This is a genomic window from Nonomuraea sp. NPDC001831, assembly GCF_042892035.1.
In the GTDB taxonomy this organism is placed as follows: domain Bacteria; phylum Actinomycetota; class Actinomycetes; order Streptosporangiales; family Streptosporangiaceae; genus Nonomuraea.
In genome coordinates, this window is the sequence record NZ_JBIATU010000029.1 from 1 (window position 1) to 54187 (window position 54187).

General features: G+C 71.4%; 57 protein-coding genes and 1 riboswitch (1 of these 58 cut by a window edge). Of the genes, 24 read left to right on the forward strand and 33 right to left on the reverse strand.

Translation table 11 applies throughout. The annotated features are described in order from the left end of the window. Positions 1 to 135 precede the first annotated feature (135 nt). Both ACFYYW_RS47220 and ACFYYW_RS47225 read right to left on the reverse strand, forming a co-directional pair. Positions 136 to 603: a hypothetical protein gene (locus tag ACFYYW_RS47220; RefSeq protein WP_387660673.1), complete on the reverse strand. Its 468-nt coding sequence runs from the start codon at positions 601 to 603 to the stop codon at positions 136 to 138. A gap of 78 nt (positions 604 to 681) precedes the next feature. Beyond that, entirely contained in the window at positions 682 to 1476 is a 795-nt protein-coding gene (locus ACFYYW_RS47225) for a hypothetical protein (protein WP_387660675.1), read from the reverse strand. A 151-nt stretch (positions 1477 to 1627) separates the two neighbouring features. On the opposite strand from ACFYYW_RS47225, the gene ACFYYW_RS47230 reads away from it, so the two are divergent. Further along, positions 1628 to 2446 (forward strand): nucleotidyltransferase family protein, encoded by an 819-nt coding sequence (locus tag ACFYYW_RS47230; RefSeq protein WP_387660677.1) that lies wholly within the window; start codon positions 1628 to 1630, stop codon positions 2444 to 2446. Here ACFYYW_RS47230 and ACFYYW_RS47235 read toward each other — a convergent pair whose 3' ends face one another. After that, a complete protein-coding gene (locus ACFYYW_RS47235; protein WP_352320436.1) occupies positions 2447 to 2935 on the reverse strand; it encodes a hypothetical protein in 489 nt (162 codons plus the stop codon). A 117-nt stretch (positions 2936 to 3052) separates the two neighbouring features. Here ACFYYW_RS47235 and ACFYYW_RS47240 point away from each other — a divergent pair, with 117 nt between their 5' ends. Beyond that, a complete protein-coding gene (locus ACFYYW_RS47240) occupies positions 3053 to 3529 on the forward strand; it encodes a DUF1772 domain-containing protein (protein WP_387660680.1) in 477 nt (158 codons plus the stop codon). Positions 3530 to 3585: 56 nt separating this feature from the next. Here the strand turns inward: ACFYYW_RS47240 and lpdA are convergent, their stop codons facing one another. Together lpdA and ACFYYW_RS47250 are read right to left on the reverse strand one after the other, a co-directional pair. After that, positions 3586 to 4965, reverse strand: a complete 1380-nt coding sequence (gene lpdA, locus ACFYYW_RS47245; protein ID WP_387660683.1) for a dihydrolipoyl dehydrogenase — start codon at positions 4963 to 4965, stop codon at positions 3586 to 3588. Positions 4966 to 5004: 39 nt separating this feature from the next. Further along, positions 5005 to 5379 carry a tautomerase family protein gene (locus ACFYYW_RS47250; RefSeq protein WP_387660686.1) on the reverse strand — a complete coding sequence of 125 codons (375 nt, stop codon included), beginning with the start codon at positions 5377 to 5379 and terminating at the stop codon, positions 5005 to 5007. A gap of 18 nt (positions 5380 to 5397) precedes the next feature. On the opposite strand from ACFYYW_RS47250, the gene ACFYYW_RS47255 reads away from it, so the two are divergent. Genes ACFYYW_RS47255 through ACFYYW_RS47265 form a run of 3 tightly spaced genes read left to right on the forward strand, consistent with a single transcriptional unit; the run spans position 5398 to position 7686 of the window. After that, entirely contained in the window at positions 5398 to 6048 is a 651-nt protein-coding gene (locus tag ACFYYW_RS47255; RefSeq protein WP_387660689.1) for a response regulator, read from the forward strand. Between the two features lie 6 nt (positions 6049 to 6054). Further along, a complete protein-coding gene (locus tag ACFYYW_RS47260; protein ID WP_358301940.1) occupies positions 6055 to 7107 on the forward strand; it encodes a quinone-dependent dihydroorotate dehydrogenase in 1053 nt (350 codons plus the stop codon). A gap of 18 nt (positions 7108 to 7125) precedes the next feature. Continuing rightward, a complete protein-coding gene (locus ACFYYW_RS47265; protein ID WP_387660693.1) occupies positions 7126 to 7686 on the forward strand; it encodes a GNAT family N-acetyltransferase in 561 nt (186 codons plus the stop codon). A gap of 7 nt (positions 7687 to 7693) precedes the next feature. Here the strand turns inward: ACFYYW_RS47265 and ACFYYW_RS47270 are convergent, their stop codons facing one another. The 4 genes from ACFYYW_RS47270 to ACFYYW_RS47285 all read right to left on the reverse strand — a co-directional run bounded on the left by ACFYYW_RS47270 (position 7694) and on the right by ACFYYW_RS47285 (position 11713). Continuing rightward, positions 7694 to 9286 carry a beta-N-acetylhexosaminidase gene (locus tag ACFYYW_RS47270; RefSeq protein WP_387660696.1) on the reverse strand — a complete coding sequence of 531 codons (1593 nt, stop codon included), beginning with the start codon at positions 9284 to 9286 and terminating at the stop codon, positions 7694 to 7696. Then, positions 9283 to 10131, reverse strand: coding sequence for an N-acetylmuramoyl-L-alanine amidase (locus ACFYYW_RS47275; RefSeq protein WP_387660699.1), 849 nt, complete (start codon positions 10129 to 10131; stop codon positions 9283 to 9285). The genes ACFYYW_RS47270 and ACFYYW_RS47275 overlap by 4 nt, the downstream gene beginning before the upstream one ends. Before the next feature lie 131 nt (positions 10132 to 10262). Continuing rightward, positions 10263 to 10511 (reverse strand): hypothetical protein, encoded by a 249-nt coding sequence (locus ACFYYW_RS47280; RefSeq protein WP_125645653.1) that lies wholly within the window; start codon positions 10509 to 10511, stop codon positions 10263 to 10265. A gap of 209 nt (positions 10512 to 10720) precedes the next feature. After that, positions 10721 to 11713, reverse strand: coding sequence for a LacI family DNA-binding transcriptional regulator (locus tag ACFYYW_RS47285; protein WP_352320452.1), 993 nt, complete (start codon positions 11711 to 11713; stop codon positions 10721 to 10723). Between the two features lie 257 nt (positions 11714 to 11970). Here ACFYYW_RS47285 and ACFYYW_RS47290 point away from each other — a divergent pair, with 257 nt between their 5' ends. After that, complete coding sequence (locus ACFYYW_RS47290) at positions 11971 to 12582, forward strand: TetR/AcrR family transcriptional regulator (RefSeq protein WP_352320454.1); 612 nt, start codon at positions 11971 to 11973, stop codon at positions 12580 to 12582. 123 nt (positions 12583 to 12705) lie between these two features. On the opposite strand, the gene bldC is transcribed toward ACFYYW_RS47290, so the two are convergent. Next, positions 12706 to 12909 carry a developmental transcriptional regulator BldC gene (bldC, locus tag ACFYYW_RS47295; protein ID WP_013133571.1) on the reverse strand — a complete coding sequence of 68 codons (204 nt, stop codon included), beginning with the start codon at positions 12907 to 12909 and terminating at the stop codon, positions 12706 to 12708. A 322-nt stretch (positions 12910 to 13231) separates the two neighbouring features. Further along, on the reverse strand, positions 13232 to 14095 hold the full coding sequence (locus ACFYYW_RS47300; protein WP_352320456.1) for a hypothetical protein: 864 nt from the start codon (positions 14093 to 14095) through the stop codon (positions 13232 to 13234). A gap of 105 nt (positions 14096 to 14200) precedes the next feature. Between ACFYYW_RS47300 and ACFYYW_RS47305 the strand changes: the two genes are divergently transcribed. Continuing rightward, on the forward strand, positions 14201 to 15280 hold the full coding sequence (locus ACFYYW_RS47305; protein ID WP_387660704.1) for a Leu/Phe/Val dehydrogenase: 1080 nt from the start codon (positions 14201 to 14203) through the stop codon (positions 15278 to 15280). Between the two features lie 151 nt (positions 15281 to 15431). Next, positions 15432 to 15659, forward strand: coding sequence for a DUF3073 domain-containing protein (locus ACFYYW_RS47310; RefSeq protein WP_352320460.1), 228 nt, complete (start codon positions 15432 to 15434; stop codon positions 15657 to 15659). Positions 15660 to 15750: 91 nt separating this feature from the next. Here ACFYYW_RS47310 and ACFYYW_RS47315 read toward each other — a convergent pair whose 3' ends face one another. Next, on the reverse strand, positions 15751 to 16593 hold the full coding sequence (locus ACFYYW_RS47315; RefSeq protein WP_387660707.1) for an alpha/beta fold hydrolase: 843 nt from the start codon (positions 16591 to 16593) through the stop codon (positions 15751 to 15753). Positions 16594 to 16679: 86 nt separating this feature from the next. Here ACFYYW_RS47315 and ACFYYW_RS47320 point away from each other — a divergent pair, with 86 nt between their 5' ends. Further along, the gene (locus ACFYYW_RS47320; RefSeq protein WP_387660710.1) at positions 16680 to 17225 is read left to right on the forward strand and encodes a CGNR zinc finger domain-containing protein; all 546 of its coding nucleotides are present in this window, start codon (positions 16680 to 16682) and stop codon (positions 17223 to 17225) included. 35 nt (positions 17226 to 17260) lie between these two features. Here the strand turns inward: ACFYYW_RS47320 and purM are convergent, their stop codons facing one another. From purM to ACFYYW_RS47340, 4 genes are all read right to left on the reverse strand, one after another. Then, positions 17261 to 18286, reverse strand: a complete 1026-nt coding sequence (gene purM / locus ACFYYW_RS47325; RefSeq protein ID WP_387660712.1) for a phosphoribosylformylglycinamidine cyclo-ligase — start codon at positions 18284 to 18286, stop codon at positions 17261 to 17263. Next, positions 18283 to 19719 (reverse strand): amidophosphoribosyltransferase, encoded by a 1437-nt coding sequence (purF, locus tag ACFYYW_RS47330; RefSeq protein ID WP_352320467.1) that lies wholly within the window; start codon positions 19717 to 19719, stop codon positions 18283 to 18285. The genes purM and purF overlap by 4 nt, the downstream gene beginning before the upstream one ends. Positions 19720 to 19770: 51 nt before the next feature. Next, the gene (locus tag ACFYYW_RS47335; protein WP_387660716.1) at positions 19771 to 20517 is read right to left on the reverse strand and encodes an SDR family NAD(P)-dependent oxidoreductase; all 747 of its coding nucleotides are present in this window, start codon (positions 20515 to 20517) and stop codon (positions 19771 to 19773) included. 94 nt (positions 20518 to 20611) lie between these two features. Continuing rightward, on the reverse strand, positions 20612 to 21019 hold the full coding sequence (locus ACFYYW_RS47340; RefSeq protein WP_387660719.1) for a MarR family winged helix-turn-helix transcriptional regulator: 408 nt from the start codon (positions 21017 to 21019) through the stop codon (positions 20612 to 20614). Between the two features lie 142 nt (positions 21020 to 21161). Between ACFYYW_RS47340 and ACFYYW_RS47345 the strand changes: the two genes are divergently transcribed. Further along, positions 21162 to 23042, forward strand: a complete 1881-nt coding sequence (locus tag ACFYYW_RS47345) for a DUF4190 domain-containing protein (protein WP_387660722.1) — start codon at positions 21162 to 21164, stop codon at positions 23040 to 23042. Here ACFYYW_RS47345 and ACFYYW_RS47350 read toward each other — a convergent pair. Next, the gene (locus tag ACFYYW_RS47350) at positions 23039 to 23476 is read right to left on the reverse strand and encodes a sterol carrier family protein (RefSeq protein WP_387660725.1); all 438 of its coding nucleotides are present in this window, start codon (positions 23474 to 23476) and stop codon (positions 23039 to 23041) included. The genes ACFYYW_RS47345 and ACFYYW_RS47350 overlap by 4 nt on opposite strands. A 114-nt stretch (positions 23477 to 23590) precedes the next feature. Between ACFYYW_RS47350 and ACFYYW_RS47355 the strand changes: the two genes are divergently transcribed. Next, the gene (locus tag ACFYYW_RS47355; protein WP_387660728.1) at positions 23591 to 25675 is read left to right on the forward strand and encodes a PhoX family protein; all 2085 of its coding nucleotides are present in this window, start codon (positions 23591 to 23593) and stop codon (positions 25673 to 25675) included. Positions 25676 to 25738: 63 nt separating this feature from the next. Further along, complete coding sequence (locus ACFYYW_RS47360) at positions 25739 to 27619, forward strand: ABC transporter ATP-binding protein (RefSeq protein WP_352320477.1); 1881 nt, start codon at positions 25739 to 25741, stop codon at positions 27617 to 27619. On the opposite strand, the gene ACFYYW_RS47365 is transcribed toward ACFYYW_RS47360, so the two are convergent. Further along, positions 27580 to 29001 (reverse strand): MFS transporter, encoded by a 1422-nt coding sequence (locus ACFYYW_RS47365; protein ID WP_387660731.1) that lies wholly within the window; start codon positions 28999 to 29001, stop codon positions 27580 to 27582. The genes ACFYYW_RS47360 and ACFYYW_RS47365 overlap by 40 nt on opposite strands. A 73-nt stretch (positions 29002 to 29074) precedes the next feature. On the opposite strand from ACFYYW_RS47365, the gene ACFYYW_RS47370 reads away from it, so the two are divergent. After that, complete coding sequence (locus ACFYYW_RS47370) at positions 29075 to 29728, forward strand: TetR family transcriptional regulator (protein WP_352320539.1); 654 nt, start codon at positions 29075 to 29077, stop codon at positions 29726 to 29728. 10 nt (positions 29729 to 29738) lie between these two features. Then, the gene (locus ACFYYW_RS47375) at positions 29739 to 30485 is read left to right on the forward strand and encodes a methylenetetrahydrofolate reductase (protein ID WP_387660734.1); all 747 of its coding nucleotides are present in this window, start codon (positions 29739 to 29741) and stop codon (positions 30483 to 30485) included. Here ACFYYW_RS47375 and ACFYYW_RS47380 read toward each other — a convergent pair. From ACFYYW_RS47380 to ACFYYW_RS47390, 3 genes are read right to left on the reverse strand one after another with little or no spacing between them, the layout of a single operon-like run. After that, entirely contained in the window at positions 30446 to 31915 is a 1470-nt protein-coding gene (locus tag ACFYYW_RS47380; protein ID WP_387660736.1) for an MFS transporter, read from the reverse strand. The genes ACFYYW_RS47375 and ACFYYW_RS47380 overlap by 40 nt on opposite strands. 45 nt (positions 31916 to 31960) lie before the next feature. Continuing rightward, positions 31961 to 32623 carry a Crp/Fnr family transcriptional regulator gene (locus ACFYYW_RS47385; protein ID WP_352320484.1) on the reverse strand — a complete coding sequence of 221 codons (663 nt, stop codon included), beginning with the start codon at positions 32621 to 32623 and terminating at the stop codon, positions 31961 to 31963. Positions 32624 to 32655: 32 nt separating this feature from the next. Further along, positions 32656 to 34668, reverse strand: a complete 2013-nt coding sequence (locus tag ACFYYW_RS47390; protein WP_387660739.1) for an adenylate/guanylate cyclase domain-containing protein — start codon at positions 34666 to 34668, stop codon at positions 32656 to 32658. A 196-nt stretch (positions 34669 to 34864) separates the two neighbouring features. On the opposite strand from ACFYYW_RS47390, the gene ACFYYW_RS47395 reads away from it, so the two are divergent. Then, complete coding sequence (locus tag ACFYYW_RS47395) at positions 34865 to 35707, forward strand: hypothetical protein (protein WP_387660742.1); 843 nt, start codon at positions 34865 to 34867, stop codon at positions 35705 to 35707. 55 nt (positions 35708 to 35762) lie between these two features. Here the strand turns inward: ACFYYW_RS47395 and purL are convergent, their stop codons facing one another. The 4 genes from purL to purS form a co-directional block, all read right to left on the reverse strand. Then, positions 35763 to 38015, reverse strand: a complete 2253-nt coding sequence (purL, locus tag ACFYYW_RS47400) for a phosphoribosylformylglycinamidine synthase subunit PurL (RefSeq protein ID WP_387660745.1) — start codon at positions 38013 to 38015, stop codon at positions 35763 to 35765. Further along, positions 38012 to 38695 carry a phosphoribosylformylglycinamidine synthase subunit PurQ gene (purQ, locus tag ACFYYW_RS47405; protein ID WP_352320492.1) on the reverse strand — a complete coding sequence of 228 codons (684 nt, stop codon included), beginning with the start codon at positions 38693 to 38695 and terminating at the stop codon, positions 38012 to 38014. Before purQ ends, purL begins: the two co-directional genes overlap by 4 nt. 151 nt (positions 38696 to 38846) lie before the next feature. Next, positions 38847 to 39236, reverse strand: coding sequence for an ATP-binding protein (locus tag ACFYYW_RS47410; RefSeq protein ID WP_352320494.1), 390 nt, complete (start codon positions 39234 to 39236; stop codon positions 38847 to 38849). 221 nt (positions 39237 to 39457) lie between these two features. Further along, entirely contained in the window at positions 39458 to 39703 is a 246-nt protein-coding gene (purS, locus tag ACFYYW_RS47415; protein ID WP_352320496.1) for a phosphoribosylformylglycinamidine synthase subunit PurS, read from the reverse strand. Positions 39704 to 39931: 228 nt separating this feature from the next. Between purS and pdhA the strand changes: the two genes are divergently transcribed. From pdhA to ACFYYW_RS47430, 3 genes are read left to right on the forward strand one after another with little or no spacing between them, the layout of a single operon-like run. Continuing rightward, positions 39932 to 41023, forward strand: a complete 1092-nt coding sequence (gene pdhA / locus ACFYYW_RS47420; RefSeq protein WP_352320498.1) for a pyruvate dehydrogenase (acetyl-transferring) E1 component subunit alpha — start codon at positions 39932 to 39934, stop codon at positions 41021 to 41023. Then, complete coding sequence (locus tag ACFYYW_RS47425) at positions 41020 to 42000, forward strand: alpha-ketoacid dehydrogenase subunit beta (RefSeq protein ID WP_352320500.1); 981 nt, start codon at positions 41020 to 41022, stop codon at positions 41998 to 42000. Before pdhA ends, ACFYYW_RS47425 begins: the two co-directional genes overlap by 4 nt. Before the next feature lie 17 nt (positions 42001 to 42017). Then, positions 42018 to 43538 (forward strand): dihydrolipoamide acetyltransferase family protein, encoded by a 1521-nt coding sequence (locus tag ACFYYW_RS47430; protein ID WP_387660750.1) that lies wholly within the window; start codon positions 42018 to 42020, stop codon positions 43536 to 43538. 117 nt (positions 43539 to 43655) lie between these two features. On the opposite strand, the gene ACFYYW_RS47435 is transcribed toward ACFYYW_RS47430, so the two are convergent. From ACFYYW_RS47435 to ACFYYW_RS47450, 4 genes are read right to left on the reverse strand one after another with little or no spacing between them, the layout of a single operon-like run. Then, positions 43656 to 44840, reverse strand: a complete 1185-nt coding sequence (locus ACFYYW_RS47435) for an adenylosuccinate synthetase (protein ID WP_387660752.1) — start codon at positions 44838 to 44840, stop codon at positions 43656 to 43658. Then, on the reverse strand, positions 44837 to 45853 hold the full coding sequence (locus tag ACFYYW_RS47440) for a hypothetical protein (protein WP_387660755.1): 1017 nt from the start codon (positions 45851 to 45853) through the stop codon (positions 44837 to 44839). The genes ACFYYW_RS47435 and ACFYYW_RS47440 overlap by 4 nt, the downstream gene beginning before the upstream one ends. 11 nt (positions 45854 to 45864) lie before the next feature. Beyond that, a complete protein-coding gene (locus ACFYYW_RS47445) occupies positions 45865 to 46719 on the reverse strand; it encodes a molecular chaperone DnaJ (RefSeq protein WP_387660758.1) in 855 nt (284 codons plus the stop codon). Then, positions 46716 to 47447: an NUDIX hydrolase gene (locus tag ACFYYW_RS47450; RefSeq protein WP_352320509.1), complete on the reverse strand. Its 732-nt coding sequence runs from the start codon at positions 47445 to 47447 to the stop codon at positions 46716 to 46718. The genes ACFYYW_RS47445 and ACFYYW_RS47450 overlap by 4 nt, the downstream gene beginning before the upstream one ends. A gap of 79 nt (positions 47448 to 47526) precedes the next feature. Between ACFYYW_RS47450 and ACFYYW_RS47455 the strand changes: the two genes are divergently transcribed. Next, on the forward strand, positions 47527 to 47820 hold the full coding sequence (locus ACFYYW_RS47455) for a Dabb family protein (RefSeq protein WP_352320511.1): 294 nt from the start codon (positions 47527 to 47529) through the stop codon (positions 47818 to 47820). A gap of 6 nt (positions 47821 to 47826) precedes the next feature. Here the strand turns inward: ACFYYW_RS47455 and ACFYYW_RS47460 are convergent, their stop codons facing one another. From ACFYYW_RS47460 to ACFYYW_RS47470, 3 genes are all read right to left on the reverse strand, one after another. Further along, entirely contained in the window at positions 47827 to 48051 is a 225-nt protein-coding gene (locus ACFYYW_RS47460) for a hypothetical protein (protein WP_352320513.1), read from the reverse strand. A gap of 71 nt (positions 48052 to 48122) precedes the next feature. Beyond that, the gene (locus ACFYYW_RS47465; RefSeq protein ID WP_387660761.1) at positions 48123 to 49061 is read right to left on the reverse strand and encodes an MBL fold metallo-hydrolase; all 939 of its coding nucleotides are present in this window, start codon (positions 49059 to 49061) and stop codon (positions 48123 to 48125) included. Between the two features lie 67 nt (positions 49062 to 49128). Then, positions 49129 to 50934 carry an acyl-CoA dehydrogenase gene (locus ACFYYW_RS47470; RefSeq protein ID WP_352320516.1) on the reverse strand — a complete coding sequence of 602 codons (1806 nt, stop codon included), beginning with the start codon at positions 50932 to 50934 and terminating at the stop codon, positions 49129 to 49131. Between the two features lie 103 nt (positions 50935 to 51037). Here ACFYYW_RS47470 and ACFYYW_RS47475 point away from each other — a divergent pair, with 103 nt between their 5' ends. The 4 genes from ACFYYW_RS47475 to ACFYYW_RS47490 all read left to right on the forward strand — a co-directional run bounded on the left by ACFYYW_RS47475 (position 51038) and on the right by ACFYYW_RS47490 (position 53086). Beyond that, positions 51038 to 51835, forward strand: a complete 798-nt coding sequence (locus ACFYYW_RS47475) for a methyltransferase domain-containing protein (protein WP_352320517.1) — start codon at positions 51038 to 51040, stop codon at positions 51833 to 51835. A gap of 10 nt (positions 51836 to 51845) precedes the next feature. After that, a riboswitch (guanidine-III (ykkC-III) riboswitch) is annotated at positions 51846 to 51919 on the forward strand. A 32-nt stretch (positions 51920 to 51951) separates the two neighbouring features. Beyond that, positions 51952 to 52272 carry a multidrug efflux SMR transporter gene (locus ACFYYW_RS47480; protein ID WP_352320519.1) on the forward strand — a complete coding sequence of 107 codons (321 nt, stop codon included), beginning with the start codon at positions 51952 to 51954 and terminating at the stop codon, positions 52270 to 52272. Positions 52273 to 52276: 4 nt separating this feature from the next. After that, entirely contained in the window at positions 52277 to 52660 is a 384-nt protein-coding gene (locus ACFYYW_RS47485; RefSeq protein WP_387660766.1) for a VOC family protein, read from the forward strand. 66 nt (positions 52661 to 52726) lie between these two features. Next, positions 52727 to 53086 (forward strand): zinc-binding dehydrogenase, encoded by a 360-nt coding sequence (locus ACFYYW_RS47490; RefSeq protein ID WP_387660785.1) that lies wholly within the window; start codon positions 52727 to 52729, stop codon positions 53084 to 53086. On the opposite strand, the gene ACFYYW_RS47495 is transcribed toward ACFYYW_RS47490, so the two are convergent. Beyond that, complete coding sequence (locus tag ACFYYW_RS47495; RefSeq protein ID WP_387660769.1) at positions 53052 to 53501, reverse strand: hypothetical protein; 450 nt, start codon at positions 53499 to 53501, stop codon at positions 53052 to 53054. The genes ACFYYW_RS47490 and ACFYYW_RS47495 overlap by 35 nt on opposite strands. 75 nt (positions 53502 to 53576) lie before the next feature. On the opposite strand from ACFYYW_RS47495, the gene ACFYYW_RS47500 reads away from it, so the two are divergent. Further along, positions 53577 to 54187, forward strand: the 5' portion of a protein-coding gene (locus ACFYYW_RS47500; protein ID WP_364418523.1) for a GNAT family N-acetyltransferase. It continues 316 nt past the right edge of the window; the window shows 611 of its 927 coding nt (coding positions 1-611); the start codon lies at positions 53577 to 53579; its stop codon lies beyond the right edge, outside the window.

Sequence of the window (54187 nt, forward strand, 5' to 3'; positions counted from 1 at the left end):
GGGCGGGCGCGGGGGGGGGGCGGCGCCGCGTCCCTCTGCGCGCCCGGGGGGGGGGGGGGGCCCGGCCCGGGGGGGGGGGGGCCCCCCCCCCCCCCCCCGGGGGGGGGGGGGGGGCCCCCCCCCCGCCGGGGGGCCTCACTTCGACAGGTAGAGGGTCTTCCAGGTGCCGGCGTACAGGCAGTTCAGGGACGGCTTGGCGCCCTTGCCCTCGGCGCAGACCTTCAGCTCGACCTGGTAGACGTCGTGGGACTCGAAGGAGAACCGCTTGACGGAGGTGGAGGAGCAGTTGCGGATGCTGCGCTCCTTGTTGGGCAGGTTGCTCCCGTCGCGGTAGGTGATGCGGAAGACCGCCCAGCCGCAGGCGGAGTCCTTGCGGGTGCGGTCGGTGAGCTTGCCGGAGATCCGCACCACGTCGGCGGTCGGCAGGTCGGCGTGGTCCTCGCCGGTCGCGCTCAGCGAGCCGGTGGCCTTGGCGGCCTGCCCAGGGGCGTAGTAGGGACCCCACGAAGCGGCCGAGGCGGCCTGGGCGGGGGAGGAGACGAGCGCGACCAGGGCTGCGGCGGCGACACCGGTCAGGACGGCGGCGGTACGGGAGGCGGTCATCGAGGGGTTCCTTCCTCTCTGGGATGACCACACAGTGCATTGGCCCGATTTCAACCGGCTTGCGGGGGCGCTTGCAAACTAGTTGTATTTGTACTGCCGCGTCGCGACCCGGTGGGAGCCGTTGTAGACCGACGCGCGGAACATGCTGATCGACTGGTCGCCGTGCTCGGCCTTGCCGCAGGTGTTGAGGCCGGCGAGCTGGTGGATCTCGTACCGGGCGGTCGGGTCGCCGGCCACGAAGTACTCGGCGCGCGCCTGGTACTCGTCGGCCCTGGTGTCGCAGGCGAAGACGTACGTGTCGCGCTCGTGGAAGCACACGCTCGCCCCGCCCTTGGTGTACGAGCACAGCTCCGAACGGCCCCGCGCGGCGGCCGGGGTGACGCCGGTGTCGCGCTTGACCGGGTATTTGGTGAGGTTGCGGACGGTCTTCCAACGGCCCACGCGGACGCGGTGGTTGCCCTCGTACACGGCGGCCCGGAACGTCACCGTCCTGCCGATCTCGCGGTTGCCGCGGATCTCGCCCTTGCCGCCCAGGTTGTGGATGACGTACTTGGTGCCCAGGTACTCGTTCAGGTGGTACTCGACGGCGGCGTGCAGCTTGTCGTTGCGGGTGTCCTCGACCCAGATGCCGGGCCGGTCGCTGCCGTCCGGGCCCACGCAGACCTCGGCGCCCTTGACCCGCATGCAGGCGGGCTCCGCCGTGGCGGCGGGGGTGGTCCGAGCGGGGGTGGTCAGAGCGGGGGTGGTCCGAGCGGGGGTGGTCAGAGCGGTGGTGGTCACCGGGGCCGGCTCCTGGGCGGCGGCGGCCGGGCGGGCCTCGCCGCGGGCCACGGCCCCTCCCGTGGTGAGCGCGGCGGCCGTCATCACGGCCATGGCAACGAGTTTGCGACCTGACGCCACTTCGGTCTCTCCAGTCTCGTGGATCACACACCGGGCTGTGCTTGAGTGTGACGCGGAAAATGCCGGAGTGGTTCGGAAATATGTGATTTGGGCCTTCGGTAGGTTGGACGGATGGCGGACCGGCATGCGTGACGAACGGCTGCGGGAGATCGCGGCGAAGCTGGCCGAGGTGCCCGGCGTGGTGGCGGTCGCGCTCGGCGGCAGCCGGGCCCGCGGCACGCACCGGCCGGACTCCGACATCGATCTGGGCCTGTACTACCGGGGGCCGCTCGCCGTCGGCGACCTGCGCGCCCTCGCCCAGGAGATGACCGGCGAGCCGACCGAGGTGACCGAGCCCGGCGGCTGGGGCCCGTGGGTCGACGGCGGCGGCTGGCTCACCGTCGAGGGGTGGCGGGTTGACTGGATCTACCGCGACCTCGACCGGGTGCGCCGCGTCTGGCGGGACTGCCGCGCCGGACGGTACGAGATCGGCGTCCAGCCGGGCCACCCGCTGGGCTTCTACTCCCACGCCTACGCGGGCGAGGTGGCGCTGTGCAAGGTGCTGGCCGACCCGTCCGGTGAGCTGGCGGCCCTGCGCGCCGAGACCGCCGCGTACCCGCCCGCGTTGCGCGAGGCGCTGGTCCAGGGATTGTGGGAGGCCGGCTTCTCGCTCACGATCGCCGAGTACGGCGCCGCCGGGCGCGACCCGGTGTACGCCGCCGGGGCGCTGTTCCGCGCGATCGGCGTCGCCTGCCACGCCCTGCACGCGGCCGACGGCGCCTGGCTGATCAACGAGAAGGGCATGGTCGCCGCCGCCGGCCGGCTGCCCTCGGCGCCCGCCGGGTTCGGCGAGCGGGCCCAGACGCTGCTCGCCTCCGTCGGCGGCACGCCGGAGGAGATCACCCGTACGGTGGCCGCCGCCGAACGGCTGGTCGCCGACGTGCGGGCCGCCTGCGGGATGTGATCAGGCGTCCTGCCTGGCCCTGGCGGGGGCCAGCGTGGTCAGCAGCAGCAGGAGCGCGCTCTGGGCGAGCATGCCGGGCGCGAGCGGCGGGGCCGGGCCGACGGACTTGGTCAGCGCGTACCACCATTGGGTGAGGGGCGAGAGGGTCTGCCAGGTGTCGGCGTAGCGCGGGTCGAAGGCGCCCATGCCATGGTTGGCCGAGATGTGCGCGTACACGCCGTAGGCCGAGGCGAGCAGCACCGCAAGCGCGATCCCGCGGACGACCTTGAGCGTGAGGGGCGAGGCGTCCAGGGCGAGCAGCACCAGCGCGGCCCCGAGCGCCAGCAGCGCCACCCAGGGGACGAACTGCTGCCAGGACTGCCAGTGGCGTTCGAAGGCCAGCTCCAGGCCGGCGCCCAGGATGCCCAGCGCGACCAGCCCGAAGAGCCCCAGGCGTACCGTGACGGCGCCGAGCCGTCCGATCTGAGTTTGCGCGTTCGTTGGAGGCACGGGCACCACGTTGTGCCCCCGGTCTCAGAGACGTCTCAGGAATAAATGAACGTTCAATGAGAATCGAGGGCGTCGGCGGATGCTCCGGACAAGCGTGACTTAAGGGATCATAGGGACGTGAGCGTACTCGCGGCCGTCTCCTCGGTGCTCGCCCTCGTCCTGAACGGGCTGATGGCGGGCGTGTTCTTCGCCTTCTCCACCTCCGTCATGCCCGGCCTGGACGCCCTGGGGGAGCCCGCGGGGCCGGAGGGCGCGGCGGCCGCCATGCGCAGCATGAACAGGAAGATCCTGAACCCCGGATTCCTGTCGACGTTCATGCTCGCGCCCGTGGCCTCGCTGCTGGCCGGCGTGTTCCTGCTGATCGGCGGGGACGGCGGGCCGGCCGTCCTGGCGTTCGCGGCGGCCGTCGTCTACTTCCTGGGCTCGATCGCCGTCACGGCCGCGATCAACGTGCCGATGAACAACGCCCTGGAGGCGGGCGAGCTGGCCTGGCAGGCGTACGCGCCGCGCTGGACCCGGTGGAACACGCTGCGCGGCTGGGCCTCCGCGCTGGCCGTCGCGCTGCTCGGCGTCGCCCTGTACGTCTGGGTCTGACCTGGCCGGATGCATCCCGATGGACGAGCACCGGGATGCGCATCCGCGCGACCGGATCACATGTTGATCATGTGGCCCGCGAGGCCGTGGATCGCCTCCTTGACCGCTTCGCCGAGCGTCGGGTGCGCGTGCACGTTGCGCGCGACCTCGTGCACGGTCAGGTCCCACTGCTGGGCCAGCGTGAGCTCCGGCAGCAGCTCGGTGACCTCGGGGCCGATCAGGTGGGCGCCGAGCAGCTCGCCGTGCGTGTTGTCGCTGATGATCTTGACGAACCCGGCGGTGTCGCCCAGGCCGTGGGCCTTGCCGTTGGCCGTGAAGGGGAACTTGGCCACCTTGACGTCGTAGCCCAGGTCGCGGGCCTGCGCCTCGGTGTAGCCGAAGCTGGCCACCTGCGGCTGGCAGTACGTGGCCCGCGGGATCATCACGTAGTCGAGCTCCATGGTCTCGGCGTCGGCGATGGTCTCGGCGGCGATGATGCCCATCGACTCGGCGGCGTGGGCCAGCATGAGCTTGGCGGTGACGTCGCCGATGGCGAAGATGTGGGGCACGTTCGTGCGGCAGCGGCCGTCGACGGCGATCGCGCCGCGCTCGGTGAGCTGCACGCCGGTCTTCTCCAGGCCGTAGCCGTCGACGCGCGGCTGGAAGCCGATGGCCTGCATGACCTTGTCGGCCTCGAGCACCTGGGTCTGGCCGTCGCGGGTGACGGTGACCTTGACCGAGCCGCCGGTGTCCTCGATGCCGTCGACGCGGGTCGAGGTCAGCACCTCGATGCCGAGTCGCTTGTAGCGCTTGGCCAGCTCGGCCGAGACCTCTTCGTCCTCCAGCGGCACGACCCGGTCGAGGAACTCCACGATCGTCACCTTGACGCCGTAGTTGTGCAGCACGTACGCGAACTCCACGCCGATCGCGCCCGCGCCCGCGATGATGATGCTGCGCGGCAGGTTCTCGGTGAGGATCTGCTCCTCGTACGTCACCACCCGCTCCGACAACTGCGTGCCCGGGATCAGCCTGGTGGTGGCCCCGGCCGCGATGATGCAGTGGTCGAACGTGATCGTCTCATCGTTGACCTGCAGGGTGTTGGCGTCGAGGAACGTGCCGCGCCCGTCGTACTCGGTGATGGCGTTCTTCTTCATCAGGTAGTGAACGCCCTTGACCCGGCCGTCGGCCACCTTGCGGCTGCGCTGGAAGGCCGCGCCGTAGTCGAAGCTCACCTCGCCGCTGATGCCGAACGTCTTGGCCTCGTTGTGGAAGATGTGGGCCAGCTCGGCGTTGCGCAGCAGCGCCTTGGACGGGATGCAGCCCACGTTCAGGCAGACGCCACCCCAGTACTTCTCCTCGATGACCGCGGTACGCAGCCCGAGCTGGGCGGCGCGGACGGCGGCCGTGTATCCTCCCGGACCCGCGCCGAGAACGACGACGTCATAGTGAGTGCTCATGACTCGGACCATACCGCCCGCCCCAGGTCACCCTTGACGCTAGACCTCCACCTTGTACGACAGCGTCAGCTCGTCGGCCGGGACGCCCCGGATCCCCCAGTTCACCTTGGGCATCTCGATGATCGTGATCTCCACATCCTCAGGGTCGTATCCCGACTTCTCGTAGATCGAGCGGATCAGCGCGCGCTTGGCGTCGTCGCTGCGTCCCGTGAAGCACACGACCTCGATGATCAGGTAGTTCGCGCTGCGCCCCGGGCAGACGAAGTCGTCGGCGTCCAGCAGCAGGAACCGGTGGAACCGCTTCTCCTCGGGCACGCCCCACGCGCTGACCAGGCACGACTGCAGCAGATCGGAGATCTCACGCTGCCGTCCGGCCCACACGTCACGACGCCCGTAAACCTTCACTTGTGCCATGTCGGCAATATAGGGGGCGTGATCCGCGTACTCCTCGCCGACGACGAGGCCATGATCCGGGCCGGGGTCAAGGCGATCCTCGACTCCGACCCGTCCCTGGAGGTGGTCGCCGAGGCAGGCGACGGCAGACAGGCCGTCGACCTGGCCATCGGCCACCGTCCCGACGTCGCGCTGCTCGACATCCGCATGCCGCGCCTCGACGGCCTGGCCGCCGCGGCCGAGCTGCGCCGCGTCGCGCCCGCCACCGCCGTGGTGATGTTGACCACGTTCGGCGAGGACGACTACATCGCCAGGGCGCTGGAGGTGGGGGCCGCCGGGTTCCTGCTGAAGTCCGGCGACCCGCGCGAGCTGATCGCCGGCATCCACGCGGTCGCCGACGGCGCGGCGTACCTGTCGCCCAAGGTGGCCCAGCGCGTGATCGCCCAGCTCGGCGGCGGCCGGATGGCCCGCGAGGCCGAGGCCCGCGACCGCGCCGGCGTGCTCACCGATCGCGAGCGGGAGGTCCTCGCCCTGCTCGGCGCGGGCCTGTCGAACGCGGAGATCGCCAAGCGGCTGCACATCGTGGAGGGCACCGTGAAGGCGTACGTGAGCACGATCCTGACCCGCCTCGACGTGCGCAACCGCGTCCAGGCCGCGATCATCGCCCACGAGGCGGGATTGGTAGCCTGACCCGTGATGTATCGCCTCGTGTTCACGCAGGTCTTGCGGCGTTTCGACGCCGAGGCCGTGCACCGTCTCACCGTCAAGGGCCTGGCCGTGCTCGCCCGGCTGCCCCTGCTCAAGCGGCTGCTCCACCGAGCGTTCGCCCCGCACGACCCGGTCCTGCGGGTGACCGCGTTCGGCGTGCACTTCCCCGGCCCGTTCGGCCTGGCCGCCGGGTTCGACAAGGACGCGGCCTGCGCCGAGGCGATCGCCGCGCTCGGCTTCGGCCACGTCGAGGTCGGCACCATCACCGCGCACGCCCAGCCCGGCAACCCGCAGCCGCGCCTGTTCCGGCTGGTGGGGGAGCGGGCGGTGATCAACCGGATGGGCTTCAACAACTCCGGCGCCCGCGCCGCCGCCCGGCGGCTGCGCCGTACGCGCGGGGTGCCGGTCGTGGTCGGGGTGAACATCGGCAAGACCAAGGTGGTGCCGGAGTCCGAGGCGGTGGCCGACTACGTGACCGGCGCCAGGGAGCTGGCCCCGCTGGCCGACTACCTGGTGGTCAACGTCAGCTCGCCCAACACGCCCGGCCTGCGCAACCTCCAGGCGGTCGAGCTGCTGCGCCCGCTGCTGGTCGCGGTCAAGGAGGTCGCCGACGCGACGCCGCGCCGCACGCCGCTGCTGGTGAAGATCGCCCCCGACCTGGCCGACGAAGACGTCGACGCGGTCGCCGACCTGGCCGTGGAGCTGGGCCTCGACGGCATCATCGCGACCAACACCACCATCCGGCACGGCGGCGAGACCGGCGGCCTGTCCGGGCGTCCGCTCAAGGGGCGCTCGCTGGAGGTGCTGCGCCGGCTGCGCGCCAAGGTCGGCGACCGCCTCACGCTGGTCTCCGTGGGCGGCGTCGAGGACGTCGACGACGTCTGGGAGCGCCTGCTGGCCGGGGCCACCCTGGTCCAGGGGTACACCGGCTGGATCTACGGCGGCCCGCTGTGGGCCGCCCGCATCCACCGGCAGCTCGCCCGCCGGGTCCGCCGCCACGGTCTGTCCTCCGTCACCGAGGCGATCGGCCGCACCGCCTAGGGCCCCTATCGTGGAATCGTGATCAATGCCGAGGTGAAGCTCACCGACGACGTCGTCATGCGCCCCGTCGCCAGGTCCGACGCGCGGGCGCTGGCCGACGCCTACCGCCGCAACCGCGAGTTCCTGCGCCCCTGGGAGCCCCGCAGGCCGGCCGACTTCTTCACCACCGCGGGCCAGGCCGCACGCCTCGAACGACTGGCCGAGGACCGTGCGGCCGGCTTCGTCATGCCGTGGGTGCTCACGGACGGCGACCGCGTCGTGGGCCGGATGAACCTGAACAGCATCATCCGGGGCGCCGCCCAGAGCGCGTCGCTGGGCTACTGGGTGGACGCCGCGTACAACGGGCGGGGGCTGGCCACCAAGGCGGTGCTGGAGGCATGCCGGGCCGCCGACGAGGACCTGAGCCTGCACCGGGTGGAGGCCGGCACGCTCCCGCACAACAAGGCCTCGCAGGCGGTCCTGCGCAAGGCGGGCTTCGAGGAGTACGGCCTGGCCCCCCGCGCCGTCAGCATCGACGGCGAGTGGCAGGACCACGTGCTGTTCCAGCGCATACTCAACGACCGCCCCGCGCCCATGTGACCGACGGTCAGACGCTCGGCCTGGTCGATTCCGCGTCGTGCGTCATGGCGTCGATGCGCTCCATCACCTCGTTCACCTTCACGCCGCTCGGCCGGTGCGGACGCCGCCGCTGCCACGGGTGCGGGCCCGCCGTCGGCCGGTACTCCACGCCGATCGCGTCGAGCCGCCGCAGGTGCCGCTCCAGCCGCTCGGCGAACCCGTCGCCGCCCGAGCCGGCCCAGGCGACCTCCGCCAGCGCGCACGACCGCGGCCAGAGCCGGTAGTCGACGGTCCGGGGGTCGGGCACGCGCTCGGTCCAGAGCTGGGCCTGCACGCCCATGACGCGCGCCCGCTCCTCGTCGGTCCAGTCGGCGGGGGCCGGGTCGAACGCGGCCACGTCGGCCACCGTGGTGGTGTCGCCGATGGCCATCGGCTCGTCGGCGGAGGCCGCCTCGGCGTAGTCGAAGTAGAGCGGGAACACCGGGGTGGCGACCACCTCGTGGCCGGCCGCGGCGGCGCGCCGCCCGACGCCCATGCCGCGCCACGGCATGACGACGGTGTCCTGGCGCAGCCCGCCGCTGACGAACGCCTCGTCCCACACCACGGCCCGCGCGCCGCGCTCGGCGAGGGCGTCGGCCAGCGCGCGCAGGAACCACGCCTGCAGGTCGGGCACCGTGGACAGCCCCAGCGACTCGCGGTAGGCCGTGATCTGGGCCGACTGCGCCCAGTGGTCGAGCACGACCTCGTCCCCGCCGATGTGGAAGAAGGGCACCTCGCCCAGCGCGCCGATGATCTCGTCGAAGATCGTGATCAGGAACTCGACGGTCGGCGGCAGCGGCGACAGGATCGCCGGCGAGATGCCCCACCGGTCGAGCACGTCGTAGGGCTCGCCGGTGGCGCCGAGCGCCGGGTAGGCGGCCAGGATCGCCGAGGCGTGCCCCGGCACGTCGATCTCGGGCACCACCGTGACGAACCTGGACCGCGCGTACGCGCCGATCTCGGCCAGGTCCTCCAGCGTGTAGTAGCCGCCGTGCGGGATGTCGTCGTACGCCTCCGGCTCCCGGTAGTAGTTGGTGGCCGTGCGCGGCCGGTGCGAGGAGACCTCGTGCAGCAGCGGGTACGCCCGGCTCTCCACCCGCCAGCCCTGGTCGTCGACCAGGTGGAGGTGCAGCCGGTTCAGCTTGTGCACGGCCATCAGGTCGATCAGCCGGAGCACCTCCCGCTTGGGGGAGAAATGCCGGGCCACGTCGAGGTGCAGCCCACGCCAGGCGAACCGCGGCGCGTCCTCGATCCGCACCCCGGGCACCGGCCACGACGCGCCGTCGGCGAACCGGTAGGAGGCGTCCGGCAGCAACTGGTGCAACGACTGCGCGGCGTAGAACGCGCCCGCCGCCCCGCCGGCGACGATCTCGATCCCACGCGACCCGGTGGTCAGCCGGTAGGCCTCCGCGCCGAGCGCGGGATCCTGGCGTACCTCGATCTCGCCGGAGTCTCCCGGGCGCAGGTCGAGGAGGGGCAGCGCGCGACGTACCGCGTCCGCGTACGGACCGGCGACGGTCGCGCCCGAGGTCAGCTCGAAGGAGCCGGAAAGATCACTGAGCAGCTCTGGGCGAGGAATCATGCTTCGAGATAGTGCTGCATCCCGTTCGCGAGTGCCAAGGCGATCCGCTGCCTGAACTTCGGGTCCTGGAACTTGGCCGCGTCGACGGCGTTGCGCATGTTGCCGCACTCGACGAGGACCTTCGGCACGGTCGAGAGGTTGAGCCCGCCGATGTCGTTGCGGAAGTTCAGCGCCTTGCTGCCGATGTAGTTGGAGTAGGGGATGCCGGTGCCCTTGAGGTAGGCGTCGCGTACGTCGATCCCCAGCTTGGTCGAGGCGCCCACGACCTTGTCGACCGGCCCGTTGATCTTCTTCGGGAGGATCACGTGGAACCCCCGGTGCGAGGGGTTGTCCGAGCCGTCGCCGTGGACCGAGATCGCGGCGTCGGCATGGGCCTTGTTGCCGATCGCGGCCCGCTGGTCGATGCACGGGCCGACGCCGTCGTTGTCCGGCCTGGTCAGCTTGACGGTCGCGCCGCGCTGCTTGAGGATCTTCGCCATGCGGTTGGAGACGTCCCAGGTGAAGGCGGCCTCGCTGTAACCGCTCTTCGTGGCCGTGCCGGTCGTGTCGCAGGCCTTCATCTGGGTCAGCACGTTGACCTTGCGGTTGATCTCGGCCGGATGGCGGTAGTTGGCGCCGTTGTGCCCGGGGTCGATGACGATGACCTTGCCGACGAGCGGTTTGGCGCCGGGCGGCGCCTGCTTCGCCGTGGCCGTCTCCGTCGTCCCGTCCTGGACGGACGCCTTACTGGGCCCTTGGGCGGTGGAGGGGGCCTGACCTGCCGCGGCGCCACCAGGCTCGGTGCCGCCGCACGCGGAGGCGATCAGGCCGCAGGCGGCGAGGACGGTGGCTGGTAGAGCACGCATGGGCTCCAACTTACGTGAAGCCACGCGTTCAGGCCCGTATCAACAGCAATCCTGCGAGTCGGCACGCGACCCTGCCGAAGTGCCGGATCGGGACCGCTGCGACGGTCCGTCTGGCGGTTTCGCCGTCCGCTTCACCACACGTGCTCGCCAACCTCCTGCCGTTCGAGCAGGGCGGCCAGCTCCCGCGCGTCCTCGGCGTCGAGGCCGAGGACGACGCGGGGGCGGCCCCACGGATGGTCGAGGGAATGCGCCACGTAGCTGGCGACGGACTCGGCGCCGACGTCGGTGCCCCGCCCCCTGCCCGCGCGCCAGTGCCCCCAGGCGCGTTCGAGCTCGGCCGCCGCGCGCTGGGCGCAGGACACCAGTTCTGGATCACGCATGACTGTCCCCCGGATCAGATCGTGACCGAACCAGATTCGGCCACAATTAGCATGACCCTGACGAGTAAACCGCCGTCCGGCGACGTTGCCGTACGGCTTGACCCAGGCTTTGGTCGGGCTTGCCGACGAGAGACCTGCGCATTGGCCCGCCGTGCCATTGCGGCGCCCGGTAAAGGCCCGCAACGGCAGCGCAACCGGCAGATATCCCCTCAGGCGGGTCCTGTGCTGCGGCGCACGACCAGCTCGGGTTGGATCTCGCGCAGCCGGGCGCCCTTGGCCGGCTCGCCTATCCTGTCGCTCAGCAACGCGGCCGCCGACCTGCCCATGGCGCGGCGCGGCTGGTCGACCGAGGTGAGCGAGATGTGCCGTGAGGCCGACAGGTGGGTGTTGTCGTAGCCGACCACGGACAGGTCCTCCGGCACCCGCAGCCCCAGCTCGGCCGCGGCGGCCAGCACGCCCAGCGCCACCACGTCGTTGGCCGCGAACACGGCCGTCGGCCGCGGGTCGCGGGTCAGCAGGGCGATCGCCGCCTCGCGGCCGCCCTCCTCGGTCGCGTCCGCCGCCTCGACCATGATGTACGGGGCCAGCGAATGCCTGCGCATCGCCACGAGGTAGCCCTCGCAGCGCGAGGACCGGGGGCCCTCGATGTGCGCGATCCGCTTGTGCCCGAAGTTCACCAGATGGTCGATGGCCAGCCGGGCGCCGAGCTGGTCGTCGTCGACCACGATGTCGACGCCGTCGAGCTCGATGTCACGTTCCCCCACGACGACGGTCGGGGTGTAGGCGGTGGCCTCGATCAGCGTCTCGCTGGTCGGCGCGATGCCTAAGAGCACCAGCCCGTCGACCCGGAGCTCCAGGAAGGCCTCGACGGCCTCGTCCTCGAACGCCGGGTCCCACTGGCTGTTCCCGATCAGCATGCGCAGCCCGTCGCCGTGCAGGCTCTCCTGCAGGCCGTCGAGGAACTCGGCGTAGAACGGGTTGTGCAGGTCGGCGACGAGCGCCCCGACCAGATGGGTACGTCCTTCCACCAGGCTGCGCGCGACGGCGTTCGGCCGGTAGCCGAGCTCGCGCGCCGCCTGGAGCACTGCCTGCCGCCGGTGCTCGCTCACGTGCGGGGATCCGCGCAGCACGAGTGAGACCAGCGACTTCGAGACGCCGGCTCGCTCGGCGACGTTGCGGATGGTGGGTCGTGGCCGAGGCAATGGGTCTACCTCGCGGAGCTCGGCGATGGTTGAAGTGTTGACGGGCGGTCCTGACATGTGTCTCCCCCGCGATGCGGATATGGGCACCTGTCTCACCAAACGATCGAGTAAGCCGCAGGGTACGGCTTCGGGTTAGGGAAGCCTGATATTGACCCATTCGCCACACGTCCGCTATTGGGCACGTCGTCGGATACTGTGCAGGTGTGACACCCGGGAAGTCAGCCGAGACGGCACGCCCCGCACGCCGAAGGCTGAGCGTGGACCGCCGTCGCGAGGAGCTCATGGCGGCCGCGCTGGAGCTGTTCAGCACCCGTGACGCCGAGGACGTCTCGATCGACGACGTCGCCTCCGCGGCAGGCGCCTCGCGGGCGCTCGTCTACCACTACTTCGGCGGCAAGCAGGAGCTCTACGTGGCCGCGCTGAGGAGCGCGGCCGAGCAGCTGGAGTCGCGGTTGCGCCCGGCCGAGGGCGGCAGGCCGCTCGACGAGCTGGCCGCGGGCCTCGGGCGTTACTTCGACTTCGTCGAGGAGCACGCCGCCGGCTTCGCCGCGCTGCTGCGCGGGGGGCCCGCCAACCGGGCGGGCGAGGTGGGGGAGATCGTCGACGGCGTGCGCCGGAGGCTGTTCCGCCTCATCCAGAAGCAGATGCGCGTCGAGGAGCCGAGCCCGGTGCTGCGCACCACGCTGCGCTCGTGGATCGCCTCCGTGGAGACGGCCGGTCTCGACTGGCTGGAGCACCGCGACGTCGAGCGGCCGATCCTGGAGAAGATGCTCGTCGACCACATGGTGGCCCTGCTGGGCGTGGCCGCCGCCTACGACGGCGAGGTCGGCGAGCTGCTCGACGTGCTCACCGGCGAGCAACTGGCGTAGCGGGGGAAGAGTGGCGCCGGGCGGGCGACGCCAACTTCCCCGTGCGACGTCACGTCGGTGGACCGGGCAAGCGTACCTGGTCCACCCTCAACCCCCCTGAGGTTCGTGACGACCCTTTGCGAACTACTCGGAACGCTGCTGTGGAATGCCCGCCAGCAGTGCGCGAACCTCGGTCTCCCGGTAACGCCGATGACCGCCGAGGGTACGAATCGACGTCAACTTGCCCGCCTTGGCCCACCGCGTAACGGTCTTGGGGTCGACCCTGAACATGGTCGCGACCTCAGCGGGCGTGAGCAGTGGCTCGGCCTCGGGTGTACGAGCTGACATTTGTGCGGCCTCTCCTCCGTGTGGACCGGCTTAGCGATCCTGTGACTGCCTTTGCGCGTGTCACGGATGTCCCCCTATGGCGCAGAGCGTGCGGCTTTTCTGAGCCATATGCGGCATCACCCGATGTGACCATACCGCCACGCAGAGCGATTGGCGAGCCCTTCTTTGACCCAACTGCCCGCCCCTATGGCGATGTCACGCTCGGTGATTCTAGCGACACGGTTCGTGGTATCGCAGTGAAAACGGCAAACTACTCAGTTCGCAGAAGAGAGCAGCCGCGAGACGTGACCTACTCATGCAGGTCAGACGGTTGTTTTGGGAATCAGTTGGCGGATTCCAGCTGTTGCATTGACTTCCACCGAAGGATGACGCGCTGGTACATGGCATAGGCAAGTTCTTCTTGACCCGTGTCCAGACCGGTCAAAGCGGCCGAAAGCTCAGCAACCGACTGGTCGGCCTGGAGGGCGTCGTCGTTCATCAGGTGGACCAGGCCGCCGTAGTCGAGCTCGACCAGCGAGTGCGGGTGGAACTCCTCCAGCCAGCGCGCGATGTCCTCCACGTCGAAGTTGGACGACGCGTCGCCGAGGTGCCGGCGCATCACGTTGAGTGCGCGGGCCGCCCGCCTCCTGGCCTGGGCCATGGAGGTGACGTAGATGAGGTTACGGCCCGTAGTGGTCGTCACGTCCTGTCCCGGGGTGGAGGAGCCGAGCACCAGCCAGCGCTCGTTCCCATCAAACGGCACGAACCACGATGGCGGCACATGCCACGCCGTGGTGCGAATGTGCGTACGCAAGGCGGACGAACCGGCCCGGCGCTTGAACCGGTCGAAGTCGTCGGCCGTCTGCTCGGCGATGGCCTTCGGCACGAGCCGGTCCATCAGCTTCACGGGAGTGGCGCCACGAAGCCGTGAGAAGGCCAGCCACGACCGCAGACGCGTCTGCCAGGGACATACGTACAAACGGTCCTCAACGCGCCGCAGATAGGCATTGGGGCTCTCCTGGGCGGGAACGGGCTGAGGGGGCATGCCGAGCAGGCGCATGACCGACTCGCTGTGCTCCGCGTTGAGCGCGTTCGCCCGGCGCGGACGGTCGCGTGAGTCGGCGTAGTCGGCCCACAGCTTGCGCTCGGACTCGGCGAACGCGGTCAGTGGCTCATAGACGCGGAGGTAGGCGGCATAGGGCAGCACGGAGGCATCGTGTCACGAAGAGCACCTGCGCGCACCGTCGGGCTCACTAGTCTGAGAGTGACCTCCGCCGCGAAGGAGCGGTGGACCGGACAGGGAGTCACTACCGTGACCGACGTCTTCGGCACGTCCCACAAGGACGTCCACGAGCAGGTCGTCTTCTGCGCCGACGAGCAGAGCGGCCTGCGTGCGATCATCGCCGTCCACAGCACGGCCCTCGGGCCCGCGCTCGGCGGCACCAGGTTCTATCCGTACGAGAACGAGCAGGCGGCCCTGGCCGACGTGCTCAACCTGGCCAGGGGCATGTCCTACAAGAACGCCCTGGCCGGCCTCGACCTCGGCGGCGGCAAGGCCGTCATCATCGGCGACCCGGCCAAGGTCAAGAGCGAGGCGCTGCTGCGCGCCTACGGCAGGTTCGTCGAGTCGCTGGGCGGGCGCTACATCACCGCCTGCGACGTCGGCACCTTCAGCGAGGACATGGACGTCGTCGCCCGCGAGTCCCGCCACGTCACCGGCCGCACCCTGGCCCACGGCGGCGCCGGCGATTCCTCCGTCCTGACCTCGTTCGGCGTCTTCCAGGGCATGCGCGCCTCGGCCGAACGGGTCTTCGGCACGCCGTCGCTGCACGGCAGGCGGGTCGGCGTCGAGGGGGTCGGGAAGGTGGGCCACCGCCTGGTCGACCTCCTGCGCGAGGACGGCGCCGAGGTCGTGATCTGCGACGTCGATCCGCGGGCCGTCGAGCGGGTGCGCCAGCGGCATCCGGAGGTCGAGGTGGTCGCCGACGCCCAGGCGCTCACCACGTCCGACATCGACGTCTTCGCGCCGTGCGCGCTGGGCGGCGCGCTCGACGACGCCACGGTGGCCGGTCTGCGGGCGAAGATCGTCTGCGGCGCGGCCAACAACCAGCTCGCGCATCCCGGCGTCGAGAAGCAGCTGGCCGACCGCGGGATCCTGTACGCGCCCGACTACGTCGTCAACTCCGGCGGCGTCATCCAGGTCGCCGACGAGATCGAGGGCTTCAGCATGGACCGGGCCAGGGCGAAGGCGGCCCAGATCTACGACACGACCCTGAAGATCTTCGGGATCGCGGCGGACGAGGGCGTCCCGCCGGCTGTGGCAGCGGATAGGCTAGCCGAGCGCAGAATGTCGGAAGTCGGGCGTATTGGGGCCATTTGGCTGGGCCACTGACGCCCCACGCCCATACGACGTACCGAGCTGGGCACAAAACAGGTACGGTAATAGGCGAACGATAGGCTGACGTCCAAAGTCAGGCGGCGTCAGTGTGTGGTGCGTTAGCGACGAGGGGTCGGGGACGACCCCACACGAGGGGGTCGAGCCAATGGGGCGCGGCCGAGCAAAGGCCAAGCAGGTCAAGGTTGCTCGCCAGCTGAAGTACAACAGCGGTGGCACGGATCTTGACCGTCTGCGCGACGAACTCGGGGTCGGAGACTCCAGCAATGACGACGCCGACGACCTCAACGATGAGCTGGCGGATCGCTATGCCGATTACGCCGATGACTACGGCTCCGGGGACGACGAAGACGGCCGTCCTTCGGGTCGCCGATAGCCGTTCTTCAGAGTGACGTGGCCGAGGATCCGGCATGTGCCGGATCCTCGTTCATGAGCGTCGAGCCCCACGGGCAACCGTGGGGCTTTCGTCACGCTTGCGTGCGGTCGAGAAAGCCCGCGACCAGCGGTGCGATCTCGGGGAGCTTGTCCTCCAGGGCGAAGTGCCCAGTGTCCAGCACGTGCAGCTCGGCGTCCGGCAGGTCCCGCAGGTAGGCGTGCGCGCCCGGCTCCGGGAAGAAGGCGTCGTTGCGGCCCCACACGATCAGCGTGGGCGGCCGGTGGCGGCGCAGCCATGCCTGCCAGTCGGCGTAGAGCGCGAGGTTGGAGCGGTAGTCGAGCGCCAGCGCGAGCTGGGCTTCCCGGCGTCCGGGCAGGTCGAGGAAGTGCTGGTCCAGGGTCCATCCGTCGGGTGCGACGGCTGAGACGTCCGACGCGCCGCCCTCGTACTGGCCGCGCGTGACGGGCAGGGTGAACAGGTCGCCCAGGTTCTCCGCGGGCGCGTGGATCGTGGTGCGCGCCAGCTCCGACAGGCCCTCGTCGTAGGCGTTGGCGTTCTGGACGATCAGGCCGGCGATCCATTCGGGGTGCCGGGTGGCCAGGCGGAAGCCGACGGGGCCGCCGAAGTCGAAGGCGTACCAGACGAAGCGGTCGAGCCCGATCTTGCGCACGAAACCCTCGACCACGTCGGCCAGGCGGTCGAAGGAGTAGACGAAGTCGCCGGGGGCCTCGGTGTGGCCGAAGCCGGGGTAGTCCGGCGCGATCAGGCGGTAGCGGGCGCCCAGGGCGTCCATCAGGCGCCTGTACTGGTGGGAGGCCGAGGGGAAGCCGTGCAGCAGGAGCACGGGGATGCCGTCGCGCGGGCCCGCCTCCCGGTAGAACACCTGGACGCCTTCCACGTCCACGAAACCGTGGCGGATCTGCGGGATCTCCATGCCTAATGCCTTTCTCGCGCAATGATGCGTTAGTTATAACGGGCAGGCTTCTAACGCGTCAAGGGGGAGATGTAGCATTAGAACTCATGGAGTTCCTCATCGGTGAGCCGCTCGCGCTGGACCTGGTGAACACCCGGGCCCAGGACTTCGACGTCCTCGACACGCCCGAGGTGTTCGGGAACTGGCTCGATCGTCAGGCGGGCCGGCTGGCGTCCGTCCGGGGGCCGTTCACGGCGGACGATCTCGGCGTGCTCCGGGGCTTGCGGGCGCACGTGGCGGCGGCGGTCGAGGCCGTGCGCCGGGGCGAGCGGCCGCCCGGCGAGGCGGTCGCGGCGATCAACGACGCGATGCGCGCCGCGCCGGCGTACGGGCGTCTGGACGTCACGGACGGCGGGCTCACCAAGGGCGCGCACAGGGACGGCGACCGGCTCGCCCGCCTGCTCGCGCAGCTCGCCGAGGCCGCGGCCGACCTGCTCACCGATCCGGCGGCGAGCCGGATCAGGGCCTGTGAGGGCCCCCGGTGCCGCATGATCTTCCTGCCCGCCCACCCCCGGCGGCGCTGGTGCTCACCGGAGCTGTGCGGCAACCGGGTGCGCGTCGCCCGCCACTACCAGCGGCACAGGACCGGCTGAACGGGGGCCGGCGTCGAGCCGGCCCCCGTCGCGGGTCAGCGGTAGCGCGCCTGGCCGGAGCCCTGGACGATCTCGCCCAGCACCCACGCGGGCAGACCGCGCTCGGCGAGCAGCCGGACGGCCTCGTCGGCCGAGCCGGGCGCCACCACGGCCGCCATGCCCACGCCGAGGTTGAACGTACGGTCCATGTCCTTCTGGGTGATCCGCCCGTGCCCGGCCAGCACCTCGAAGATCGCCGGCGGGGTCCAGGACGACCGGTCGAGCAGCGCGTCGAGGTGGCCGGGCAGCGACCGCGACAGGTTGGCCTCCAGGCCGCCGCCCGTGATGTGCGCGAAGGCGTGCACCTCGGTCGAACGGGCCAGGTGGAGGCAGTCGAGCGAGTAGACGCGGGTCGGCTCCAGCAACTCCTCGCCCAGCGGACGGCCCAGCTCGGGCAGCACCGCGTCGAGCGACAGCGACGCCTCGCGCAGCACGTGCCGCACCAGCGAGTAGCCGTTGGAGTGGACGCCGGAGGAGGCCAGCCCGAGGACCACGTCGCCCTCGCGGATGCGGTCGGGGCCCAGCATGGCGTCGGCCTCGACCACGCCGGTGCCGGCTCCGGCCAGGTCATACTCGTCGGGGCCCATGGCGCCCGGGTGCTCGGCGGTCTCGCCGCCGACCAGCGCCGCGCCGGCCAGCCGGCAGCCCTCGGCCACGCCGCCGACGATCTCGGCCACGCGCTCGGGCACGACCTTGCCGACGGCGATGTAGTCCGTCATGAACAGCGGCTCGGCCCCGCAGACCACCAGGTCGTCGAGGACCATGCCGACCAGGTCGATGCCGATCGTGTCGTGCTTGCCGTAGCGCTGGGCGATCATGACCTTCGTGCCCACGCCGTCGGTGGAGGAGGCGAGCAGCGGACGCCGGTAACGCAGCAGCGCCGAGGCGTCGAAGAGCCCGGCGAAGCCGCTGGCGTCGTCGACCACCTCCGGCCGGCGGGCCCGCGCCACCTTGTCCTTCATCAGGGTGACGGCGCGCTCGCCCGCCTCGATGTCGACGCCGGCGGCCTCGTAGGTACTCACGCTTTGCTCTCCAACACGAACTTGCCCACGTTGTCCTGGTCGATGGGGATCGGGTACGAGCCGTCGAAGCAGGCCCGGCAGAGCCGCCCGGCGGGGATGGTGGTGGCCTTGGTCAGGCCCTCCAGGGAGATGTACCCCAGCGAGTCGGCGCCCAGCGAGGCCCTGATCTCCTCCACCGACAGCGAGCCGGCGATCAGCTCGGCGCGGGTCGCGAAGTCGATGCCGTAGAAGCACGGCCAGGCCACGGGCGGCGAGGAGATGCGGACGTGCACCTCACGCGCCCCCGCCTCGCGCAACATCTTCACGATGGCGCGCTGGGTGTTGCCGCGCACGATCGAGTCGTCGACGACCACCAGGCGCTTGCCCGCGACGACCTCGCGCAGCGGGTTGAGCTTGAGCCGGATGCCGAGCTGGCGGATGGTCTGCGAGGGCTGGATGAACGTGCGGCCCACGTAGGAGTTCTTCACCAGGCCCTGGCCGTAGGGGATGCCGCTCTCCTCGGCGTAGCCGACGGCGGCCGGGGTGCCGGACTCGGGCGTGGGGATGACCAGGTCGGCCTCGACCGGGTGCTCGCGGGCCAGCACGCGGCCGACCTCGACCCGGGTGACCTGCACGCCGCGGCCCGCGATCGTGGTGTCGGGACGGGCGAGGTAGACGTACTCGAACAGGCAGCCCTTGGGGTCGGGCAGGGCGAAGCGACGGGACCGGACGCCGTCCTCGTCGATGGTGAGCAGCTCGCCGGGCTCGATCTCGCGGACGAACGTGGCGCCCACGATGTCGAGGGCCGCCGTCTCGGAGGCCACCACCCAGCCGCGCTCCAGACGGCCCAGGACCAGCGGGCGGATGCCCTGCGGGTCACGGGCCGCGTAGAGGGTCTTCTCGTCCATGAACACCAGCGAGTACGCGCCCTTGACCTGCGGCAACAGCTCTGCCGCCGAGTCTTCGATGGAACGCGTGCGATCCTGGGCGAGCAGCGAGGCCAGGACCTCGGTGTCGGTAGTCGCCCGGGTGGAGCCGGGAGCCAGGCGCTCGGCCAGCTCCGGGGTGTTGATCAGGTTGCCGTTGTGCGCGAGCGCGAGCCCGCCGACCTCGGTGGAGCTGAGGGTCGGCTGCGCGTTCTCCCACACGCTCGAACCCGTGGTGGAGTAACGGCAGTGGCCGATGGCCAGGTGGCCGCGGAGGGTGCCCAGCACGGACTCGTCGAAGACCTGGGCCACCAGGCCCATGTCCTTGTAGACGAGAATGCGGCTGCCCTCGCTGACCGCGATGCCCGCGGACTCCTGGCCGCGGTGCTGCAACGCGTACAGCCCGTAGTAGGTGAGTTTGGAAACTTCCTCGCCTGGTGCCCAGACGCCGAAGACACCACAAGCGTCTTTGGGTGCGCGGTCGTGGGGGTCCAGGTCATGGCCGAGCCGGCCGTCGCCCTTCAGCACATGCCTCAGTTTAGGTTGCGGGCTTCCGTGCTCGCACACCCGGGTGCTTCATCAGCCGGCGTGGGAGGATCTGCCGGCGTTGGATCCGTCGCGGACGAACTCTCCGGTGACGTTGCGGTTCGCCGCCGATCCGAGGAAATGGATCAGCGCCGCCATGTCGTCGGCGGTCGAGAGCCGGCGGCTGGGCGTGCGGGCCGCGATGCGGTCGAGGACCTCCTGGGTGACCGGGCGCTCGGCCTCGGTGATCGTGAGCCCGGCCACGGCCACGTTGACCAGCACGCCGTCCCGGCCGGCCTCCCAGGCCAGGGCGCGGGCCATGCCGTGCAGGGCCATCTTGGCGGTGCCGTACGGGCCGGGGCCCGGCTGGCCCTCCTCGGCGGCGCCCGAGGAGACGAAGACGATCCGGCCGAAGCCGTTCCTCCGCATCCCGGGCAGGAAAGCCTGGACGAGCAGGGCGTTGCCGACGACGTTCGCGTGCAGGGCGGCCGTCCATTCGGCGGCGGGGACCTCCTCGAAGCTCATGCTGTTGGGCATGATCGTGCCCCAGCGGACGGCGTTGAGCACGAGGGCGTCCACCGGGCCCGCCTGGGCGGCGGCGGGCGCGACGGTGGCGTGGTCCTCCAGGTCGAGATGGACGGCCGCCGCCTGGCCGCCCGCCTCCTCGATGCGCTTGACGACCTCCGCGGCGCGGTCCGGGCCGGTGTTGTAGGTGATGGTGACCCGCGCGCCGGCCCTGGCGTAGGCGAGCGCGGTGGCGGCGCCGATGCCGGAGGAGCCGCCGGTGATGAACGCGTGCATAGGATGCCTCTCTTGATTGATTAGCCGACTAATTAGCCAGCTAAGTCGCTTTTGGGTGCTGGAGGCAAGGGGGTTTCGCTCTTGGTGAAGAGGGTTACTGGGGGATGGCGCGGACGAGGCGGGACAGCAGGGCGCGTTCGGTGTCGTCCAGGCCGTGCTGGAGTTCTTCGTCGGTCCTGGCCCAGATCTCCTCGACCGGCTCGCGCAGCGCCTTGCCCGCCTCCGTCAGGTGGACGCGGCCCACCCGCGGGCGGTCGGGGTCGGGGGAGCGGTGGACGAAGCCCGCGCGTTCGAGGCGCTGGAGGGTCTTGGTGACGGTCGGCGGCTCCACGCCCAGCCGGGCGATCAGCTCGCCCTGGGTGAGGCCGTCCTGCCGCCACAGCTGGTTGAGCAGCAGCTCCTGGCCCGTGTGCAGGCCCAGTGGCGCCAGGGCGGCGGCCATCCGGTTGCGGTGGGTCTTCATGACCATGATCAGGGCGTACGTCAGGGTCTCGTCCAGCATGCACTCATCTTGCCCGCCGCCTGCCGCTTTGGCGCATGGTGACCCAAGGATGGCGGCCGTCTTACCGTGTCGTGCGCTTTAGCCGATGCCCTCCGCGAAAAGGTGAAGTATCCGGCATGCAGACCCGTCGGGAGACGCAGACGTGACCACACCTGGGGACCCCAACGAACCCCGCGAGGGGCAGGACCCGCAGCACCGCGAAGGCCACCCCCGCGAGGGCCGGCCCGAATCCGCGCCGCCGCAGCACACGCCCGAATGGTGGCGGGAGGGGACGGCCGAGGAGGATCGGCCGGCGCCCGAGGAGGAGCCGCCGGAGATCGGGCCGTACGAGGGCGGGCCGACGAGCAACGAGTGGCGCCCGAGCGAGTGGGCCGTCGGCGGCCCGCCCGGCGCGGGGCCGACCGGCGGCGCCGGCACCCCGGAGGGCTGGACCGCCCCCGACCACGAACACGCCCCCGAGCACGCCCCTGGACCCGAGCACGCCCTTGGACCCGAGCACGTCTCTGGGCCCGAGCACGCCTCTCGTCAGGCGGACACTCCGGAGGGCGCGGCCCCCGGGGAGGGCGTAGGTCCCGGAGAGGGAGGCCGGTCGGGCGGCGGGCGGCACGAGGGCCAACAGCCCGGCGAGCGGACCGGCGAGCAGCCCGGTGAACGGCCGGGGGAGCGGCCGGGGGAGCGGTCTGAGGGTGAAGGAGCCGGAGGGCGGTCCGGGGGTGGGCGGTGGGCGGATGAGTGGCCGTTCGAGGAGGAGCGGGAGGGCGAGGAGCCGATCGCGCCCGTGCCACCCCTGGTGCCACCGCCGCCACCCGACGTGCCGCCGTCGCACGAGCCCAGGCCCGGGGGACGTCCCGACCATCCCGACTTGCCCACCTCGCCCGAGACGCCGCAACCGGCCGAGGGCGGCACCGGCGGGACGCGATGGTCCGGCAGGGACGCCGAGGAGACGCAGGTCTATCCGATGCCCGGCGGCACCCCGGCCTATCCGGGCTGGGGCACGCAACCTGACGAGGAGCCGAGCCGCCCCGCGCCCTCCCGGTACGAATACGGCGACGTGCCCACCTTCGAGCCCCCGCCCACCGGCACCCACGCGGCCGGCGGCCCCGAGGAGCCGGGCGCGCGGCCGGGCGGCGCGGAGGGCGGTACGGAGGGCCCACGAGGTGCGGAAACCTCAGGAGGCATCGAGCGCCCCGGAGGAGCCGTAGGCACGGGTGCCACCGCGGGCGCGGAAGGCGTGACGCCCCCCTCGGGAGGCGCAGGAGGGCCCACAGGAGGTCCTGGCGCACCTTACGGGGGCGAAGGAGCCTACGGCGGGCCGGGGGCCTACGGGGGCGAGGGAGCCTACGCCCGGCCCACAGCGTCCGGCGGGGCCTCTGGCGGGCCGACGGCGTCCGGTGGAGGCGGTGAGGGGCCGTATGGCGGCCCGGGGTCCAACGGAGGTGGTGAGGGGCCGTATGGCGGGCCGGGGGTCGGCAGTGGTGGTGAGGGGCCGTATGGCGGGCCGGGGGTCGGCGGGGGCGGTGAGGGGGCCTATGGGGGGTCGGCGGCGGCTGGCGGGCGTTATGAGGCGCCGGGGGCGTACGAGACCGGCGGCCGGGACGCGTCCGTCCCCGGCACCACCCCCTCCAGCCCCTACGGCGGCCCGCCCGGTTACGGCCCGCCGCCGGGAGCCCCCGCCTACGGCCAGTACGGCCCCTACGGCGCCCAGCCGCCCGCGCCGCCCGGCAGCGGCCTGGCCACCGCCTCGCTGGTGCTGGGCGTGGCCAGCCCGTTCCTGGTGTTCGTCTGCTTCACCGGCGTGCTCACGGCGATCCTGTCGATCGTCTTCGGCTGTGTGGCGCTCGCCAAGCATGTGGGCAGGGGCCGGGCCATCGCCGGGATCGTGATCAGCGCGCTGTCGCTGGTGTTGTTCGCGATCGTCGCGATCTGGTTCTGGAAGGTGGTCCAGGAGTGCGGCCAGCTTCCCGGCCAGCTCGCCGACCAGTGCTTCGAGAGCAGGTTCCCCTGGATGAGCAAGGGCCGCTAGAGCGGCAGGTGGGCTGACAGGTCGGCGCGGGAGCCGCTCGCCGCGACCGAGCCCCTGGCCACGGCCTCGTCCCAGGTGAGCCGGCCGAGCGCGAGCTCCAGCCAGGTGCGGGCGTCGGTCTCCACCACGTTCGGCGGCGTGCCGCGGGTGTGGCGGGGGCCGGGGACGGCCTGGACGGCCGCGTAGGGCGGCACGCGCACCTCGACCGTGCGGCCGGGAGCGGCGGCGGCCAGCTTCTCCAGCAGGTGGCGCACCGCCTGCCGGGCCGCGTCGCGTTCGGGGACGAGCCCGCGGTCGTAGGCGGTCAGCACCGCGGCGACCAGGGCGTCGGGCAGGGCCGATGCGGGGCCGTCGTAGGGCGGTTCGTCGAGGGCGACGAGCTGGCCGTCGAGGGCCGCGCGCAGCTTCTCCGGGTCGATCTTGCGTGGTGGCACGGGTCCATTGTCTCGCGGCAAGCGTTCATCGGGACGGAGGTCGTCGTTCACCCCGGGTTTCGTCGGCGACCGTAACGTCCCCGCCGTACAACCGCGCACATATCTGGAGGACCTGTGGCGAACCCTGAGGCGGGGCGGCTGCTGCCGCTGCTTTCCACCCCGCACAAAGGTGGCCGATCCGCTCTGACCTGTCAGTTCCGTTGCGGGAACGCGTGCGCGCACGACGTGGCCAACACGACGGGCAACGCCTACTTCGGCGACGTGGTGAAGGAGGCGCTGACGCGCCGCGGCGTGCTGCGCGCGGGCGCGCTCGGCGCGCTGGTGGCGGGCGTGGGCGTGGCGGGCGCGGTCCCGGCGTTCGCCGACGAGCCGGCGGCCGAGGCGGCCGCCGAGACCGCCGCCGGGCCGGTCGCGGAGGGCCTGCGCGGCGGGAGCGGGATCGCCTTCACCCCGGTGCCGCCGAACAAGGACGACGCGCTGCGCATCCCCGACGGCTACAACTCCTCCGTGGTCGTGCGCTGGGGCGACCCGGTGCTGCCCGACGCGCCGGCCTTCGACTTCGCCAACCAGACGGCCGACGCCCAGAACAAGCAGTTCGGCTACAACTGCGACTACGTGACGTTCTTCCCGATGGGCCACAACCGCGGCCTGCTGTGGGTGAACCACGAGTACACCGACGAGAACCTGATGTTCCGCGGGTACACGGGCGGCGCGGCGGCGACCGAGGAGCAGATCAAGATCGCGCTGGCCGCGCACGGCGGCTCGGTCGTGGAGATCGAGCGGGCGCACGGCACCGGCGAGTGGAAGCTCACCACCAAGGGCCGCCGCCGCTACAACCGGCGCGTCACCGCGCAGACGCCGATGCGCTTCTCCGGCCCCGCCGCCGGTCACGCCCTGCTCAGGACGGCCGCCGACCCCAAGGGCCTGGCGCCGGTCGGCATGCTGAACAACTGCTCGGGCGGTTCCACCCCGTGGGGCACGGTCCTGACCGCCGAGGAGAACTTCGACCAGTACTTCGTCAACGGCGACAAGGTGCCCGAGGCGCAGCGGCCGTACATCTCGCGGTACACGATCACGACGGGCACCCCGGCGGGCAACCGCCGTTTCGACCGGGTCGAGGAGCGCTTCGACCTGGCCAAGCACCCGAACGAGGCCAACAGGTTCGGGTGGATCGTGGAGATCGACCCGTTCGACCCCGACTCCACGCCCGTCAAGCGCACCGCGCTCGGCAGGTTCAAGCACGAGGCCGCCAACACCACCCTGGCCAGGGACGGCCGCCTGGTCGTCTACATGGGTGACGACTCGCGCTTCGAGTACATCTACAAGTTCGTCTCCAAGAACCGGTACATCCCCGGCTTCGACCGCCACAACCGCACCCTGCTGGACGAGGGCACCCTGTACGTCGCCAAGTTCACCGGCGACAGCCCGGCCGCCGAGATCGACGGCTCCGGCAAGCTGCCCTCCGACGGGCTGTTCGACGGCTCGGGCCAGTGGATCCCGCTGGTGTCGGGCGACAGGTCGTACGTGGACGGCATGACCGCCGCCGAGGTGCTGGTCTACACCCGTACGGCGGCCGACAAGGTCGGGGCGACCAAGATGGACCGTCCGGAGGACATGGAGCGCAACCCGGTCACCGGCGGCGTCTACGTGGCCCTGACCAACAACTCCAACCGCACCGCCGCCCAGGTGGACGAGGCCAACCCGCGCCCGTCCAACAAGCACGGTCACATCCTGGAGGTGGCCGAGCGGCGCAACGACGCGGGCGAGACCACCTTCGCCTGGTCGCTCCCGCTCATCTGCGGCGACCCGAACGACCCCGCGACCTACTTCGCCGGCTTCGACAAGACCAAGGTCTCGCCGATCTCGTGCCCGGACAACGTGACGTTCGACGCCGACGGCAACCTGTGGATCTCCACCGACGGCAACCAGCTCGGCAGCAACGACGGCCTGTTCGTCATGCCGGTACGCGGCTCCGACCGCGGCCACCTGCGCCAGTTCCTCACGGTCCCGCTCGGCGCGGAGACCTGCGGCCCGCTGGTCACCGAGGACCAGAAGAGCGTGTTCGTGGCCGTGCAGCACCCCGGCGAGATCGACGGCGCGACCCCGGACAACCCGGCCAGCCGCTGGCCCGACGGCGACCAGCCGCGCCCGTCGGTGGCGGTGGTCTGGCACGGCAGGGGCAGGAAGATCGGCAGCTGATCCCCGGCTCCCCGGCGAAAACCGGTTGACCTCAAGTTAACTTGAGGAAATAGTCTCCCATGCATGAGCATGGAAGTGACCGCCTGGCATCAGCTTTACTCGATGAACAACCGGCCGGAGCGTCGCCCGCTGAACAGGGCGACGCTCCGGCGTATCGGCGGGTTCGCCCGTCCCCACCGGCGCAGGATCGTGCTGTTCCTGGTGCTCAGCGTGGTGCTGGCAGGGTTGGCCGTGGTGTCGCCGCTGCTCGCGGGGCGGGTGGTCGACGCGATCTTCAACGGTGAGCCGCTCGGCGTGGTGGTCGTGGTCGCGCTGCTGATCGCGGGCCTGGCGCTCGCCGAGGCCGGGCTCGGCCTGCTCAACCGCTGGCAGTCGGCCACCATCGGCGAAGGGCTGATCCTCGACCTGCGCACGGCGGTCTTCGACCACGTGCAGCGGATGCCGGTCGCGTTCTTCATGCGCACGCGTACCGGGGCGCTGGTGAGCCGGTTGAACAACGACGTGATCGGCGCGCAGCGGGCCTTCACCGACACCTTGTCCAGCGTGGCGGGCAACCTGGTGCAGCTCGTGCTGACGCTCACCGTGATGATCGGCATCTCGTGGCAGATCACGCTGCTCGCGCTGCTGCTCCTGCCGGTGTTCGTGCTGCCCGCGCGCCGGATGGGCGTCAGGATCGCGCGGCTGCGGCGCGAGGCCGCCGACCACAACGCCGCCATGGGCACCCAGATGACCGAGCGGTTCTCCGCGCCGGGCGCGACGCTGGTGAAGCTGTTCGGCCGTCCGGCGCGCGAGTCCGCGGAGTTCGCCGCGCGGGCGCGGCGGGTGCGCGACATCGGCGTGCGCTCGGCCATGAACCAGTCGGTGTTCGTCACGGCCCTGACCCTGGTCTCGGCGCTCGCGCTGGCCCTCGTCTACGGCCTCGGCGGCTTCTACGCCCTGCGCGACCAGCTCGAACCCGGCGCCGTGGTGTCGCTGGCCCTGCTGCTGACCCGCCTCTACGCGCCCCTGACCGCCCTGGCCAGCGCCCGGGTGGACGTGATGAGCGCCCTGGTCAGCTTCGAGCGCGTCTTCGAGGTGCTCGACCTCAAGCCGCTGATCCAGGAGCGCCCGGACGCCCGCGACGTCCCCGAGGGCCCGGTCGCGGTCGAGTTCGACGACGTGCGCTTCGCCTACCCCGCCGCCGACAAGGTGTCGCTGGCCTCGCTGGAGGAGGTCGCCACGCTGGACTCGCGGGGCGGCGAGGAGGTGCTGCACGGCATCTCGTTCACGGCCCTGCCGGGCCAGATGGTGGCGCTGGTGGGCTCGTCGGGGGCCGGCAAGTCCACGATCGCCCAGCTGCTGCCCAGGCTGTACGACGTCGACTCAGGCGCGGTCCGCCTCGGCGGCGTGGACGTACGGGACCTGACCTTCGACGCCATCCGCGACACCCTCGGCATGGTCACCCAGGACGGCCACCTCTTCCACGACACGATCAGGGAGAACCTGCTGCTGGCCAGGCCGGCGGCGAGCGAGGAGGAGATCTGGGACGCCCTGTCCAGGGCCCGGCTGCGGACGCTGATCGAGTCGCTGCCCGACGGCCTGGACACGGTGGTCGGCGAGCGCGGCTACCGGCTGTCCGGCGGCGAGCGCCAGCGGCTGACGATCGCCCGGCTCCTGCTGGCCAGGCCGCGCGTGGTGATCCTGGACGAGGCCACCGCCGCGCTCGACTCCACCTCCGAGGCGGCCGTGCAGGAGGCCCTGGGGGAGGCGCTGGCGGGGCGGACCGCCGTGGTGATCGCGCACCGGCTGTCGACCGTGCGGGCGGCCGACCAGATCCTGGTGATCGAGGACGGCCGCGTGGCCGAGCGGGGCACGCACGCCGAACTGCTGGCCATGGGCGGCCGCTACGAGGAGCTGTACCGCACTCAGTTCGACGAGCCGACGGTCGCGGGGGCGGTGGCCTGAGGCTCGTCCGTCACCGGCGGGCGGCGGGACGGGCGCAGCGCGTACAGGCCGAGCGGGACGGCGGCCAGCACGATCACCGCCGCGATGACCAGCGTGAACTGGTAGGCGTCGAGGAAGGCGGCCAGCGGGGGCTGATCGCTCCCGCTCTGGCGGGAGCTGAGGATCGCGCCCAGCACGGTGATGCCGAGCAGGCCGAACACCTCCCGCGAGACGTTCAGCACGCCTGAGGCCACGCCCGCCCTGTCCTTGGGCAGGCCGCCGAGGATCGCCGAGGTCAGCGGCACCAGCAGGCCGCCGCCGAGGCCGTAGAGCAGGAACCAGGGGGCGACGTCGGCGTAGTCGCCGTCGGCCCCGACGCCGGAGATCAGGTAGATCGCCGCGCCCATGAGCGCCATGCCGAGCGCCACCGTGCGGCCGGTGCCGAGCCGCGCGGAGATCCGCTGCGACGTGATGGCGACGACCGCCATGACCAGGGCCATCGGCACGAACGCCAGACCGGCCTGCATGGGGGAGAAGCCGAGCACGTTCTGCAGCCACAGGGCGCTGAAGAAGTAGATGCCGAACACGCCGAACGACCAGATGCCCATGGTCAGCGCGCCGCCGGTGAACACCCGCGAGCGGAAGAGCGACAGGTCGATCATCGGGCGCTCGGACTGCGTCTCGACCAGCGCGAACGCCACGGCGGCCGCCGCCGCGAGCCCGAACGCGGCCAGGATCTCGGCCGACGTCCATCCGGCGCGGTCGCCCTCGATGAGCGCGTAGGTGAGGGAGACCAGCGCGAGCGCCGAGGTGGCCAGGCCGGGCAGGTCGAGCCGGTGCCGCCGGCGGGTGAACGCGGGCCGGACCGCCCACAGGGCCAAGCCGAGGGTGGCGATCCCGATCGGCACGTTGATCAGGTAGATCCAGCCCCAGTGCAGGTGCTCGCTGATGAAACCGCCGGCCGCCGGGCCGAGCGCCATGGACAGCGCCCCGGACGCGCTCCAGATGCCCACGGCCCTGCCGCGCTCGCCGGGCTCGGGGAAGATCTGGCTGATCAGGCTGAGCGACGTGGGCGTGAGCAGCGCCGCCCCCACGCCCTGGACGGCCCGCGCCGCGATCAGCGCGCCGCCCGAGGTGGCCAGCCCGGCGCCCAGCGAGGCCGCGGTGAAGACGGAGAGCCCGGCCAGGAACACCACGCGGGCCCCGAACAGGTCCGCCAGCCGGCCGCCGACCAGCATGAGCCCGGCGAAGACCAGGATGTACGAGCTCACGATCCACTCCAGCCCGGAGATCGTCAGCCCGAGCTCGCGCTGGATCGTCGGCAGCGCGACGTTCCCCACGTTGTTGTCGAGATAGGTCATGAAGGTGCCCAATGTCACGGCACCCAGCGCCCACCATCGCATGTCGCCAACCTCCTATACGCCGTACTTGTACGTCGTACAGTTCAACTTGTACGGCGTATAGTTGTCAACCGTGATGGGAAAACTGGACGCGCGGGCCATCGCCGAGCGGGCGCTGGAGATCGGCGACACCGAGGGGCTCGACGCCGTGACGATCCGCCGGCTGGCGAGCGACCTGGGCGTGACGCCGATGGCCCTCTACTGGCACTTCAAGAACAAGGACCAGCTCCTGGTCGGCATGGCCGACCACCTGATCGGCGGCTTCGTGCCGGAGCCGGCCGACGAGCGGCCCTGGCAGGAACAGCTCCGCGACCTGACTCAGGGGCTCATCAGGACCCTGCGCACCCATCCCTGCGCCAAGAACGTCATCGAGCAGATCGACCCGATCTCGGTCCCCAACTTCCTGGTCGTCTGGGACAAGGCGCTGGGCCTGGCCCGTACGGCCGGGTTCGACGTGGAGGAGAGCTGCCTGATCACCAAGTACCTGCTGCAGAGCGCCCTGTCGATCGCCGACGCGCCCGTGCACTTCAAGGCCGGCCGGACCGGCGAGGAGATCGCCGAGCTGGTCAGGGGCAAGCGGGCCGGCCTCCAGTCGCTGCCGCCGGAGAAGTACCCGTACCTGGTCGAGATGGCCTCACCGCTGGTCGCGGGCGCCGACCCGGCCTTCTACGACTCCTTCGGCGTCGATCTCGTGCTGCGCGGCATCGAGGCGCTGGCCGCCGGGCGTTAGGGTCGGGATCATGCCATTCGAGCTGGTCTGCGAGATCGAACCGCCCACCAAGCCCGATCTGAAGCGCGTACGCCACCAGATCGGCACGCTCAGCCAGGTCGCCCATTCCTTCCTGATCCCCGACAACCACATCGGCCGGGCCACCGTGTCCAGCGTGGCCGTGGCCCACGAGGTCGAGGCGATGGGCGGGCGCAGCATCGCCTGTCTCAACTCCCGCGACCGCAACCTGCTCGGCTTCCACCGCGACCTGCTGACGGCCGCGGCGTACGGCGTCGACCAGTTCCTGTTCGTCCACGGTGACAAGCCGGTCAGCGGCAGCCGGACCAGCGACCTGACGGTCCGCTCGATGATCGAGGAGGCCAGGGGCTTCTCACCGGCCTTCCGCGTCGGCGCGGCGGCCGGGCTGCGCCCGCTGCCCGCCTGGAAGCGCGCGGCCGACTTCCTGTTCGCCCAGGTCAGCTTCTCGGTGGAGGCGCAGGTCCGGTGGCGCGAGGCCAACCAGGTCGACGTGCCGGTCTACGCGGGCGTCATGGTGCTGGCCAGCGAGCGCCACGCCCGTACGCTGGCCGCCGCCATCCCCGACATCGCCCTGCCCGGCGAGCTGGTCGAGCGGGTGGCCGCCGACCGCATGGCGGGCGTCGAGGCGGCCTGCGAGCAGGTGTTCGCGCTGCGCGACTCGGGGGCGTTCGACGGCGTGCACCTCATCCCGGTCTCGCGCTACCGCGACGTGGAGTCGAGGCTCGCCGGAGCCCTCTGAGAGCGGGCGAGCGCGGCCAGCACCGCGCCGGCCAGCGCCACGGCGAACAGCACCGCGTACGCCCGCTGGAAGCCGTCCATGAGCTGCCCGACGGCCACCGGGGAGAGCGTGGACAGCGTGCCCGCGTACACCTGGGCGCGCAGCGCCGGGCCCACGGAGCTGGTCACGACGCTGAGCGACAGGCCCACGCTGATCACGATGCCGACGTTCATGATCATGACTCGGAAGCCGTTGACCACGCCCAGGCTGCCGCTCGGCAGGGCGGCCATGACCTGGGTGGTGTTGCCGGTCAGGAACGTTCCGCTGCCGCAGCCGGCCACGAACAGGGCGATCCCCGTCACCCAGTACGGCGTCGCCGGGTCGGCCGTCAGCATGAGCGTGCCGAGCCCGAGCGCGCTCATCGCCGCGCCGCCGATCGACAGCCCGTACGGCGAGACCCGCGGGCCGAGCAGGCCCGCGATCGGCGAGGCCAGCCCGATGCCCACCGGCACCGGCAGCACGCTCAGCCCGGCCGAGAACGCGTCGAGCCCGCGCGCCGCCTGGAAGTAGAGCGCGACCACCAGGATCAGCGCGGACCGCGCGAGCGCGTTGCAGAAGGAGGCCAGGTTCGCGTAGGCCAGCAGCCGGCCGCCGAACAGCCGCAGGTCCAGCACCGGGTTGGCCGAGCGCCGCTCGGCCAGCACGATCAGCGGCACCAGCAGCACGAACAGCGCCGCCCCCGTCAGGACGACCGGGCTGGTCAGGCCGCCCGACCCGGCCTCGTTGACCGCCAGCAGCACCGCCGACAGCGCGGCGAACACCAGCACGTTGCCGAGCGCGTCCACCGGCTGCCTGGGCCTCTTCGGCATCTTGCGTAAGATCACCGCGCCCCAGCCGAGCGCGATCAGCCCGGCGGGCACGTTCACCCAGAAGATCCACTGCCAGCCGGCGGTCTCGGCGATCAGGCCGCCGAGCGTCGGACCGGCGAGCTGGGCCACCGACAACGTGCCGATGTAGACGCCCATGCCCTGGCTGAGCCGTTCGGGCGGGAACGCGTCGGTGATGATCACCGTGCCGTTGGCCAGGATCATGGCCGAGCCGATCGCCTGGAGCACGCGCATGCCGACCAGGAACCAGACGTCCGGTGACAAGCCGGCCAGCAGCGAGGCCGCGGTGAACAGGGCGAAGCCCGCCAGGTACACCTCGCGCCGCCCGAGCAGGTCGGCGACCCTGCCGAAGAACACCAGGCTCGCGGTGTTGACCAGCAGGAAGGCCAGCAGGATCCATCCCGACTGCGTCGCGTCGGCCCGGAAGTGCCGCACGACGGTCGGCAGCGCGACGTTGAGCGTGCTGCCGGCGATGCCGATGAGGACGAGGCCCAGACTGGTGACCGAGCACACGCGCCAGGCGTAGCGCATGCGGGTGCCGGCTTCGGGGGTGACCGCGACCATGCCTCCCACTATGACGTACGTCGTACGTCCGTTTTGTACCAGGGGTCACCTGGCTCGCTTGCGTAACCCCTCGACGTCGTGGATGACCACCCGTCGCCGGCCGGTCTCGATGAGCCCGCGGTCGCGCAGGGATCGCAGCGCCTTGCTGACCGCCTCCCGTGAGGAACCGGTCCAGCCGGCCAGCTCGTCCTGGCTGAGCGGCAGGGCCACGCGCACGCCGGTGCTGGTGCGCTCGCCGTACCGGTCGGCCAGTTCGAGCAGCCGGGTCGCCACCCGGCCGGTGGTGTCGAACGCGCCGTACTCGACGCGTTTGCGGTCGGCGTCGCGCAGCCGGCCGACGACCAGTTGCAGCAGCAGGACGGCGATGCGGCCGTGCGCGGCCAGGAAACCGCTGAAGTCGCGGACCACGATGCCCTCGATGGGCTCCAGCGCGGTCACGGTGGCCGAGCGCGGCGAGCCGTCCACGGCCGACATGTCGCCCAGCAGCGCCCCCGGGCCGCGGACCGCGAGGACCACCTCGGTGCCGCCGCTCGTGTGCGAGGACACCTTGACCCGGCCCTGCGTCAGCACGAGCACCCAGTCGGCCGCGTCGCCCTCGGTGATCACCGTCGTGCCGCGGTCCCATCGGCGCGGGCGCCCGGCGGCTCGCAGCGCCTCGATCTCCTCGGCGGTGAGCAGGGAAAGGAACTCGCCGGGCTCTGGATCCATGCGCCGATTATGTACGTACGGCTATTGCCGTTCTATGGCATTCCAGTCAGAACGTACGCGGCCACGAGTTCTTCCTTGCCCTTCAGGCTGAGCCGTCCGAGGGCGTTCACCGAGGCGTCGCGGCCGAGCTGTCTGAGCGTCGTCTCGCCGATCACCACGGTCCCCGGCTCGGCCAGGGCCTGGAGCCTGGCGGCCACGTTGACGCAGTCGCCCATCGCGTTGAAGCCGCGTAACTCGGGGCTGCCGATGTTGCCGACCAGCGCGGGGCCGGTGTTGACGCCCACCCGGAAGGTGGGCCACTCCACGTCGTCCGTGCGTTTCCAGGCCATCTCCTCGGCCACCTCGGCGGCGGCCCGCTGCATCTCCAGCGCGGCCCGGCAGGCCGCCCTGGCGTGACCGGCCTGCGGGGCGGGCGCGTTGAACAGGGCCAGCATCGCGTCGCCGACGAACTGCACGATCGTGCCGCCGTTGTTCAGCACGCACGGGACGGCGGCCGTGTGGTAGCGGTTGAGCATCTCGACGATCTCGCCGGGCGTGACCTGCTCGGAGAACGAGGTGAACCCCTTGAGGTCGGCGAAGAGCGCGGTCAGCTCCCGCAACTCGCCGCCGAGCGCCGCCCGCGCCGGGTCGGCGAGCAGGGCGTTGGCCACGTCGGGCGACATGTACTGGCGGAAGAGGGTGTCCAGCTCCTGGTAGAGGCGGGCGTTCTCCAGCGAGATGGACAACTGGCCGGCGAGCGTGGCGGCCAGCGCCTCGTCGTGGCCGCTGCGGCCCACCGGCACCTCCAGCACGCCGGCCAGGCGGCCCCTGACCGTGAGCGGATAGGCCAGCCGGTGGTCGCGGCGGATCGGGCCGTCGCCCTCGAACTCGTACGCGCGGGAGCCGATCTGGGTCTTCCCCTCCGACACCAGCGCGATCTTGACGTCTCCGTACGCCTGCCTGACCCGGTCGAGCGCGGTGGTCAGCAGCTCGCCCTCCGGCAGGCCCACGCGGGTCTGCGCGCTCACCGCCACCAGCGCGGCCAGCCGCTCCGACAACTCCCGCTCGTGGGCCAGCGCCGTCCCGGCCCGGTCGAGCACGGCGGCCTGGCTCTCGTTCAGCCGGAACTTGCCCGACAACCGGGCCGCGGCCAGCGGCTCGCCCCGGCGTACGTGCTCGACCAGCTCCTCCAGGGCCTGGTCGTAGTCCTGCTGGAGGCGGGCGACGGTCGCCGCCAGCGTCACCGAGTCGAACAGCCCCGCGCTCGACCCTTCCCGCCGGAACTGCAGGTAGGCGCTGTAGGCCACGAACACGAAGGCGAGGGTGAGCAGCACGTGCCACTCCCACCACGTCAGGTGCCAGTTGTGCTGCGACATCCCGGCGACCATCGCCTCGGCCAGCAGCGCGTACGCGGTGATCAGGCTGACCAGCATGGCCGAGGGACGGCGGCGGTGGAGCAGGAACATCAGCACGCCGGCCGCGCCGTACAGCAGGACGCCGGGGATCGAGGCCGCGCCCAGCCAGCTCATCGGCGCGACCGGCGGCGGCCGGCTGAGCTCGGTCAGCTCGGGCACCAGCGACACCAGCGCCCACAGCAGCATGAACCCGAACAACATCGCCCGGACGAAGTGCTGCGCCGCCAGGACGCTCCGGGCGGCCCGCTCGCCCAGCGGCAGGGCCGAGGCGAACGCGAACATCGAGGCGATCGTGAGCCCCACCTGCTGCCCGAGGTCGAAGCCCAGCGAGCCGGTGGGCAGGATGATCCCCGGCGTGGCCAGGCCGTGCAGGAGGAAGAACCCCGCGCTGCTAAGGAACACCATGGAGACCAGGAACAGCCGGGCGTCCTGACGGCGGCGCGCGGCCTCGGTGATCAGCCCGCCGAGCGCCACGTTGATCCCGGCCACCGCGAGGATCATCCAGAAGTGGCTCGCGTTGTGCTGCCAGACGACGTTGAGGTGCGGCTGGGAGAGCAGCAACCAGAGCCCCAGCAGGGGAAGGGCGAGATGGATGACCCAGACCACGCCTCGGACGGGCTGCGTGGCCGGCGGCAGGTAGGTGCTGGGCACAGACCCGATTATGCACGCGGGATCGCCGCCGCCAATGCGTCCTTTTACCCACTGTGACGGCGACAGTCGGTCAATCCGGTCAGTAACCCTCTGTTTCGTGACATATACGTTATGTAGTTTCTGCCAACCTTTGGAACGGTTGAAACGTGAATCTCATGCAGCACATGAGCATCACTTGTTCCCTGGAAGGAAAGCCGTGGCTATCAACGTTCGCGGTGGGCGTACGCTCACCCTCGCCACTGTCGGAGCGCTCGCCGCCTCGCTCCTCGCCGTCGGTGGCGTGGCCACCGCCTCGTCGGCGGCGAGCGAGGTGTACGCCTGCGTGCACAAGAAGACGCGGTACGTCCGCATCGTCAACCCGACCACGCCGTGCCGCAAGACCGAGGAGCGCGTGGTGATCGGCGGCAGCACGACGCAGCTGAACGGCGGCACGTCCGGCCCCAAGGGCGACCAGGGACCCCAGGGCCCGCAGGGTCCGCAGGGCCCCCGCGGTGAGAACGGCCACACGGGCCCCCAGGGCAAGCCGGGCCTCCCGGGCAAGGACGGCCTCCCGGGCAAGGACGGCAAGGACGGCCTTCCCGGCAAGGACGGCAAGGACGGCGAGCGCGGCCCGGCCGGCCCCCAGGGCCCGAAGGGCGACGACGGCAAGGACGGCAAGGACGGCCTCCCCGGCAAGAACGGCCAGGACGGCCAGGACGGCAAGCAGGGCCTCCCCGGTAAGGACGGCGAGCGCGGTCCGGCCGGCCCCCAGGGCCCGAAGGGCGACGACGGCAAGCAGGGCCCGCAGGGCCCCAAGGGTGAGCCCGGCACCGGTGGCGGTGTTACCAGCGCGACTGTTGTCAGTGCGAACTTTTACCACGACAAGTCCGCCAGCGCGAGCTGCCCGGCAGGCAAGATCGCGACCGGTGGCGGCTACTCCGCTGGCGCCAACGGCAAGATCACGGGTAGCTACCCGACTGTCGAAGGGGGCACCCCGAAGGGCTGGACGGTCACGTTCGACAGCATCGCCAATGGCACCGTCTATGTGATCTGCGTCTGACAATGCTGAAAGGGCCGGTGCGGGGTGACCCCGCACCGGCCCTTCTCGTTCGACGTCAGCCGAACAGCGCCGGCAGCGTCGCCGAGTGGGTCTCGCGGAGCTCCTCGACCCCCACCTCGAACACGCCCTCGACCACCAGCGACGCCCCGCCGGTGACCCCGAGCCCGTAGCACGGCACCTCGTGCCGCCCGCACAGCGCCGCGAACTCCTCGAACGCCTCCGGCCGCACCGCGACCAGGGCCCGCGCCGCCGACTCGCTGAACAGGTCGGTGAACGGCTCGCCGCTCAGCGCCACCGTGGCCCCGATGCCGCGGGCCAGGCACGACTCGGCCAGCGCCACGGCCAGCCCGCCGTCGGACAGGTCGTGCGACCCCTCCAGCAGCCCGCGGGCGGCGGCCTCGACCAGCACGGTCGCCAGCGCCTGCTCGGCCTCCAGGTCGGCGTGCGGCGGCAGGCCGCCCAGGTGGCGGTGGGCCACGTGCGCCCACTCCGAGCCGCCGAACTCCTCGGCGGTGTCGCCGAGCAGCACCACCCGCAGCCCCTCGGCGGTGAACCCGGACGGCACCCGCTTGGCCACGTCGTCGATGACGCCGAGCACGCCCACGACCGGCGTGGGGTTGATGGCGGTCGAGCCCGTCTGGTTGTAGAAGGAGACGTTGCCGCCGGTCACCGGCACGCCGAGGGTGCGGCAGGCGTCGGCGAGCCCGCGTACGGCCTCGGCGAACTGCCACATCACCTCGGGGTCCTCCGGCGAGCCGAAGTTGAGGCAGTTGGTGACGGCCAGCGGCTTGGCGCCGGTCACGGCCACGTTCCGGTACGCCTCGGCCAGCGCCAGCTGCGCCCCCGCGTAGGGGTCGAGCTTGGCGTAACGGCCGTTGCCGTCGGTGGACAGCGCGATGCCCCGGGTCGTGGGCTCGGCCCCGGCGATGGCCTCGGAGATGCGCAGCATCCCGGCGTCGGCGGGCTGGGCCAGCACGGTGTTGGAGCGGACGTAGCGGTCGTACTGGGAGGTCACCCACTCCTTGGAGGCCAGGTTGGGCGAGCCGAGGAGCTGCAGCAGGGTGGCCCGCAGGTCGTCGGGGCGCGCCAGCCGGTCGGTGGTGTCGGCGTTGAGCGCGGCCTGCCCGGCCGGCTCGTGGTAGGGACGCTCGTAGACCGGGCCCTCGTCGGCGGCGGTGCCCGGCGGGATGTCCACGATGACCTCGCCGTCCCAGGTCATGACCAGGCGGCCGGTGTCGGTGACCTCGCCGATGACGGTGGCCGGGACGTCCCACTTGGCGCAGATCGCCATGAACGCGGGGATGTCGTCGGGCCGGACCACGGCCATCATCCGCTCCTGGGACTCGCTCATCAGGATCTCCTCGGGCTTGAGCGAGGAGTCGCGGAGCGGGACCAGGTTGAGGTCGACCTTCATGCCGCCGGTGCCCTTGGCGGCCAGCTCGGTCGTGGCGCAGGAGACGCCGGCCGCGCCGAGGTCCTGGATGCCGACGACCACGTCGGCCGCGTAGAGCTCCAGGCAGCACTCGATGAGCAGCTTCTCCATGAACGGGTCGCCCACCTGCACGGCGGGCCGCTTGGCCTGCGACTCGTCCTCGAACGTCGCCGAGGCCAGCACGGACGCGCCGCCGATGCCGTCGGGACCCGTGGACGCGCCGAACAGCACGACCTGGTTGCCCGGCCCCGGCGCGGTGGCCAGCTTGATCTGGTCTTTGCGCAGCAGGCCGACGCACAGCGCGTTGACCAGGGGGTTGCCGATGTAGCAGGGGTCGAAGACGACCTCGCCGCCGATGTTGGGCAGGCCCAGGCAGTTGCCGTAGTGGCTGATGCCCTCGACCACGCCGGGCAGCACCCGCCGGGTGTCGACGGCGTCGGCGCCGCCGAAGCGCAGCGCGTCCATGACGGCGATCGGGCGGGCGCCCATCGACATGATGTCGCGCACGATCCCGCCGACGCCGGTGGCCGCGCCCTGGTGCGGCTCGACGTAGGACGGGTGGTTGTGCGACTCGATCTTGAACGTGGCCGCCCAGCCGTCGCCGATGTCGACGACGCCCGCGTTCTCGCCCATGCCCACCAGCAGCGCCTCGGACTTGGGCGCCTTGGTGGCGAACTGCCGCAGATGCACCTTGGACGACTTGTACGAGCAGTGCTCCGACCACATGACGCTGTAGATGGCCAGCTCGGAGCCGGTGGGACGGCGACCCAGGATCTCCTTGACCCGGTCGTACTCGTCCTGCTTCATCCCCAGCTCGGCGAAGGGCATCGGCTCGTCGGGGGTCTCGGCGGCCCGCTTGACGTTGTCGGTGCTCATGCGTTCACCAGATTCCTCAGGATGGACGTGAAGAAGCCGAGCCCGTCGGTGCTCGGCGCGCCGACCAGCTCCTCCACGGCGTGCTCGGGGTGCGGCATGAGGCCGACCACGTTGCCCGCCTCGTTGCGGATGCCGGCGATGTCGTTGAGCGAGCCGTTGGGGTTGCCCCCGGCGTAGCGCACGACGACGTGGCCGCCGGACTCCAGCTCGGCCAGCGTCTCCGCGGAGGCGACGTAACGGCCCTCGCCGTGCTTGACCGGCAGCACGATCTCCTGGCCGCGCTCGAAGGAGCCGGTCCAGGCGGTGGCGGTCTGCTCCACCGTGAGCCGCTGGTCGCGGCAGACGTAGTGGAGCGAGGCGTTGCGGGTGAGCGCGCCGGGCAGCAGGTGGGCCTCGCAGAGGATCTGGAAGCCGTTGCAGGTGCCGATGACCGGCAGACCGGCCCTGGCGGCCGGGACGAGCTCGTCCATCAGCGGGGCGAACTTGGAGATCGCGCCGCAACGCAGGTAGTCGCCGTAGGAGAAGCCGCCGGGCAGGAAGACGGCGTCGACTCCCTTCAGGTCGTGGTCGGCGTGCCACAGCGGGACCGCCTGCGCGCCCACGAGGCGCACGGCTCTGGCGGCGTCCTGGTCGTCGAGAGTTCCTGGAAACGTGACTACGCCCACACGGGCAGCGCTCATGACAGTCGTCCCCTCCGAGGAATGCGCACGCGCGTGCCACCGTCTCTTTGGGGGCGGACGGCGGTCTACGGCGGTGTACTCAGATTATCGGGTGCACGGCTGTGTTCCGGGCAGCGGGTCGGGACGCGCTCAGGCGGCGCTCAGATGACGCTCAGACGGCGGCCAGCTCGCGGTGACGGGCGCCCTCGGCCTCGTCGTCCCAGGCGAGCATCTTGCGCAGGTGGACCGTGGTGCCGCGGCCGGGCGTGGTGCCGAAGGAGATCTCGTCCACCACGGACCGCATGATGAGCAGGCCGCGGCCGTTCTCGGTGTCGGGCGGAGGGAAGTGCAGCGGCATCGACGGGAGGCCGTCGCCGCTGTCGGCGACGCGCACGTCGCAGCGGCCGTAGCCGATCGACGCCGAGACCTCGTAACGGTTGGCGGGGCCGCCGTGTCGCACCGCGTTGGAGCACGCCTCGGAGACGGCGAGCAGCATGTCGGCGATGCACGTCTCACTCACGTTGAGTGAGCGCATCGCGTCGCCAAGCACTCGCCTGACCATCGGTATGCCGATCGCATCCCGAGGCAGCGCCAACGAGAACTCAATATCCACCGGACTCCTCCGGGCTCCGGAATGTCACCTGGAGTAGGTTTCCCTGTGAAATCGGGGCTAACCGCAAAATCACGTTGTTGTTATTTAGTGTTGGCACGCCCGTGGCATTGTGGCATGCCCGAACGCGACTTTAACTCACCAGGGGTAAAACCAGGCATCAAATGTGCCTTCTACCCCTCAACCCGGACGCTGTAGTCCTCGATCACGGTGTTGGCCAGGAGTGTCTCGGCCATCTTCCGTACCTCGTCGAGAGCCGCCTCGTCGGCCGGGCCCTCCAGCTCGACCTCGAACCGCTTGCCCTGACGGACCGCCGAGACGCCGGAGAAACCGAGCCTGGGCAGCGCCCTGGCGATGGCCTGGCCCTGCGGGTCGAGGATCTCGGGCTTGAGCATGACGTCGACGATGACGCGCGCCACTACGTTCCTCCTGGGTGGAGTGGGTGCTTGGGAAAGCAAGCCTACCGGCGCGCATGGCCGTCAACACAACGGGAACGGGGAGGACATGGGGCTTGCGCGGAGGGCTGTGACGTCTGCCACGATGTCCCCAAACGCGTATGAACCACCACCACATGGTTCGCACGCACACACGGCTGGCCTCAGGTGGCGACCCCATCGACACCGGCCCCGACCGCACAGGAGCGGCACGTGACAGTCGACGCCTCTCGTGGTGCCGAAGCACCCCCTGAGCTCGTGCAGTTGCTCACCCCCGAGGGAGTGAGGGTCGAGCATCCCGACTACGACATAGACCTGACGGCCGAAGAGGTCAGGTCGCTCTACCGCGACCTGGTGCTCGTCCGGCGCATCGACCTGGAGGCCGTGGCGCTGCAGCGTCAGGGCGAGCTGGGCATCTGGGCCTCGCTGCTCGGCCAGGAGGCCGCCCAGATCGGCTCGGGCCGCGCGCTCACCGACTCCGACATGGCCTTCCCCACCTACCGCGAGCACGGCGTCGCCTGGTGCCGCGACGTCGACCCGGTGAAGCTGCTCGGCCTGTTCAGGGGCGTCAACCACGGGGGCTGGGACCCCGAGGAGCACAACTTCCACCTGTACACGATCGTGATCGGCAGCCAGACCCTGCACGCGGTCGGCTACGCCATGGGCATCCAGCGCGACGACGCCTCCGCCGCCACGATCGTCTACTTCGGCGACGGCGCCACCAGCCAGGGCGACGTGAACGAGTCGTTCATCTGGGCCAGCGTGTTCAACGCGCCCGTCGTCTTCTTCTGCCAGAACAACCAGTGGGCCATCTCCGAGCCGCTGGAGAAGCAGAGCCGCATCCCCCTCTACCGCCGGGCCTCGGGCTTCGGCTTCCCGGGCATCAGGGTCGACGGCAACGACGTGTTCGCCTGCCTCGCGGTGACCAGGAAGGCGCTCGAAGCCGCCCGCACGGGCCAGGGGCCCACGCTGATCGAGGCGTTCACGTACCGGATGGGCGCGCACACCACGACCGACGACCCGACCCGCTACCGGGTGGCCAGCGAGCTGGAGGCGTGGAAGCTGAAGGACCCGATCGAGCGGGTCAAGTCGTACCTGTTCCGCAACGAGCTGGCCGATCAGGGCTTCTTCGACGCCGTGACCGCCGAGGCCGACCAGCTCGGCGCCGACCTGCGCAGGCGGTGCCTGGCGATGCCCGACCCCGAGCCGCTCGATATCTTCGACCACGTCTATCGCGAGCCCCACGCGCTCATCGACGGAGAGCGCGCTCAGTTCGCCGCCTACTTGGAGGGCTTCGAGAAATGACGGTGTTGAGCCTGTCCAAGGCGCTTAACGAGGGCATGCGCCGCGCCATGGAGGACGACCCCAAGGTCCTCATCATGGGCGAGGACGTCGGCAAGCTCGGCGGCGTGTTCCGCGTCACCGACGGCCTGCAGAAGGACTTCGGCGAGGACCGGGTCATCGACACGCCGCTCGCCGAGTCCGGCATCATCGGCACCGCGATCGGCCTGGCGCTGCGCGGCTACCGGCCGGTGTGCGAGATCCAGTTCGACGGGTTCGTGTTCCCGGCGGCCGACCAGATCATCACGCAGCTCGCCAAGATGCCGATGCGCTCGCTCGGCGCGATCAAGCTGCCCGTCGTCGTGCGCATCCCGTGCGGCGGCGGCATCGGCGCGGTCGAGCACCACAGCGAGTCGCCCGAGGCGTACTTCGCGCACACGGCCGGCCTGCGCGTGGTGGCCTGCTCCAACCCGGCCGACGCCTACACCATGATCCAGCAGGCCATCCGGAGCGACGACCCGGTCATCTTCTTCGAGCCCAAGCGCCGCTACTGGGAGAAGGCCGACATCGACACGGCCTCGACCGACTGGTGGACGCCGTTCGACAAGGCCACGGTCGTACGGCCCGGCTCCGACGTCACGCTGCTGGCCTACGGCCCGATGGTCAAGACCTGCCTGGAGGCCGCCGCGGCCGCCGAGGACGACGGCCGCTCGCTGGAGGTGATCGACCTGCGCTCGCTCAACCCGCTGGACGAGCCGCTGGTCATGGAGTCCGTCCGCCGCACCGGCCGGGTGGTCGTGGTCCACGAGGCGCCCGTCTACAGCGGCTTCGGCGCCGAGCTGGCGGCCCGGATCACCGAGCAGTGCTTCTACCACCTGGAGTCGCCCGTCCTGCGGGTCGGCGGCTTCTCCACCCCCTACCCGCCGTCGAAGCTCGAAGAGCACTACCTGCCCGATCTGGACCGGGTGCTGCACGCCGTCGACCGCGCCTTCGGGTTCTGAAAGGGGGACGCGCTTCCATGCGACGCGAGTTCAAGCTCCCCGACGTCGGGGAGGGGCTGACCGAGGCCGAGATCGTCCGCTGGCACGTGCGGCCGGGCGACGAGGTCAAGGTCAACCAGATCGTGGTGGAGATCGAGACCGCCAAGTCCATCGTCGAGCTGCCGATCCCCTGGGACGGCGTGGTCGCGGGCGTGCTGGTCGAGGAGGGCCGCACGGTCGACGTCGGCACGCCGATCGTCGCCGTGGACACCGGCGGCGAGGCGGGCGGCCCCGACCAGGGCCCAGCCGGCCAGGGCGTGGCCGACCGGAACCGTGCCGACCAGGGGAGCGCCGACCAGGGCCTCAAGGCGCTGGCCGACGACATGGTCCCCAGGCCGCCGGAGGAGGGCGCGGTCGAGCCCGGCGCCCACGGCAGCCCCGCGCCCAAGGAGGAGCGGCAGGCGGTCCTGGTGGGCTACGGGGTCAAGACCGGCGCCTCCAAGCGCCGTCCCCGCAAGCAGCAGGCGGAGCCGATCCCGGCCGCGCCCGTGGCCAACCCGGCCCGCGTGGAGGTGCCCGGCCCGGCTCCGACGGCCCGTCCGGCCGAGCCCGTCCCCGCCGCCGCGCCGGCCGCCGGCGTGGTCGCCGGTTCCGGCCGCGTGGCCGTGCTGGCCAAGCCGCCGGTCCGCAAGCTGGCCAAGGACCTGGGCGTCGACCTGGCCACGCTCACCGGCACCGGCCCCCAGGGCTCCATCACCCGCGACGACGTGCACGCCGCCGCGCAGGGTGGTCTGCAGGGTGATCTGCAGGGCGGTCCGCAGGCGGCGCCCGAGCCCGTCCGGCAGGCCGGGCCCCAGCGGCGGGAGGAGCGCGTCCCCGTCAAGGGCGTGCGCAAGATGACCGCCCAGGCGATGGTGGCCAGCGCCTTCACGGCCCCGCACGTCACCGAGTTCCTCCAGGTCGACGTGACGGAGACCATGGAGGCGGTCCGGCGGCTGCGGGCCCTGCCCGACTTCGCCGAGGTCAAGGTCTCCCCGCTGCTCCTGGTCTGCCGGGCCCTGCTCACCGGGGTCAGGCGCTACCCGATGATCAACTCGTCCTGGGACGAGGCGGCCCAGGAGATCGTGGTCAAGCACTACGTGAACCTGGGCATCGCCGCCGCCACCCCGCGCGGCCTCGTCGTGCCCAACATCAAGGACGCCCACGCCCTCCCGCTCCCCGAGCTGGCCAGGCAACTGGGCGCGCTGGCGGAGACGGCCAGGGCGGGCCGCACCCAGCCGGCCGAGATGGCGGGCGGGACGATCACCATCACCAACGTGGGCGTGTTCGGCGTCGACGCCGGCACCCCCATCCTCAACCCGGGCGAGTCGGCCATCCTGGCCTTCGGCCAGGTCAGGGACATGCCGTGGGTGGTGGACGGCGAGCTGGCGGTGCGCAAGGTGACCACCCTCGCGCTCAGCTTCGACCACCGGATCGTCGACGGCGAGCTGGGCTCGATGTTCCTGCGCGACGTCGGCGCGATGCTGGAGGACCCGCTCCGCATGCTCGCCTGGGGCTGAAACCGGGCCGAAGCCGTGCCGAAGCCGGGCTGAAACCGGCCGAAGCCGGGCCGAAGCCGGACTGAAGCCGGACTGAAGCCGGGCGGCGACCGCCGGGAGGACCCCTCTCCCCGGCGGTCACCGCAGGCTCGGCCAGGGCGCCTTCTTGTCCCGCGCGCGGGGGCCGTACGACTCCAGCCACACGGGCGCGCCCACGACATGAGAGACCGCCGCGGGCCAGTCTGATACACCCTCCTCGTAGACAGGCGTCGCCCGCAGCAGCCGGGCCGTGCGGTCCGGCTCGGCGAACGTGACGGGCCGGTCGTAGCGCACGCACATGCGGGAGACGTCCGCGTCGAGGTGGGTGAGCGCGAGACCGTCCACGCCGCCGGCCGCCTCGGCCGCGTACCGGTGGGCGACCGCGTCGAAGTGCCCGCGGCGGAAGGCCCCCTGCCACGGCCCGGTCACGTTGTGCGGCTCGGGCAGCTCCAGGCCGGGGTCCTCGGTCACCAGCGGGCCGGGGCCGTGCCGGGTGGTGTAGGTCCGCAGCACCCCGAGCCGCGCCGCGCCGGCCCCGTCGAGCAGTTCCAGCGCGTTGGCGAACGTCGTCGTGCTCCACGTGGTGTACGGGTCGAACCCCTGCCGCTCGTCCAGCAGCACGCCCTGCGCGCCCTCGAACACCACCGGCCCCCGCCCGACCAGCCCTGCGGTGTACGACGAGTCCACCAGCCGCACCCGTTCGGCGAAGGCCCGGTAGACGGCCACGCAGTCGGCCACCGGCGGCCCCTCGACCCCCAGCGCCTCCCGCAGCGTCTCCCGCAGCACGGTCAGTTTCCGGGTCAGCTCGCGCGGCGGGTCGCCCGCCCGGGGCGCGAGCGCGCCGTGCTCCAGGTGGTACGCCATCGTCTCCCCGACGCCCATCCCGCACGACCCGTGCCGCGCCGCCCCGCGCGCCAGCTCCCGCCTGCGCCCGGCCTCGACGTGGTACGGCGTCGCCAGCAGGCAGTCCCGGTCCACCGTGAGCAGCCCGAAGGGGTCGGGCACGCCGAGCCGCGCCAGGTGCTCCGCCTCGGCCGACAACGCCAGCGGATCGACCACCACGAACCGCGACAGATGCGTGCGAACTCCCCGGAACGTCCCGGCGCCGAACTGCGCGAACGTGTGGTGCCGCCCGTCGTCCAGGACGACGTTGTGCCCCGCCTGGGCGCCCCCGTTGAACCGGACCACGGCGTGGACGGGCAGCGTGGCGCACGCCCAGTCCACGACCGTGCCCTTGCCGGCGTCGCCGTACCCGAGGTCGACGACGACGAGGTGCTCGTTCACGGCAGGAGCCCGCCCAGCCCGCCGCCGAGTCCGCCGCCGAGTCCGCCGCCGAGTCCGCCGCCGAGTCCGCCGCCGAGCCCGTCGCCGAGCCCGTCGAGCGGCTCGCCGGTGACCACCGTGCCGCGGTCGAGCCTGGCCAGGGCCCGCGACACCGACGCGCCGGCCGTCGAGCCCAGCTCGGCCAGGTCCTCAAGGCCCTCGTCCAGGCCGATCGCGTCCTCGCCGAGCCCGACGGTGAGCGCGATCGTCTCGCACACGGCGTCGAGGTCGTCCAGCTCCAGCACGTTCTGGCCGAGCAGGCCGCGCCAGGAGTCCAGCACCTCGGGGTCGCCGGCGTAGCTGGCCCCCTGCGGGAGGATGAAGTAGACGTCGTACTTGCGGGTCAGCTCGGCCACGACGTCGTCCACGCCGAGGGGCGCGGTCAGGCGGTCGCCGACGAGGTCCTTGACGTGGTTCCTGGACACCCGCTGGTAGGGCATCTCGTCGCCGATGACGAACAGGTAGCCGCGCCTGCCGCGCTTCTCGTGGCAGTCGATCGAGGTGTGCCTGGCCATGAAGTACATGGCCAGCTCGTAGGACTCGCGCTTCTGCCCGCCGCCGCCGCCCTCCAGCAGGATCAGGCCGAGCTGGTCGTCCATGCGGTTGTCGGACTCGAACTGGCCGACCTGCAGCGGCGCCCGGTCGCAGGTGGCGTCGCCGATCGCGCCGAACATGATCTGCGGGTCGGTGGCGTACCCCTTGCGCAGCAGCAGCCCGAGCAGGTCCGGCAGGCGGGTCTGCAGCGTGCGGGGGACCGCGCGCATCGAGCCGGTCACGTCGAACAGCACGGCGATGGCCAGCGAGTCGGGGTGCTCGGCCGAGTCGCGGCTCTCCCGCGTCACGCCGAAGGGGTCGAGGTCGGGGTGGACGCGCCGGGCTCCGCCGTCGCTGTAGGCGAAGGCGCTGGAGCCGGTGGCCGCGCGGTAGCGCGCGGCGGAGTCGTAGACGTTCGTGGACCAGATTCCGCTGCCCATGGCAGCCTCCCTCAAAGGTGGAGCGGACGGTACGTACGGGGCCCGTAGAGGTCGTCGAGCAGGCCGTCGAGCTCGCGCAGCAGCTCCCACGCGTCGGACGGCGGCCGCAGCAGGCAGCCCCGGACGAAGGCGCGCATCCGGCGCGGGCACTCGCCCATCAGGTGGTCGACGCACCGGGTCAGGGCGGCGATGTCGGCGCGTTCGTCGAGCCGGTCGCCGTGGCACCAGTCGACCAGCACGAGCCCGTGGTCGAGGGGATGGACGAGGACGTGGCGGGGGAGCACCGCGCCGTGCGCGACGCCGGCCCGGTGGGCGAGCCCGGCGGCCACGAGCAGCCGCCGCCAGATCCACGCCACGTCGCGGGGGTCGAGCCCGGTGCCGGCGCGTTCCAGGGTGACGAACCCGGCGGGCGCCCGGCTGACCACGTTCGCCTGCCGGACCACCTCGCCGCCGCGGTAGCGGAAGCTCGCGACGAGGCGGGGGACGTACGGCAGGAAGCGCGGGTCGCCGTCGGCCGCGATCTTCCGCAGCGCGGCGGCCTCGCGGACCAGCAGCCGGTCGGCGGCCGGGTCGCGGGCCACCTTGAGCAGCGAGTCGCGCTCGGCGCCGCGCCCGGCCGGGTAGAGCACGGCGGTGCCGCCCTTGTGCAGCGGCGGCCCGACCAGGAAGTCGCCGACCCGCTGACCGCGCTGGTAGGTCTCCCAGAGCGCGACCAGCCGCTTGAACGCCTCCTCGCCGCCCGGCGCGAGGTCGGGATGCAGCGCCCTGGCCAGCCGCCGGTAGACGCGGGCCGCGGACCCGCCGGCGAAGAGCTCCTGGGCCGATCGCGCGCCCATGACGATCGCCGCCGCCCGCTCGGTGTTCACCGCACCTCCTCCTCCCGGGCGGGCCGCAGCAGCGCGGGGTGGAGCAGCCGGGCGTCGCCCGCCCGGTAGAGCTTGGCCCGCGGCCCGCCCCTGGGGCCGCCGGTCTCGGTGGTCTGGCCGGTGCTCTCGACGAACCCGGGGACGGACAGGACCTTGCGGTGGAAGTTGCCCGCGTGCAGCGGCGTGCCCCACACGGTCTCGTAGATCAGCCGCAGCTCCGAGACGGTGAACTCGGGACCGGCGAACGCCGTGGCCAGCGGCGTGTACTCCAGCTTCGACCGGGCCCGCTCGACGCCGTCGGCCAGGATGCGGGCGTGGTCGAAGGCCAGCGGCGGCACGTCGTCGACCGGGTGCCAGACGGCCGCGGCGGCGTCCGTGCCGGGCCGGGGGTCGGGCAGGTCGGGGGCGAAGGCGAGGTAGGAGATCGACACCACCCGCATGCGGGGGTCGCGGCCGGGGCCGCCGTAGCTGGCGAGCTGCTCGATGTGCGCCGGGCGGGTGGCCACGCCGGTCTCCTCGGCCAGCTCGCGCACCGCCGCCTCGGCCAGGTCCTCGTCCGGCTTGATGAAGCCGCCGGGCAGGGCCCAGCGGCCCGCGTACGGCTCCACGCCGCGCTCGACGATCAGGACGTGCAGCCGCCGGTCGCGGATCGTCAGCGCGACCACGTCGACGGTGACCGCGACCGGCGCGTAGAGCCGGGGGTTGTAGCCGGCCAGGAACTCTTCCATCCCCAAGTCCTTCTCAGTTCGAGTCAATCTCGATCTGAGAATAACTCCGCCGACGGGTGTGTGTCGATAGGGTTGGCGCATGATCCGTCACATTGTGCTGTTCACCTGGTCCGACGACGCCACCGACGAGCAGAAGGCCGCGGTCGCGACCGAGCTGCGCAAGCTGCCGGGCGAGATCCCGCAGCTACGGGCGTACACGGTGGGGCCCGACGCCGGCATCACCCAGGGCAACCACGACTTCGCCGTGGTCGCCGACCTCGACAGCGTGGACGACTTCGTGATCTACCGCGACCACCCCCGCCACCAGGCCGTGATCGCGGAGCACATCAAGCCGATCCTGGCGACCCGCGCCGCCGTGCAGCTCAGCCTCTAGAGCCCTCTAGAACTCGGGCGGGTGGTTCTCGCGGTGCATCAGCCGGTCTTCGGAGGTGCGCCCGCGCCGGGGCGCGAGCACGATGCTCAGCACGACGCCCACGCCTCCGACGATCATGAAGATGACGCCGATGATGTCCATGTGCACGCTCTGGCCGAACACGTCGGGTTCGATGGCGAACCGCAGGATGGCGCCGAGCGTGAGGAAGAAGATGCTGACCCCGACACCCATGACGACCTCCAGGCAAAGGCGAGATGTGCCCACGGTCATACCCGGGTATCGGTGACCACACCCTCGCCGCGTCAGGCGAGACAGGACAGTGGCTGCCCGCCGTTGTAGGCGATCATGTCCTGGACGGCCGCGCCGACGTCGATCGGCGCCCCCGGCGGGCGGCCGTCCAGCTCGGCGTAGGCCCGGTGCAGGTTGCCCACGATCCGTTCGGGGTCGAGCAGCGCGCCCCACTCGCCGAGGTCGGTCTCCCGCGCCGCCTCCAGGGGCGTCCGGCCCGCCGCGTGGCCCCGCCGGGCGGTCTCCTGGACGAACCGCAGGTAGCCCTCGACCCGGTCGTAGACCTCCGGCCCGCACACCTCGCCGTGCCCGGGGACGATCGTCTCCGCGCCCAGCTCCCTGAGCGTGTCCAGGGCGGCGATCGTCCCGGCCACCGAGCCCATCAGGACGAACGGCGTGCCGCCGTTGAAGACCAGGTCGCCGGAGAACAGCACCCGCCGCTCCGGGATCCAGACGATCGAGTCGTTGGTCGTGTGCGCGGCCGGCCCGACGTGCCGCACCTCGCAGCGCAGGTCGTCGGAGTAGAGGGTGACCCCCTCGGTGTACGTCAGGAACGGCGGCGCGACCTCCATCGTCCCCCACACGACCTCCGGCGACCAGGCCCCCCGGTACGCCGGAACGCCGTCGGCCAGGATCTGGGCGCGTACGCCCTCGTGCCCGACGATCGTGGCCTCAGGGAACAGCCAGTTGCCGAAGGTGTGGTCGCCGTGGTGGTGGGTGTTGACCAGCGTGGTGATCGGCCTGCCGCTGACCTTGGCGACGGCCGCCCGCAGCTCGCGGGTGCGGCGCTCGGTCGAGCAGGCGTCCACGCAGATCACGCCGCGCCGCCCGGCCAGGAAGCCGGTGTTGTTGATCCACCAGCTCCCGTCGGGCTGGACGTAGGCGTAGACGCCCTCGCAGACCTCTTCGACGCGCGGCGGGGGCAGGGGGTGGTCATGAGGTGAGGAGCTCATGCCCGGAACCTAACAGCGACGCCCGCCCCCCGGACGGGGAGCGGGCGTCCCGGAATGCGGATCAGGCTCAGAAGGCCTCTTCGGGAAGCTCCATGAGGTCCTGGCCGGTGGCGGCGAGGACGCGCCGCTCGGCCGCCAGCCGGGGCAGCACGGTCGTGGCGAAGAACGACGCCGCGGCCACCTTGCCCTGGTAGAACGGGTCCTCCGACTCGGCCAGCCGGGCCAGGGCCACCTCGGCCTGGCGCAGCAGCAGCCAGCCGATCACCAGGTCGCCCAGCGCGAGCAGGAACCGGGTGCTGTTCAGGCCGACCTTGTAGACCTCCTCCGGCTTCTCCAGCGAGCCGAGCGCCCAGCCGGCCATGGTGTCGCCCATGACCTTGACGTCGGCGGCGGCCTCGGCGAGCAGCTTGCGCTCCTCCTTGAGCCGGCCGTTGCCCGCCTCGGAGGCGGCGAACTCGTTGATCTCGGCGAGCAGCGCGCCCACCGCGGCGCCCTGGTTGCGCAGGATCTTCCGGAAGAACAGGTCGAGGCCCTGGATCGCGGTGGTGCCCTCGTACAGGGAGTCGATCTTGGCGTCGCGGATGTACTGCTCGATCGGGTAGTCCTGCAGGTAGCCCGAGCCGCCCAGGGTCTGCAGCGAGCGGGCCAGCAGCTCGTACGAGCGCTCCGAGCCGACGCCCTTGACCAGGGGCAGCAGCAGGTCGTTCATGGCCTCCGCGTGCCGGTCCGCCGGGTCGATCAGGAGGGCGTCCTGGAAGGTGGCCGTGTAGAGGACCAGGGCGCGCATGCCCTCGGCGTACGCCTTCTGCAGCATCAGCTCGCGGCGCACGTCCGGGTGGTGGGTGATGGTCACCCGGGGGGCGGACTTGTCGGCCATCTTGGTCAGGTCCGCGCCCTGGTAGCGGGACTTGGCGTAGTCGAGGGCGTTCAGGTAGCCGGTGGAGAGCGTGGCGATGGCCTTGGTGCCGACCATCATGCGGGCGTGCTCGATCACCATGAACATCTGCTTGATGCCCTCGTGCACGTCGCCGACCAGCCAGCCGATCGCCGGGTGCTTGTCGCCGAAGGTGAGCTCGCAGGTCGTGGAGACCTTCAGGCCCATCTTCTTCTCGACGTTGGTGACGTAGGCGCCGTTGCGCTCGCCCAGCTCGCCGGTCTCCAGGTCCACGTGGAACTTGGGCACCAGGAACATCGACAGGCCCTTGGTGCCCGGACCGTGGCCCTCGGGACGGGCCAGGACCAGGTGGAAGATGTTGTCGGCCATGTCGTGCTCGGCGCTGGTGATGAAGCGCTTGACGCCCTCGATGTGCCAGGTGCCGTCGGGCTGCTGGACCGCCCTGGCCCGGCCGGCGCCGACGTCCGAGCCGGCGTCCGGCTCGGTGAGCACCATGGTGGCGCCCCAGTTCTTCTCGATGGCCAGCTCGGCGAAGCGCTTCTGCTCCGGCGTGCCCAGCTTCCACAGGGTGTAGGCGAAGTTGGGGCCGGCGGCGTACATGTACAGGGCCGGGTTGGAGCCGAGCACCATCTCGGCCGTCGCCCAGGCGAGGCTGCGCGGGATGCCGGGGCCGCCCAGCTCGGCGGGCAGGTCGAGGTGCGCCCAGCCGCCGTCCACCAGCGCCTTGAACGACTTCTTGACGCCGGCCGGGACGGTCACCGTGCTCGTCGCGGGGTCGAACACCGGCGGGGTGCGGTCGCCCTCCTCGAAGGAGTCGGCGAGCACGCCGGTCGCCAGCCTGTTGACCTCGTCCAGGATGCTCCGCGCGACGTCCTCGTCCACTTCGCCGAAGGGCCCGGTGCCGAGGATCTCGCGTCGACCGAACACCTCGAAGAGGTTGAATTCCAGGTCACGCACGTTGCTCTTGTAGTGGCCCATGGGTGCAGATCTCCTTGAACCGAGGTCTTCATGTACTGGCCAGTAACCTTACCTGCAATGCTACCCGTGGGTAACCCCGCCCATGCGTGGCATGCTCGACTCCATGGACGCCGAAGAACTCGCCACAAGATGGCGGGAGCGACTGGAATCCTGGGCCATCCCCGAGGAGATCCTGGCCAAGGCTCCGGCCGATCCGTGGAGCCACTCGCCGGAAAGGTTCGCCACGCGGACCGACCGGGCGCTGGCCGAGCCCGACGACGGCCCGACCATGACCCGGCTCGCCGAGGCGCTGCCCGACAAGGGCACGCTGCTCGACGTCGGCTCGGGTCCCGGCGCCGCGTCGCTGCCGCTGCGCGAGCGCATCGGTCACCTCTACGCGGTCGACACCTCCGCGCCGATGCTGGAGGGCCTGAAGGTCAGGGCGATGAACCTCGGCGTGCCCGCCACCACCGTCGAGGGGCGCTGGCCCGACGTGGCCGACCAGGTGCCGGTGGCCGACGTGTCCGTCGCCGCGCACGTGGTCTACAACGTGCCCGACCTGGCGCAGTTCCTCCAGGCGCTCGACAGCCGCACCCGCGGCCGGGTGGTGCTCGAACTGCCCCACCGCCATCCCATGAGCTGGATGACGCCGCTCTGGCAGCACTTCCACGGCGTCGACCGCCCGGTCCGGCCCATCGCGGAGGACTGCGTGGCCCTGGCCGCGGCGCTGGGCTTCCCGGTGCGCGTGGAGGAGCGGGAGGCGCCCCTGGAACGTTTCACGACCGTCGAGGAGCTGGCCGAGAGCGCCTGCCGCCGGGTGTGCCTCGACCCGTCCAGGGTGGCGGAGGTGGCCGAGACCGCCGTCGAGCTGGGCATGTGGCCGGTGCCGCGCGATCGGTGGGTCACCGTCTGGTGGGAATGATCCGTTTTGCTCAGCCGTTGTATGAATTGAGCTGACGCTCCCGGACGAGACGCGCCGTACCCGGACACGCCAAGACGACGCACGTACCCGTACGTCTCGTCCTCAGGAGTCTGATCATGGCGTGGATCCTCATCGTGCTGGCCGGCCTGTTCGAGGTGGCCATGGCACTGTCGCTCAAGCTCAGCAACGGCCTCAGCAACCTGTGGTGGACCCTGTCCTTCCTGGCCACGGCCGCCCTCAGCTTCGGGCTGCTCGCCTACGCGCTCAAGTCCCTGGAGGTCGGCACCGCGTACGCCGTGTGGACCGGCATCGGGGCCGTCGGCACCGCGATCCTCGGCATGGTCGCCATGGGCGACGACGTGTCGCCGCTGCGCCTGACCTCGATCGCGCTCATCCTGGCCGGTGTCGTGGGGCTCAATCTGGCTGGTGGACACTAGTGCGATGATTGAGATTCACGCTGTCACCGTCGACGCCGCCGATCCCTACGAGCTCGCGAACTGGTGGAGCCAGGCCACCGGGTGGCCGCTCGGCGAGGGTGACAAGCCGGGCGCCGACGAGGTGATGCTGCGTACGCCGCGCGACCCTTTCCTGCTGTTCATCCGCGTGCCCGAGGCCAAGACGGGGAAGAACCGGGTGCATTTCGACGTCAACGGCACCGAGGGCCGTACGCGTGACGAGGAGGTCGAGCGGCTGCTCGGCCTCGGCGCGACCGTCTTCCAGGACCAGCGCAGGCCCGACGGCACGGGCTGGGTGACCATGCTCGACCCCGAGGGCAACGAGTTCTGCGTGTGCCGGAGCGAGGCGGAGAGGGCCTTGCCGGAATGATGTTCTGTCGGTGAAGCTTGCCCCATGAGCGTGAGGGCCGTCGCCTGAGGTGGCCGCGCGGTTGCGCTGGCGGCGGCGTCCGCCGGCGAGAAGAGGGAGCGCGCCCGGCGGGCGGGAGCCGACGACGTGATCGGCTACGACGGGCTCAAGGAAGCGGCCAGGGCGTGGTCCGTGGACGTGGCCGTCGACCCGGTCGGCGGCGAGCTGTCCGAGCGGGCCCTTCGCGGGTTGCGCGAGGGCGGGCGGTTCCTGGTCGTCGGATTCGCCTCGGGCGGGATCGCGAGGCTGCCGGCCGACCAGGTGCTGCTGCGTAACCGGGCCGTGGTGGGCGTCGACCGGGGCGCGTGGTCCATGGGCCACGCCGCGGAGAACCGGGCAATGCTCGAAGGTCTCACTGGGAAGATCGTGCTCGTCCCTTCATCGTGAGGGTGAGGATCGCGGCGATCAGGTAGACCAGCGCGCCGTGCCACATCGCCTGCACGGCCGAGCCGAACACGCCCTCGTCGTCGAGCACGAGCTGCACCGGGTAGTCGAGCACCGCCGTGATCGCGGCGGGCAGGAGCGCGAACTTCCACGGGTGCCGCAGCGACCACAGCCGCGCCTGGCGGGTGACGCGGTCGCCCTCGTGCGGCTTGGCGACCGCGCCGATCGCGGCGATCAGCGCGAACAGGCTGATGCCGAGGCCCAGGGCCCAGACCAGGTCACCGCCGCCGGTGACCAGGCCCATCCCGAAGCTGGCGCCCGACACCACGACGCCGCCGATGGCGGCGGTCTTCCAAGGGGCGCCCCGCAGGGCCGCCGCGGACAGTGAGACCTCGTCGCGCCTACTGATTTCGTTCATGTCCTCATGGTGCCGCCACGGGCCCCCATGAGGCATCGGGGACGGACCCTGACCTGTCCCTGACATGATTCCCATATGACGGAAATCGCCATTGTGCAGTTGGGGCCGGACGAAGGAGAACGGCTGAGGGACGTCCGGCTGCGGGCGCTGCAGGAGTCACCGGACGCGTTCGGCTCCTCCTACGCGCGCGAGGTCGCGTTCTCCGCAGACGACTGGGCCGATCGGCTGAAGAACCCGCACTCGCGGTGGTGGGTGGCCGAGGACGACGACCTGGGCGACGTCGGCCTGGTGTGCATGCTCCTGGAGGAGACCGGCGCCCACCTGCTGTCCATGTGGGTCGCCCCCGAGGCCAGGGGCCGCGGGCTCGCCTCCCGCCTGGTCGACCGGTCCGTCGAGTGGGCCCGTTCGGCCGGGGCCGAGCAGGTGCAGCTCTGGGCCGTCGACCGCAACCACGCCGCCCGCGCGCTCTACGCGGCCAAGGGCTTCGTGCGCAGCGGCAAGGTCATGGCCCTGCCCTCCAACCCGTCCCTGATGGAGTCCCACTACGTGTTGTCCCTGCTGTTCCGCCAGGCCCGCAAGGAGGACGTCCCGGCCATCGTCCGGCTGCTGGCCGATGACCCGCTCGGCGCCGCCCGCGAGGGAGACCCCGACGACACCCGCTACCTGATGGCCTTCGACCGCATCGA

What these genes read in the sequence shown, in the direction of transcription:
- ACFYYW_RS47220 (WP_387660673.1), bottom strand. Translation starts at nt 603, where the DNA reads ATGACCGCCTCCCGTACCGCCGCCGTCCTGACCGGTGTCGCCGCCGCA.
- ACFYYW_RS47225 (WP_387660675.1), bottom strand. Translation starts at nt 1,476, where the DNA reads ATGGCCGTGATGACGGCCGCCGCGCTCACCACGGGAGGGGCCGTGGCC.
- ACFYYW_RS47230 (WP_387660677.1), top strand. Translation starts at nt 1,628, where the DNA reads ATGCGTGACGAACGGCTGCGGGAGATCGCGGCGAAGCTGGCCGAGGTG.
- lpdA (WP_387660683.1), bottom strand. Translation starts at nt 4,965, where the DNA reads ATGAGCACTCACTATGACGTCGTCGTTCTCGGCGCGGGTCCGGGAGGA.
- ACFYYW_RS47250 (WP_387660686.1), bottom strand. Translation starts at nt 5,379, where the DNA reads ATGGCACAAGTGAAGGTTTACGGGCGTCGTGACGTGTGGGCCGGACGG.
- ACFYYW_RS47260 (WP_358301940.1), top strand. Translation starts at nt 6,055, where the DNA reads ATGTATCGCCTCGTGTTCACGCAGGTCTTGCGGCGTTTCGACGCCGAG.
- ACFYYW_RS47270 (WP_387660696.1), bottom strand. Translation starts at nt 9,286, where the DNA reads ATGATTCCTCGCCCAGAGCTGCTCAGTGATCTTTCCGGCTCCTTCGAG.
- ACFYYW_RS47275 (WP_387660699.1), bottom strand. Translation starts at nt 10,131, where the DNA reads ATGCGTGCTCTACCAGCCACCGTCCTCGCCGCCTGCGGCCTGATCGCC.
- ACFYYW_RS47280 (WP_125645653.1), bottom strand. Translation starts at nt 10,511, where the DNA reads ATGCGTGATCCAGAACTGGTGTCCTGCGCCCAGCGCGCGGCGGCCGAG.
- bldC (WP_013133571.1), bottom strand. Translation starts at nt 12,909, where the DNA reads ATGTCAGCTCGTACACCCGAGGCCGAGCCACTGCTCACGCCCGCTGAG.
- ACFYYW_RS47310 (WP_352320460.1), top strand. Translation starts at nt 15,432, where the DNA reads ATGGGGCGCGGCCGAGCAAAGGCCAAGCAGGTCAAGGTTGCTCGCCAG.
- ACFYYW_RS47315 (WP_387660707.1), bottom strand. Translation starts at nt 16,593, where the DNA reads ATGGAGATCCCGCAGATCCGCCACGGTTTCGTGGACGTGGAAGGCGTC.
- ACFYYW_RS47320 (WP_387660710.1), top strand. Translation starts at nt 16,680, where the DNA reads ATGGAGTTCCTCATCGGTGAGCCGCTCGCGCTGGACCTGGTGAACACC.
- ACFYYW_RS47335 (WP_387660716.1), bottom strand. Translation starts at nt 20,517, where the DNA reads ATGCACGCGTTCATCACCGGCGGCTCCTCCGGCATCGGCGCCGCCACC.
- ACFYYW_RS47340 (WP_387660719.1), bottom strand. Translation starts at nt 21,019, where the DNA reads ATGCTGGACGAGACCCTGACGTACGCCCTGATCATGGTCATGAAGACC.
- ACFYYW_RS47360 (WP_352320477.1), top strand. Translation starts at nt 25,739, where the DNA reads ATGAGCATGGAAGTGACCGCCTGGCATCAGCTTTACTCGATGAACAAC.
- ACFYYW_RS47365 (WP_387660731.1), bottom strand. Translation starts at nt 29,001, where the DNA reads ATGCGATGGTGGGCGCTGGGTGCCGTGACATTGGGCACCTTCATGACC.
- ACFYYW_RS47370 (WP_352320539.1), top strand. Translation starts at nt 29,075, where the DNA reads ATGGGAAAACTGGACGCGCGGGCCATCGCCGAGCGGGCGCTGGAGATC.
- ACFYYW_RS47375 (WP_387660734.1), top strand. Translation starts at nt 29,739, where the DNA reads ATGCCATTCGAGCTGGTCTGCGAGATCGAACCGCCCACCAAGCCCGAT.
- ACFYYW_RS47380 (WP_387660736.1), bottom strand. Translation starts at nt 31,915, where the DNA reads ATGGTCGCGGTCACCCCCGAAGCCGGCACCCGCATGCGCTACGCCTGG.
- ACFYYW_RS47385 (WP_352320484.1), bottom strand. Translation starts at nt 32,623, where the DNA reads ATGGATCCAGAGCCCGGCGAGTTCCTTTCCCTGCTCACCGCCGAGGAG.
- purL (WP_387660745.1), bottom strand. Translation starts at nt 38,015, where the DNA reads ATGAGCACCGACAACGTCAAGCGGGCCGCCGAGACCCCCGACGAGCCG.
- purQ (WP_352320492.1), bottom strand. Translation starts at nt 38,695, where the DNA reads ATGAGCGCTGCCCGTGTGGGCGTAGTCACGTTTCCAGGAACTCTCGAC.
- ACFYYW_RS47410 (WP_352320494.1), bottom strand. Translation starts at nt 39,236, where the DNA reads ATGGTCAGGCGAGTGCTTGGCGACGCGATGCGCTCACTCAACGTGAGT.
- ACFYYW_RS47425 (WP_352320500.1), top strand. Translation starts at nt 41,020, where the DNA reads ATGACGGTGTTGAGCCTGTCCAAGGCGCTTAACGAGGGCATGCGCCGC.
- ACFYYW_RS47430 (WP_387660750.1), top strand. Translation starts at nt 42,018, where the DNA reads ATGCGACGCGAGTTCAAGCTCCCCGACGTCGGGGAGGGGCTGACCGAG.
- ACFYYW_RS47440 (WP_387660755.1), bottom strand. Translation starts at nt 45,853, where the DNA reads ATGGGCAGCGGAATCTGGTCCACGAACGTCTACGACTCCGCCGCGCGC.
- ACFYYW_RS47450 (WP_352320509.1), bottom strand. Translation starts at nt 47,447, where the DNA reads ATGGAAGAGTTCCTGGCCGGCTACAACCCCCGGCTCTACGCGCCGGTC.
- ACFYYW_RS47455 (WP_352320511.1), top strand. Translation starts at nt 47,527, where the DNA reads ATGATCCGTCACATTGTGCTGTTCACCTGGTCCGACGACGCCACCGAC.
- ACFYYW_RS47460 (WP_352320513.1), bottom strand. Translation starts at nt 48,051, where the DNA reads ATGGGTGTCGGGGTCAGCATCTTCTTCCTCACGCTCGGCGCCATCCTG.
- ACFYYW_RS47465 (WP_387660761.1), bottom strand. Translation starts at nt 49,061, where the DNA reads ATGAGCTCCTCACCTCATGACCACCCCCTGCCCCCGCCGCGCGTCGAA.
- ACFYYW_RS47470 (WP_352320516.1), bottom strand. Translation starts at nt 50,934, where the DNA reads ATGGGCCACTACAAGAGCAACGTGCGTGACCTGGAATTCAACCTCTTC.
- ACFYYW_RS47475 (WP_352320517.1), top strand. Translation starts at nt 51,038, where the DNA reads ATGGACGCCGAAGAACTCGCCACAAGATGGCGGGAGCGACTGGAATCC.
- ACFYYW_RS47480 (WP_352320519.1), top strand. Translation starts at nt 51,952, where the DNA reads ATGGCGTGGATCCTCATCGTGCTGGCCGGCCTGTTCGAGGTGGCCATG.
- ACFYYW_RS47485 (WP_387660766.1), top strand. Translation starts at nt 52,277, where the DNA reads ATGATTGAGATTCACGCTGTCACCGTCGACGCCGCCGATCCCTACGAG.
- ACFYYW_RS47495 (WP_387660769.1), bottom strand. Translation starts at nt 53,501, where the DNA reads ATGAACGAAATCAGTAGGCGCGACGAGGTCTCACTGTCCGCGGCGGCC.